At 71.2% G+C, this 55,757-nt stretch carries 54 protein-coding genes (1 of these 54 running past the window's edge); 37 read left to right on the forward strand and 17 right to left on the reverse strand.

The features are described from left to right. Positions 1–263: 263 nt before the first annotated feature. The 8 genes from mshD (at position 264) to pstB (ending at position 10,464) form a co-directional block, all read left to right on the forward strand. The gene (gene mshD / locus ACFC1R_RS13945; protein WP_375937822.1) at positions 264–1,328 is read left to right on the forward strand and encodes a mycothiol synthase; all 1,065 of its coding nucleotides are present in this window, start codon (positions 264–266) and stop codon (positions 1,326–1,328) included. 172 nt (positions 1,329–1,500) lie between these two features. Beyond that, positions 1,501–4,182, forward strand: a complete 2,682-nt coding sequence (locus ACFC1R_RS13950) for an RNA degradosome polyphosphate kinase (RefSeq protein ID WP_375937825.1) — start codon at positions 1,501–1,503, stop codon at positions 4,180–4,182. Between the two features lie 195 nt (positions 4,183–4,377). Then, positions 4,378–5,529, forward strand: a complete 1,152-nt coding sequence (locus ACFC1R_RS13955) for a CHAD domain-containing protein (RefSeq protein WP_375937828.1) — start codon at positions 4,378–4,380, stop codon at positions 5,527–5,529. Beyond that, a complete protein-coding gene (locus ACFC1R_RS13960) occupies positions 5,530–6,048 on the forward strand; it encodes an NUDIX hydrolase (protein ID WP_375937830.1) in 519 nt (172 codons plus the stop codon). 244 nt (positions 6,049–6,292) lie between these two features. Then, a complete protein-coding gene (gene pstS / locus ACFC1R_RS13965) occupies positions 6,293–7,432 on the forward strand; it encodes a phosphate ABC transporter substrate-binding protein PstS (RefSeq protein ID WP_375937833.1) in 1,140 nt (379 codons plus the stop codon). Between the two features lie 142 nt (positions 7,433–7,574). Continuing rightward, positions 7,575–8,549 (forward strand): phosphate ABC transporter permease subunit PstC, encoded by a 975-nt coding sequence (gene pstC, locus ACFC1R_RS13970; RefSeq protein WP_375937836.1) that lies wholly within the window; start codon positions 7,575–7,577, stop codon positions 8,547–8,549. Then, positions 8,546–9,622 carry a phosphate ABC transporter permease PstA gene (gene pstA, locus ACFC1R_RS13975; protein WP_375937839.1) on the forward strand — a complete coding sequence of 359 codons (1,077 nt, stop codon included), beginning with the start codon at positions 8,546–8,548 and terminating at the stop codon, positions 9,620–9,622. Before pstC ends, pstA begins: the two co-directional genes overlap by 4 nt. A 65-nt stretch (positions 9,623–9,687) precedes the next feature. Next, positions 9,688–10,464, forward strand: coding sequence for a phosphate ABC transporter ATP-binding protein PstB (gene pstB, locus ACFC1R_RS13980; protein WP_375937842.1), 777 nt, complete (start codon positions 9,688–9,690; stop codon positions 10,462–10,464). A 155-nt stretch (positions 10,465–10,619) separates the two neighbouring features. On the opposite strand, the gene ACFC1R_RS13985 is transcribed toward pstB, so the two are convergent. Then, positions 10,620–11,615, reverse strand: coding sequence for an anion permease (locus ACFC1R_RS13985; RefSeq protein WP_375937845.1), 996 nt, complete (start codon positions 11,613–11,615; stop codon positions 10,620–10,622). Positions 11,616–11,620: 5 nt separating this feature from the next. After that, positions 11,621–12,241 carry a DUF47 domain-containing protein gene (locus ACFC1R_RS13990; protein WP_045304462.1) on the reverse strand — a complete coding sequence of 207 codons (621 nt, stop codon included), beginning with the start codon at positions 12,239–12,241 and terminating at the stop codon, positions 11,621–11,623. Positions 12,242–12,535: 294 nt separating this feature from the next. Between ACFC1R_RS13990 and ACFC1R_RS13995 the strand changes: the two genes are divergently transcribed. Beyond that, entirely contained in the window at positions 12,536–12,841 is a 306-nt protein-coding gene (locus ACFC1R_RS13995; RefSeq protein WP_375937848.1) for a metal-sensitive transcriptional regulator, read from the forward strand. 3 nt (positions 12,842–12,844) lie between these two features. On the opposite strand, the gene ACFC1R_RS14000 is transcribed toward ACFC1R_RS13995, so the two are convergent. Together ACFC1R_RS14000 and ACFC1R_RS14005 are read right to left on the reverse strand one after the other, a co-directional pair. Then, positions 12,845–13,072, reverse strand: coding sequence for a hypothetical protein (locus ACFC1R_RS14000; RefSeq protein WP_375937851.1), 228 nt, complete (start codon positions 13,070–13,072; stop codon positions 12,845–12,847). A gap of 139 nt (positions 13,073–13,211) precedes the next feature. Next, on the reverse strand, positions 13,212–14,018 hold the full coding sequence (locus tag ACFC1R_RS14005) for a hypothetical protein (RefSeq protein WP_375937854.1): 807 nt from the start codon (positions 14,016–14,018) through the stop codon (positions 13,212–13,214). 230 nt (positions 14,019–14,248) lie between these two features. Here ACFC1R_RS14005 and ACFC1R_RS14010 point away from each other — a divergent pair, with 230 nt between their 5' ends. Continuing rightward, positions 14,249–14,437, forward strand: a complete 189-nt coding sequence (locus tag ACFC1R_RS14010) for a hypothetical protein (RefSeq protein ID WP_375938100.1) — start codon at positions 14,249–14,251, stop codon at positions 14,435–14,437. A 133-nt stretch (positions 14,438–14,570) separates the two neighbouring features. On the opposite strand, the gene ACFC1R_RS14015 is transcribed toward ACFC1R_RS14010, so the two are convergent. Further along, positions 14,571–15,320 (reverse strand): phosphatase PAP2 family protein, encoded by a 750-nt coding sequence (locus ACFC1R_RS14015; RefSeq protein WP_375937857.1) that lies wholly within the window; start codon positions 15,318–15,320, stop codon positions 14,571–14,573. Between the two features lie 151 nt (positions 15,321–15,471). Further along, complete coding sequence (locus ACFC1R_RS14020) at positions 15,472–16,533, reverse strand: NlpC/P60 family protein (RefSeq protein WP_375938103.1); 1,062 nt, start codon at positions 16,531–16,533, stop codon at positions 15,472–15,474. A gap of 288 nt (positions 16,534–16,821) precedes the next feature. Here ACFC1R_RS14020 and ACFC1R_RS14025 point away from each other — a divergent pair, with 288 nt between their 5' ends. The 6 genes from ACFC1R_RS14025 to ACFC1R_RS14050 all read left to right on the forward strand — a co-directional run bounded on the left by ACFC1R_RS14025 (position 16,822) and on the right by ACFC1R_RS14050 (position 24,371). Next, positions 16,822–17,133, forward strand: a complete 312-nt coding sequence (locus ACFC1R_RS14025; RefSeq protein WP_375938106.1) for a hypothetical protein — start codon at positions 16,822–16,824, stop codon at positions 17,131–17,133. A 142-nt stretch (positions 17,134–17,275) separates the two neighbouring features. Further along, entirely contained in the window at positions 17,276–18,079 is an 804-nt protein-coding gene (locus ACFC1R_RS14030; RefSeq protein ID WP_375937860.1) for a hypothetical protein, read from the forward strand. Continuing rightward, a complete protein-coding gene (locus ACFC1R_RS14035) occupies positions 18,069–19,346 on the forward strand; it encodes a hypothetical protein (protein WP_375937863.1) in 1,278 nt (425 codons plus the stop codon). Before ACFC1R_RS14030 ends, ACFC1R_RS14035 begins: the two co-directional genes overlap by 11 nt. Before the next feature lie 60 nt (positions 19,347–19,406). Then, positions 19,407–20,981: an SCO6880 family protein gene (locus ACFC1R_RS14040; protein ID WP_375937866.1), complete on the forward strand. Its 1,575-nt coding sequence runs from the start codon at positions 19,407–19,409 to the stop codon at positions 20,979–20,981. A gap of 21 nt (positions 20,982–21,002) precedes the next feature. Further along, positions 21,003–22,352, forward strand: a complete 1,350-nt coding sequence (locus ACFC1R_RS14045; RefSeq protein ID WP_375937869.1) for an ATP-binding protein — start codon at positions 21,003–21,005, stop codon at positions 22,350–22,352. Between the two features lie 291 nt (positions 22,353–22,643). Beyond that, positions 22,644–24,371 (forward strand): bifunctional metallophosphatase/5'-nucleotidase, encoded by a 1,728-nt coding sequence (locus ACFC1R_RS14050; RefSeq protein WP_375938109.1) that lies wholly within the window; start codon positions 22,644–22,646, stop codon positions 24,369–24,371. An 87-nt stretch (positions 24,372–24,458) separates the two neighbouring features. Here the strand turns inward: ACFC1R_RS14050 and ACFC1R_RS14055 are convergent, their stop codons facing one another. The 5 genes from ACFC1R_RS14055 to ACFC1R_RS14075 all read right to left on the reverse strand — a co-directional run bounded on the left by ACFC1R_RS14055 (position 24,459) and on the right by ACFC1R_RS14075 (position 29,972). Beyond that, on the reverse strand, positions 24,459–25,970 hold the full coding sequence (locus ACFC1R_RS14055; protein WP_375937872.1) for a sensor histidine kinase: 1,512 nt from the start codon (positions 25,968–25,970) through the stop codon (positions 24,459–24,461). After that, the gene (locus tag ACFC1R_RS14060) at positions 25,967–26,740 is read right to left on the reverse strand and encodes a response regulator transcription factor (protein ID WP_375937875.1); all 774 of its coding nucleotides are present in this window, start codon (positions 26,738–26,740) and stop codon (positions 25,967–25,969) included. The genes ACFC1R_RS14055 and ACFC1R_RS14060 overlap by 4 nt, the downstream gene beginning before the upstream one ends. Positions 26,741–26,819: 79 nt before the next feature. Beyond that, a complete protein-coding gene (locus ACFC1R_RS14065) occupies positions 26,820–27,893 on the reverse strand; it encodes a S1C family serine protease (protein ID WP_375937878.1) in 1,074 nt (357 codons plus the stop codon). Between the two features lie 167 nt (positions 27,894–28,060). Continuing rightward, positions 28,061–29,104 carry a LacI family DNA-binding transcriptional regulator gene (locus tag ACFC1R_RS14070; RefSeq protein WP_375937881.1) on the reverse strand — a complete coding sequence of 348 codons (1,044 nt, stop codon included), beginning with the start codon at positions 29,102–29,104 and terminating at the stop codon, positions 28,061–28,063. Positions 29,105–29,237: 133 nt separating this feature from the next. Then, entirely contained in the window at positions 29,238–29,972 is a 735-nt protein-coding gene (locus tag ACFC1R_RS14075; RefSeq protein ID WP_375937884.1) for a response regulator transcription factor, read from the reverse strand. Between the two features lie 797 nt (positions 29,973–30,769). On the opposite strand from ACFC1R_RS14075, the gene ACFC1R_RS14080 reads away from it, so the two are divergent. From ACFC1R_RS14080 to ACFC1R_RS14105, 6 genes are all read left to right on the forward strand, one after another. Further along, positions 30,770–31,045: a MoaD/ThiS family protein gene (locus ACFC1R_RS14080; RefSeq protein ID WP_375938112.1), complete on the forward strand. Its 276-nt coding sequence runs from the start codon at positions 30,770–30,772 to the stop codon at positions 31,043–31,045. A gap of 220 nt (positions 31,046–31,265) precedes the next feature. Next, positions 31,266–31,937: a DUF2993 domain-containing protein gene (locus ACFC1R_RS14085; RefSeq protein WP_375937887.1), complete on the forward strand. Its 672-nt coding sequence runs from the start codon at positions 31,266–31,268 to the stop codon at positions 31,935–31,937. A gap of 257 nt (positions 31,938–32,194) precedes the next feature. After that, positions 32,195–32,275, forward strand: coding sequence for an Ms5788A family Cys-rich leader peptide (locus tag ACFC1R_RS14090; RefSeq protein WP_370118893.1), 81 nt, complete (start codon positions 32,195–32,197; stop codon positions 32,273–32,275). A 215-nt stretch (positions 32,276–32,490) separates the two neighbouring features. Further along, positions 32,491–33,324: a sulfurtransferase gene (locus ACFC1R_RS14095; RefSeq protein WP_375937890.1), complete on the forward strand. Its 834-nt coding sequence runs from the start codon at positions 32,491–32,493 to the stop codon at positions 33,322–33,324. A gap of 40 nt (positions 33,325–33,364) precedes the next feature. Beyond that, entirely contained in the window at positions 33,365–33,655 is a 291-nt protein-coding gene (locus ACFC1R_RS14100) for a DUF1416 domain-containing protein (protein ID WP_045304478.1), read from the forward strand. 68 nt (positions 33,656–33,723) lie between these two features. Further along, entirely contained in the window at positions 33,724–33,996 is a 273-nt protein-coding gene (locus ACFC1R_RS14105) for a DUF3099 domain-containing protein (protein ID WP_375937893.1), read from the forward strand. 4 nt (positions 33,997–34,000) lie between these two features. Here ACFC1R_RS14105 and ACFC1R_RS14110 read toward each other — a convergent pair whose 3' ends face one another. Next, entirely contained in the window at positions 34,001–34,363 is a 363-nt protein-coding gene (locus tag ACFC1R_RS14110) for a DsrE family protein (protein ID WP_375937896.1), read from the reverse strand. A 283-nt stretch (positions 34,364–34,646) separates the two neighbouring features. Between ACFC1R_RS14110 and ACFC1R_RS14115 the strand changes: the two genes are divergently transcribed. The 3 genes from ACFC1R_RS14115 (at position 34,647) to ACFC1R_RS14125 (ending at position 36,753) form a co-directional block, all read left to right on the forward strand. After that, entirely contained in the window at positions 34,647–35,231 is a 585-nt protein-coding gene (locus ACFC1R_RS14115; protein WP_375937899.1) for an FABP family protein, read from the forward strand. A gap of 90 nt (positions 35,232–35,321) precedes the next feature. Then, entirely contained in the window at positions 35,322–35,771 is a 450-nt protein-coding gene (locus ACFC1R_RS14120) for a Fur family transcriptional regulator (RefSeq protein ID WP_375937902.1), read from the forward strand. A gap of 10 nt (positions 35,772–35,781) precedes the next feature. Continuing rightward, the gene (locus tag ACFC1R_RS14125) at positions 35,782–36,753 is read left to right on the forward strand and encodes a YgfZ/GcvT domain-containing protein (RefSeq protein WP_375937905.1); all 972 of its coding nucleotides are present in this window, start codon (positions 35,782–35,784) and stop codon (positions 36,751–36,753) included. Positions 36,754–36,854: 101 nt separating this feature from the next. On the opposite strand, the gene ACFC1R_RS14130 is transcribed toward ACFC1R_RS14125, so the two are convergent. Then, positions 36,855–37,352 carry a D-aminoacyl-tRNA deacylase gene (locus ACFC1R_RS14130; RefSeq protein ID WP_375937908.1) on the reverse strand — a complete coding sequence of 166 codons (498 nt, stop codon included), beginning with the start codon at positions 37,350–37,352 and terminating at the stop codon, positions 36,855–36,857. 455 nt (positions 37,353–37,807) lie between these two features. Here ACFC1R_RS14130 and ACFC1R_RS14135 point away from each other — a divergent pair, with 455 nt between their 5' ends. From ACFC1R_RS14135 to ACFC1R_RS14145, 3 genes are all read left to right on the forward strand, one after another. Further along, positions 37,808–38,458, forward strand: coding sequence for an ABC transporter substrate-binding protein (locus ACFC1R_RS14135; protein ID WP_375937911.1), 651 nt, complete (start codon positions 37,808–37,810; stop codon positions 38,456–38,458). Positions 38,459–38,531: 73 nt separating this feature from the next. Further along, entirely contained in the window at positions 38,532–39,488 is a 957-nt protein-coding gene (locus ACFC1R_RS14140) for an asparaginase (protein WP_375937914.1), read from the forward strand. Positions 39,489–39,650: 162 nt separating this feature from the next. Next, positions 39,651–39,869 (forward strand): dodecin, encoded by a 219-nt coding sequence (locus tag ACFC1R_RS14145; protein ID WP_375937917.1) that lies wholly within the window; start codon positions 39,651–39,653, stop codon positions 39,867–39,869. Between the two features lie 224 nt (positions 39,870–40,093). Here ACFC1R_RS14145 and ACFC1R_RS14150 read toward each other — a convergent pair whose 3' ends face one another. Both ACFC1R_RS14150 and ACFC1R_RS14155 read right to left on the reverse strand, forming a co-directional pair. After that, a complete protein-coding gene (locus ACFC1R_RS14150) occupies positions 40,094–40,765 on the reverse strand; it encodes a heme oxygenase (biliverdin-producing) (RefSeq protein ID WP_375937920.1) in 672 nt (223 codons plus the stop codon). A gap of 305 nt (positions 40,766–41,070) precedes the next feature. Further along, on the reverse strand, positions 41,071–41,562 hold the full coding sequence (locus ACFC1R_RS14155) for an inorganic diphosphatase (protein ID WP_375937923.1): 492 nt from the start codon (positions 41,560–41,562) through the stop codon (positions 41,071–41,073). 76 nt (positions 41,563–41,638) lie between these two features. On the opposite strand from ACFC1R_RS14155, the gene dacB reads away from it, so the two are divergent. The 6 genes from dacB to folE all read left to right on the forward strand — a co-directional run bounded on the left by dacB (position 41,639) and on the right by folE (position 49,755). Beyond that, a complete protein-coding gene (gene dacB, locus ACFC1R_RS14160; RefSeq protein ID WP_375937926.1) occupies positions 41,639–43,141 on the forward strand; it encodes a D-alanyl-D-alanine carboxypeptidase/D-alanyl-D-alanine-endopeptidase in 1,503 nt (500 codons plus the stop codon). Positions 43,142–43,389: 248 nt separating this feature from the next. Further along, positions 43,390–44,586: a zinc-dependent metalloprotease gene (locus tag ACFC1R_RS14165; protein WP_375937929.1), complete on the forward strand. Its 1,197-nt coding sequence runs from the start codon at positions 43,390–43,392 to the stop codon at positions 44,584–44,586. 352 nt (positions 44,587–44,938) lie between these two features. Then, positions 44,939–46,123, forward strand: coding sequence for a tRNA lysidine(34) synthetase TilS (gene tilS, locus ACFC1R_RS14170; protein ID WP_375937932.1), 1,185 nt, complete (start codon positions 44,939–44,941; stop codon positions 46,121–46,123). Positions 46,124–46,183: 60 nt separating this feature from the next. After that, a complete protein-coding gene (hpt, locus tag ACFC1R_RS14175) occupies positions 46,184–46,738 on the forward strand; it encodes a hypoxanthine phosphoribosyltransferase (protein ID WP_375937935.1) in 555 nt (184 codons plus the stop codon). A 241-nt stretch (positions 46,739–46,979) separates the two neighbouring features. Then, complete coding sequence (gene ftsH, locus ACFC1R_RS14180; protein ID WP_375937938.1) at positions 46,980–49,037, forward strand: ATP-dependent zinc metalloprotease FtsH; 2,058 nt, start codon at positions 46,980–46,982, stop codon at positions 49,035–49,037. Between the two features lie 112 nt (positions 49,038–49,149). Next, on the forward strand, positions 49,150–49,755 hold the full coding sequence (gene folE, locus ACFC1R_RS14185) for a GTP cyclohydrolase I FolE (protein ID WP_375937941.1): 606 nt from the start codon (positions 49,150–49,152) through the stop codon (positions 49,753–49,755). A gap of 90 nt (positions 49,756–49,845) precedes the next feature. Here folE and ACFC1R_RS14190 read toward each other — a convergent pair whose 3' ends face one another. Both ACFC1R_RS14190 and ACFC1R_RS14195 read right to left on the reverse strand, forming a co-directional pair. After that, on the reverse strand, positions 49,846–50,601 hold the full coding sequence (locus ACFC1R_RS14190) for a ferritin-like domain-containing protein (protein ID WP_375937944.1): 756 nt from the start codon (positions 50,599–50,601) through the stop codon (positions 49,846–49,848). A 135-nt stretch (positions 50,602–50,736) separates the two neighbouring features. Beyond that, entirely contained in the window at positions 50,737–51,918 is a 1,182-nt protein-coding gene (locus tag ACFC1R_RS14195) for an alpha/beta hydrolase (RefSeq protein WP_375937947.1), read from the reverse strand. A gap of 463 nt (positions 51,919–52,381) precedes the next feature. Here ACFC1R_RS14195 and ACFC1R_RS14200 point away from each other — a divergent pair, with 463 nt between their 5' ends. The 3 genes from ACFC1R_RS14200 to ACFC1R_RS14210 all read left to right on the forward strand — a co-directional run. Further along, a complete protein-coding gene (locus tag ACFC1R_RS14200) occupies positions 52,382–54,232 on the forward strand; it encodes a phosphatidylglycerol lysyltransferase domain-containing protein (protein ID WP_375937950.1) in 1,851 nt (616 codons plus the stop codon). A gap of 183 nt (positions 54,233–54,415) precedes the next feature. Then, the gene (gene folP, locus ACFC1R_RS14205) at positions 54,416–55,270 is read left to right on the forward strand and encodes a dihydropteroate synthase (RefSeq protein ID WP_375937953.1); all 855 of its coding nucleotides are present in this window, start codon (positions 54,416–54,418) and stop codon (positions 55,268–55,270) included. 26 nt (positions 55,271–55,296) lie between these two features. Beyond that, positions 55,297–55,757 carry the 5' portion of a nuclear transport factor 2 family protein gene (locus ACFC1R_RS14210; RefSeq protein WP_045306247.1) on the forward strand. It continues 37 nt past the right edge of the window, so the window shows 461 of its 498 coding nt (coding positions 1–461); it begins with the start codon at positions 55,297–55,299; the stop codon falls past the right edge of the window.

The following is a 55,757-nucleotide window of genomic DNA, read 5'->3' on the forward strand; positions in this document are numbered from 1 at the left end:
GTGGGAGAGTAGGACGCCGCCGAACAAATTTTGGAGAAAGCCCCTTCCCGGGAGACCGGGGAGGGGCTTTCCGCATTTCCGGACCCTTTCCGGACCAGATCCGCGTTCCGAGCCCCGCGCCCCCGTGCGCAGTGCCCCGTGGCTGGCACTCCCCCGTTTCCCTGGTCCGGGTGCTCGACTGTCGGACGGCCCAGCTGACAGAGCCCTCACCGACTGCGGGCAATGCCCCACGTGGGGCAGTTGACGCGACGTAGGGTCGGATCATGACTTCATCCGCCACGCCCTCGCCCGAGCCGTCACGTCGTAGCCACTCCCGCACGCTGTCGGAGGCCGTCGGCAGCATCCTCGCCGCCCCCGTGCTCTCGGCGGCGGAAGCCGGGGCAGCCACCGACGTCATCGCCGCGGCGGCGGTCGCGGACGAGCGGCAGGCGGTGTCCGAGCAGGGCAGGCTGAGGCTGAAGTCGGCCGAAGCCCGACCGGGAGTGCTGCACCTGCTCCAGCGGAGCGCCGCCCAGCCCTCCGAAGCCCAGCCCTCCGAAGGTCAGTCGACCGAAACCCAGCCGTCCGACGCCGGCCTCGCCCGGCAGGGCACGGCGGTCGGCTACGCGCAGCTGGAGCTGCCGAGCGACGGCGGAGCGGGGACGGCGGAGCTGACCGTTGAACCCGGTTCCCGTGGGCTGGGCCTGGGCCGGCAGCTGGTGGAAGCGGTGCTGGCCGAGGCATCGGCGGCGGCACCGGAGGCACCCGTGGAGTTCTGGGCCCACGGCGGTCATCCGGCGGCCCGCCACCTCGCCGCCGCCTACGGCGCCGAGCTCGTGCGCGAGCTGCGGCAGATGCGGCGTACCGCCGACCTGCCGGAGGCCGCGACGCTGCCCGACGGGGTCGAGGTGCGCACCTTCCGCCCGGGGCAGGACGACGCGGCCTGGCTGCGGCTGAACGCGCTGGCGTTCGCGCACCACCCGGAGCAGGGCTCCTGGACTCAGCAGGACCTGGCGGACCGGCTGGGCGAGCCGTGGTTCGACCCGAGCGGGTTCTTCCTGGCCTTCCGGGGCGAGCAGCTGGTCGGCTTCCACTGGACGAAGGTGCACCCGGAGGGGCTCGGCGAGGTCTACGTGGTCGGGGTCGACCCGGCCGAGCAGGGCAACGGGCTGGGCCGGGCGCTGACCGCGATCGGGCTTCGCCACCTTGCGCAGGACCGTGAGCAGCAGACCGTGATGCTTTATGTGGACGCTGACAACTCGGCCGCCGTCCGGGTATATGAACGATTGGGGTTCACCATCCACGAGGTGGACCTGATGTACCGCGTCCAGGCCCGCCGGGAGTCGTGACCGAGTCCGGGAGGGGGCCCTGGGGCCGGCAGGACCGTGAGGGACGCCCGGGTCTCCCGGGCGGGCCTCGGGCCTGTCGGCGCAGCCGCATCCACAGGGGTGACTGCGTCAGCTTTCCTCCCGGCCATGCGGTGTTTACCGTGGATTAAATTGCCGCCGCGAAGATCACAGGATGACGTCCGTAGTGCCTCGCCCCCGCGTGGCCGGCCAGCATCCGTGGGTCGGCCGTCTCCCGGCCGCGCCCGGCGGATGGGAGCTGGGGTCGCAGGACGAGGACGGCATGCACGTGACGACGGGCTCCGGCCGTCCAAGCGCCGGGTTCCGCCCGGACACCGTCCTGCTGGAGGAGCTGGAATCCATGAGCGTCCCCCGCCCCGCACCTGCCTCACCGTCCGCCTCCTCGCCCAAGGGCGCCGCCGTGGCACCGGCGACCTCCGCCAGAGCGGCTGCGAAGGGCCCCAAGGCCCCGAAAGCCCCGAAGGCCCCCGCACCCGTGACAGCCGCGCCCCCGGCGTCGGCCCCCTCGGCGTCGGCCCCCACGACCGAGGCCGCGTCGTCCGCGCCCGTCGCCCTGCTGGCCGCCGCCGGGCCTGCCGCGTCCACCGCGCCTGCCGCTGCCACGCCTGCCGCGTCCGCTCCGTCGTCCGCGCCGGTGTCACCGGCCAAGCCGCTGACCGGCACCGACGTCCCGACCCTGCCGGTGCCGGGAGTCTCCTCGGTGCTCGGGCTGGCGCTGGACGACCCCGACGAGTACGCCTCGTCCACCGTGTCGGACCTCGGGGAGCTCCCGGAGGGAAGGTTCCTGGACCGGGAGCGCAGTTGGCTGGCGTTCAACGAGCGGGTGCTGGAGCTGGCCGAGGACCCGCAGATACCGCTGCTGGAGCGGGCCAAGTTCCTGGCCATCTTCGCCAGCAACCTGGACGAGTTCTTCATGGTCAGGGTCGCCGGGCTCAAGCGGCGGATCGCCACGGGAGTGGCGCAGCGTTCCGCCTCCGGCCTCCAGCCGCGCGAGGTGCTGGACCAGATCTGGACCAGGTCGCGTGAGCTGATGGCGCGTCACGCGGCGACCTTCCAGCAGGAGGTGCTGCCGGACCTGGCGGTGGAGGGCATCGAGCTGGTCCGCTGGCCGGAGCTGACGGAGAAGGAGCAGGCAAGGCTGCACACGCTCTTCCGGCAGAAGATCTTTCCGGTTCTGACGCCGCTGGCCGTGGACCCGGCGCATCCGTTCCCCTACATATCGGGCCTGAGCCTCAACCTGGCCGTGGTGGTCCGCAATCCGGTGTCGGGGCACAAGCACTTCGCGCGGGTCAAGGTGCCGCAGTCGCTCTCCCGCTTCCTGGAGGCGTCGCCGCAGCGGTACGTGCCGCTGGAGGACGTGATGGGGGCGCACCTGGAGGAGCTGTTCCCGGGGATGGAGGTGCTGGCGCACCACGCCTTCCGGGTCACTCGCAACGAGGACCTGGAGGTGGAGGAGGACGACACCGAGAACATCCTCAAGGCGCTGGAGAAGGAGCTGATGCGGCGACGGTTCGGTCCGCCGGTGCGGCTCGAGGTCGAGGAGTCGATCGACCCGTACATCCTGGACCTGCTGGTCCGCGAGCTGAACATCACCGAGGCGGAGGTGTTCCCGCTGCCCGGACCGCTCGACCTGACCGGTCTGTTCGGGATCGCCGATCTGGACCGGCCCGAGCTGAAGTACCCGAAGTTCGTGGCGGGCACGGCGCGCGGGCTGACGGACGTGGAGTCCGCCTCGCAGCCCGACATCTTCGCCGCCATGCGCGAGCGCGACGTCCTGCTGCACCACCCGTACGACAGCTTCTCCACCTCGGTGCAGGCGTTCCTGGAGCAGGCGGCGGCCGACCCGGACGTGCTGGCGATCAAGCAGACGCTGTACCGGACCTCGGGCGACTCGCCGATCGTGGATGCGCTGATCGACGCGGCGGAGTCGGGCAAGCAGGTACTGGTCCTGGTCGAGATCAAGGCGCGGTTCGACGAGCAGGCGAACATCAAGTGGGCCCGGAAGCTGGAGGAGGCCGGCTGCCACGTGGTGTACGGCCTGGTCGGGCTGAAGACGCACTGCAAGCTGTCGCTGGTGGTCCGCCAGGAGGGCGACATCCTGCGCCGCTACGCGCACGTGGGGACGGGCAACTACCACCCGAAGACCGCCCGGCTGTACGAGGACATCGGGCTGTTGACGGCGGATCCGCAGGTGGGCGCGGACCTCTCGGACCTGTTCAACCGCCTCTCGGGCTACTCGCGGCGCGAGTCGTACCGACGGCTGCTGACCGCGCCGCGCGGCCTGCGGGACGGGTTGCTGTCCCGGATCCACGGGGAGATCGCGCACCACCGGGCCGGGCGGCCGGCGTACGTGAAGATCAAGGTCAACTCGATCGTGGACGAGGCGGTGATCGACGCGCTCTACCGGGCGTCCCAGGCGGGGGTGCCGGTGGACGTGTGGGTGCGCGGGATCTGCGCCATCCGGCCGGGAGTGGCCGGGTTGAGCGAGAACATCCGGGTGCGCAGCATCCTCGGGCGCTTCCTCGAACACTCGCGGATCTTCGTCTTCGGCAACGGGGGCGAACCCGAGGTGTGGATCGGCAGCGCGGACATGATGCACCGCAACCTGGACCGCCGGATCGAGGCGCTGGTCCGGGTGACCGATCCGGCGCACCGGGTGGAACTGTCCGGCCTGATCGACCTGGGGATGTCGGACGAGACCACGTCCTGGCACCTCGGGCCGGACGGCGGCTGGACCAGGAAGTCCCAGGACGGTGAGGGGCGGCGGTTGCGGCACGTCCAGGATCTGCTCGTCGACTCGCGCCAGCGCCGCCGGAAGTCGCCGGCCACCCGCTGACGGCCACCGCGGCACCCGCAGTACCAGCCACCGCAGCACGACCCCACTACGGACAGCACCACCTACCTGCTCAGCACGCGTCGCCGGTCGGCACCGCAGCCGGTCGGCGGCATTCGGCGGGCGGCCGTGGCAGTGACCACAGCAGTCGGCCACCAGCCCCGGGGAACGGCCCCCGGGGGGACGGGGAACCCAGCCATGACCGATGTGCCGATGACGGCCCGGACCGGGCCGAAGGCCGCGAACGCCTCCACCGGGGAGATCCTCTCCGGCTATCTGAGCGCCCAGGCGGGCGCGTTCCTGCGCGCGCTGCCGCAGGCGGTGGGCGAGGCCGGGTCGAGACCTGGCGCGCTTCCGGCGGGTGGGGCGAGTGCGGCTGCGGCGGCGGGTACCGAGGCGCTGCTGCGGGCGGTCCGGCGGGTGGGTGGTGCGCTGCACACCTTCGCGGCGGCCTTCGACCGGGACTGGGCGGCGGAGAGCAGGACCGAACTGCGCTGGCTGCTCAACCTGCTGGCCCAGGAGCCCGCCCTCCTGCGGCGTTCGGCCCGGCTGCTGGCCGCGCTGGACTCGCTGAGCGAGACCGATCCGGGTGGGCCGGGCATGCTGGCGGGGCACATGGGCGCGCCCAAGGCGCGTGCGCTGCTGGAGCGCCAGCTCACCCTGGCCAGGACCAGGGCGCACACCACGCTGCTGCAGGAGCTGCGGTCGGCCCGGCTGCACGCACTGGCGGACCGGATGACCCTGCTGGCCAGTGACGTCCCGCTGCTCGACGGCGTGGCCGGCTGGCCGGGCGGTGCGCTGCCGGCGCTCGCGGCGGAGGCCTTCGAGGCGCTCGCGGCGGAGGCCCGGCGGCTGCCGCTGAGCCGGGCGGCGACTCCGTACGGCGGGGAGGGCCTGCACCGGCTCGGCGCCGTGCCGCCGACGCGGGAGCCGGAGCGGGAGCCGGAGCCGTCCCGGGACCGGGGGAGCGAGGTGGACGCCGACTCCGCCGTGGCGGCGGACGACGCGCCCTGGCACCGGGTGCGGATCCTGGTCAAGCGCGCCAGGTACGCACGGGAGGTCTGCGGCGCCCCGGACCCGGATCTCGACCTGCTGGACCGTACGCTGCACCGCCATCAGGAGGCCGCGGACGCGGCCGTCACGGTGGCCACGGCAGCGCGCACGCCCCGGATCACCCCGGCGACCGCCTACGTCCTCGGCGTGGTGCATGCTGATCAGCGACTGGAGGTGGAGGCGGCCCGGTACGCCTTCGGCCACCAGTGGCCGAATCTCGCCACCGGCCTGGCGGCTGGGTGGGGGTCCCTCCAGTCGGAGACCGGGGGCGCTACTCCAGCACAACGGATGGCATGAATGGGCAACCGCCTGAGCGCACCGCGCAGCGTCGCATCGAGTGAGGACCGCAGTGGGCGTCGGCGCTCCGGGCGCGGGCCGACGATTCTGGCGGCGGGCGCGGTGCTCTGGGTGCCGGGGCCGGAGAAGAAGAGCGGGAAGGGGCGGAAGAAGCCCAGGATCGCGCTGATCCACCGACCGAAGTACGGGGACTGGAGCCTGCCGAAGGGGAAGCTGGACCCGGGGGAGGGCTGGCAGGAGGCGGCGCTGCGCGAGGTGCGGGAGGAGACCGGGCTGAGCTGTGTGCTGGGTGCGGAGCTGCCCGCGCAGCACTACCTGGCGCAGGGGCGTCCGAAGGAGGTCCGGTACTGGGCGGCGGTGCCGACGGGCGGCCGGTTCGCCCCCAACCGGGAGGTGGACCGGCTGGAGTGGCTGCCGCCGGGGAAGGCACGGGACCGGTTGACGCACCAGCGGGACCGGCTGCTGGTGGACGCCCTGCTGGCCCTGCTGGCCGATCGTGGGCGTGATCCTTCCGAGTGATCTCGTCCGCCGAGTGATCTCGCCGCGCTCTGCCCGTGACGCAACCGTTACTACCGGACGCGGTTTCCTGTCATCCGTCCGAGGTTCACTCTCCGTTCATTTGCGACCGCCTGACGCGTCACCTGGTCGGCCTAACTTCTGGATTACCGGAGGGCCGATCGGGCCCCGGACCTCAGCAAAACCTGTGCCGACGAGCGATGCTCGGCCTGACGGGCGCGGGTAGTGCCACAGAAAGGGACACCCTGTGAAGCTCCAGCGGAACGGCCGCACCAAGGCCCTTGCGATCGGTGCCATGGCGCTCGTTGGCTCGCTGTCGCTCGCGGCCTGCGGCTCCGACAACAACACCACCACCAGCAGCGACCCCAAGGCGTCCGGCAGCGCCGCTGCCCCGGCCGCGCAGATCGCCTGCGCCGGCAAGGGCCAGCTGCTCGCCGCCGGCTCCACCGCGCAGGGCAACGCGATCGACGTCTGGAAGGCCGCCTACGGCTCCGCCTGCTCCGGCACGACGATCACCTACGGTGGCGGCGGCTCGGGCGCCGGTGTCCAGCAGTTCAACCAGGGCAAGGTCAGCTTCGCCGGTTCTGACTCGCCGCTGAAGCCCGCCGAGGTGGACGCCTCCAAGGCCGCCTGCAAGACCGGCCAGGGCATCGACCTCCCGATGGTCGGCGGCCTGATCTCGATCGTCTACAACGTGGACGGCGTGGACAACCTGGTCCTGGACGGCCCGACCCTCGCGAAGATCTTCGACTCGCAGATCACCAAGTGGAACGCGCCGGAGATCGCCAAGCTCAACCCGGGTGTCAACCTGCCCGACGCCGACATCCAGGCCTTCCACCGCTCGGACGACTCCGGCACCACGGACAACCTGACCAAGTACCTGTCGAAGGCCGGCGGCGGCGCCTGGAGCTACCCGTCCGGCAAGACCTGGGCGGGCAAGGGCGGCCAGTCGGCGAACGGCAGCGCCGGCCTCGCCGCGCAGGTCAAGCAGGTCAAGAACTCGATCAGCTACGTCGAGCTGTCCTTCGCCCAGACCAACAGCCTGAAGAGCGCCTCGATCAACACCGGCGCCTCCAAGCCGGTCGCGGCGACCGCCGAGAACGCCGCCAACACCTTCGCCAAGGCGAAGGTCGCGGGCACCGGCAGCGACCTGGCGCTCGAGCTCGACTACGCGACCAAGGACGAGGGCTCCTACCCGCTGGTCCTGGTCACCTACGAGATCGTCTGCGACAAGGGCAACAAGGCCGACACCCTGGACGCCGTGAAGTCCTTCCTGACCTACACCATCAGCGACGCCGGCCAGCAGGCCATCGGCAGCAAGGGCTACGTCCCGCTGCCGAAGGAGCTGGCCTCCAAGGTGCAGCAGGTCATCCCGACCCTCGCCTGAGCCATCCGGCACAACCGGCCGGGCAGCCCCCGAAGGGGGGCGGGGCTGCCCGGCCGGGCACACGACCATCAATAGTCCGGGGCACCGCCGCCATGGTGCCGCCCTCCTGCGGGGCAGCGCCGCCAGACCGGAGTAGACGATCATGACTTCATCCCCCCCTGCCGCCTCAGCGGGCAGGGACCGTCGGCCCCGACGCGACAGCCGCGTCGGCGACAGAATCTTCTTCAACCTCTCCCGGGGCTCGGGCATCCTGCTGCTGGTCATCATGGCCGCCATCGCGGGCTTCCTCGCCTACCGCTCCGGCCTGGCCCTCTCGAAGGACGAGGGCAACTTCCTCACCACCTTCGAGTGGACCCCGGACGCCCCCAAGCCGGTCTTCGGCATCGCGGTGCTGGCGTTCGGCACCATCGTCAGCGCGCTGGTCGCGATGGTGATCGCCGTGCCGGTCGCGATCGGCGTCGCGCTCTTCATCTCGCACTACGCACCGCGCCGGATCGCACAGCCGTTCGCCTACCTGGTGGACCTGCTGGCAGCCGTCCCCAGCATCGTCTACGGCCTGTGGGGCGCGCTCTTCCTGGTGCCGCACATCAACGGCCTGACGGCGTGGATGGACCAGTACCTCGGCTGGACGTACGTCTTCAAGACGACCATGCCCGGCGCCACCCCGCGCAACCTGTTCACCGTCGGCATCCTGCTGGCGATCATGGTGCTGCCGATCATCACCGCGGTGACCCGCGAGGTCTTCCGCCAGGTCCCGCGGACGCACGAGGAGGCGGCGCTCGCCCTCGGTGCGACCCGCTGGGAGATGATCCGCACCGCCGTACTGCCCTTCGGCCGCCCCGGCATCATCTCCGCCTCGATGCTCGGCCTCGGCCGCGCGCTCGGCGAGACCATCGCCGTCGCCACCGTGCTCTCCGCCAACAGCGTCCTGTCGCTGCACATCCTGGACCCGGGCGGCGGCACCTTCGCCCAGAACATCGCCCTGAAGTTCAACGAGGCCCTGCCCCCCGGCCGGGACGCGCTGATGGCCTCCGGCCTGGTCCTGTTCGTGATCACCCTCCTGGTGAACGGCGCCGCCCGCCTGATCATCGCGCGCCGCAAGGAGTACAGCGCATGAGCACCGTGACGACCACCTCCGCGGCGGCCGAGCCGCTGCTGCGCCGCGATCTGACCGCCGCCCGGCTCCCCAAGTGGGCCCCGCCCGGCGTCGCCGTCCTCTCGATCGCCCTCGGCTGCGGGATCGGGGCCGGGGCGGGGCTGAAGAGCCACCTGCAGTGGGGACTGCTCTCCGCCGTGCTGTTCCTGGTCCTCAGCTACGGCCTCGCGGCCAAGGTCGAGGGCCGCCGCCAGGCCAAGGACCGCTTCGCCACCTCGGTGGTCTGGGTCGCCTTCATCCTGGCCGTCGTCCCGCTCCTCTCCCTGACGGTCTACACGATCCAGCAGGGCATCGGCGTGGTGAACGGCAACTTCCTCAGCCACTCCATGAAGAACGTGATCTCCGCGGGCCCCGGCGGTGGCATCTACCACGCGCTGATCGGCACCCTGGAGCAGGTCGGCCTGGCCACCGCGATGGCCGCCCCGATCGGCCTGATGACCGCCGTCTACCTGGTCGAGTACGGCAAGGGCCGGCTGGCGAAGGTCGTCACCTTCTTCGTCGACGTGATGACGGGTGTCCCGTCGATCGTCGCCGGCCTGTTCGTCCTCTCGCTCTGGAACATCCTGCTCGGCTTCGCCTACTCCGGCTTCTCCGGCAGCCTCGCGCTGGCGATCCTGATGATGCCGGTCGTGGTCCGCTCCACCGAGGAGATGCTCAAGCTCGTCCCGAACGAGCTGCGCGAGGCCTCGTACGCCCTGGGCGTGCCCAAGTGGAAGACCATCCTGCGGATCGTCATCCCGACCGCGATCGGCGGTATCACCACCGGTGTGATGCTCGCCGTCGCCCGGATCACGGGTGAGACCGCGCCGGTGATGATGCTGGTGTTCGGCGCCGACTTCATCAACAACGACCCGTTCAACGGCCCGCAGCAGTCGCTGCCGCTCTACATCTGGCAGCAGTACGCCTTGGTCAACACCGACTCCGGTTACGCCCGTGCCTGGGGTGCCGCCCTGGTGCTGATCGCCTTCGTGATGGGGCTCAACCTCATCGCCCGGGGCATCGCCCGCTGGCGGTCGCCCAAGGCCGGTCACTGACACCGACTGACGTACGAGACGAATCCATCAGCGGCTCTGCCGCGGGCGAGAGAAGACGAAAGATCATGGCCAAGCGCATCGACGTCAGCGGACTGTCCGCCTACTACGGCACCACCCGGGCCATCGAGGACATCTCGATGACCATCGAGCCCCGCTCGGTGACGGCCTTCATCGGCCCCTCCGGCTGCGGCAAGTCCACCTTCCTGCGCACCCTCAACCGGATGCACGAGGTGATCCCGGGGGCCCGCGTCGAGGGCAAGGTGATGCTGGACGACGAGAACCTGTACGGCTCAGGCGTCGACCCGGTCGCCGTCCGCCGCTCGGTCGGCATGGTGTTCCAGCGGCCGAACCCCTTCCCGACCATGTCGATCTACGACAACGTGGTCGCCGGGCTGAAGCTCGCCGGGGTCAAGAAGAAGTCCGTGCTGGACGGCGTCGTCGAGAAGTCACTCCAGGGCGCCAACCTGTGGAACGAGGTCAAGGACCGGCTGAACAAGCCCGGGGCCGGCCTCTCCGGCGGCCAGCAGCAGCGTCTGTGCATCGCCCGCGCCATCGCGGTGGAGCCGCAGGTCCTGCTGATGGACGAGCCCTGCTCGGCGCTCGACCCGATCTCCACCCTCGCCGTCGAGGACCTGATCGGCGAGCTGAAGTCGCAGTACACGATCGTGATCGTCACCCACAACATGCAGCAGGCGGCCCGCGTCTCGGACCGCACCGCCTTCTTCAACCTGGCCGGCGTCGGTCAGCCGGGCAAGCTCATCGAGCTGGACGACACTCCCCGGATCTTCTCCAACCCGTCGGTGCAGGCTACCGAGGACTACATCTCGGGCCGCTTCGGCTAGAGCCGCGGTCAGCCGCGTGAGCTGCTCCGTGGCGCTGCATGGCGGTGCCGCCGCGGAGCATGAAAGGGCCCGCCCCCGAGATGTGGGGGCGGGCCCTGCCATGTCCGGCTGCTTCCGGCGGCGTCCGACACCGTCCGGTCACGGCCGGGGCCCGGTCACAGGAAGAGCAGGTGGACGAGCCAGTACATCAGCGCGGCGACCAGGCCGGCCGCCGGCATCGTGATGAACCAGCCCAGCACGATGTTCTTGGCGACGCCCCAGCGCACCGCGCGGATCCGCTTGGTGGCACCCGCGCCCATGATCGCGGCGGTGATCACGTGCGTGGTGGAGATCGGCGCCTTGAAGACGAACGACGTGATGTACATGACCGTCGAGGCGGTGGCCTCGGCGGCGAAACCCTGCGGCGGGTCCAGCTCGATGATCTTCCGGCCGAGCGTCCGCATGATCCGCCAGCCACCCGCGTAGGTGCCCAGCGAGAGCATGGTGGCACAGGAGATCTTCACCCAGATCGGGATGTCACCGGTGGTCTGGCGCCCCGAGATGGTGAGCGCCATGACCACGATGCCCATGGTCTTCTGGGCGTCCTGCAGACCGTGGGCCAGGGCCATGGCGGCGGCCGAGGCGGTCTGCGCGACCCGGAAGTTGCGCTTGGCCCGGTGCGGATTGGCCCGCTTGAAGATCCACAGGATCGCCAGCATCACCAGGAAGCCGCCGACCAGACCGACGACCGGCGAGACCACCATCGGCACGATGATCTTGTCGATCACGCCGGACCAGATGACCCCGGTGCCACCGGCCAGCGCCGCGCCGACCAACCCGCCGAAGAGCGCGTGCGAGGAGGAGGACGGCAGACCGAAGTACCAGGTGACCAGGTTCCAGGCGATCGCACCGACCAGGCCAGCGAACAGGATGGCCATCCCCTGGCTGCCCACCGGGGTCTCGATGATGCCGCTGGAGACGGTGTGCGCCACGCCGCTGCCCAGGAAGGCACCGGCCAGGTTCATCACGGCGGCCATCGCCAGTGCCGCCCGGGGGGTGAGCGCCCGGGTGGACACCGAGGTGGCGATGGCGTTCGCGGAGTCGTGGAAGCCGTTGGTGTACGTGAAGAAGAACGCCACGCCGATGACGGCGATGAGTGCTGCCATGTCCACGCTGGTCAGGACTCCTTGACCGCGATGGTCTCCACGGTGTTCGCCACGTGCTCGAACGCGTCGGCGGCCTCTTCGAGGACGTCCACGATCTGCTTCAGCTTGAGCACCTCGATGGCCTCGTACTGGCCGCTGAAGAGGTGGGCGAGCAGCTTGCGGTGGATCTGGTCCGCCTGGTTCTCCAGCCGGTTGACCTCGATCCAGTACTCGGTCAGGTTCGACATGCTGCGCAGGTTCGGCATCGCCTCGGCGGTCAGCTCGGCGGCCCGGGCCAGCACCTCGATCTGCTGCTCGATGCCCTTGGGCAGCGTCTGGATGTCGTAGAGGACGACCAGGTCGACGGCCTCCTCCATGAAGTCCATGATGTCGTCCAGCGACGAGGCGAGGGCGTAGATGTCCTCGCGGTCGAAGGGCGTGATGAAGGAGGAGTTCAGCTGGTGGAACACCGCATGGGTGGTGTCGTCGCCGGCGTGCTCGGCGGCGCGCATGCGCTCGACGATCTCCGCGCGGGCCGACACGTCTGAACCCAGCAGTTCCAGCAGGAGCTTCGATCCGACGACCAGGTTCTCCGCGGCGGCGGCGAACATGTCGTAGAAACTCGTCTCCTTCGGGGTCAGGCTAAAACGCACGGAAATCTCCGATGTGCGGGGTAGGGACTGAACGATGCTAGGCGCAAGCCGTCCGAACCGTGCAAACGGGGTGACGACACGCGAACCGGAAGTTCCGCTTCCGTATGACATCGGGACCAGTGGGCCGACCTGCACGGCGCCGTGCAGAAGCGGGTTCCCAGTCTGACGGAACCACGGCGGGACCGCTGCCGCCGGGCACTTCGCGACCGAAAGCCGACGCTCGTACGGGGGAACAGCCCAAGGGGCCGGGGCGTTGGAGACTGGTGGCTCACGGAAGAGACGTAAGGCGGGCCGATGACCACGACCACCAGCACCGGGGCGCACGGCTACAGCTCCCGGAAGTCCGAGCACCTGAAGCGGCTGCGCAGGATCGAGGGGCAGGTCCGCGGCCTCCAGCGGATGGTCGACGAGGACACCTACTGCATCGACGTCCTGACCCAGGTCTCGGCCAGCACCAAGGCACTGCAGTCCTTCGCGCTCGCGCTGCTGGAGGAGCACCTGCGGCACTGCGTCGCGGCCGCCGCCGAGAACGGCGGGGCCGAGCTGGACGCCAAGGTGGCGGAGGCCGGCGCCGCGATCTCCAGACTGCTGCGCTCCTGACGGCTACTGCCCCCCGGTGGCTCTCCCGGGCTCTGACCGCTGGTCAGGACGGCACCCGGCAGGGTCGGTCCTGCTGGACTCGCAGTCCAGCAGGACCTGGTCGATGTGTTCGGGGGCCAGCCGCTCCTCGGGGCTGGCGGTCGCCGCGATCATCAACTCGCCGGCCAGCTCGATCTCGTCAAGTGCGGTCTGGTCGTGGCCTTGCTTGCGGCCTTCCGAGGACGCCCCCATGCGTACCACCCCTCCGACCGTCCGGCAGGAGGCCGGTAGCCTCCGACACCAGCGTAGGGAGGGGACGGGCCATACCCCATGGCACGGACGGGCCATCTCTGGTGCCGCAGGAACTATTTCGGACCGAGCCACCGGGACGCTAGCTGGGCGAGGCGGAGGGCTTCATCGAGAAGATGTCGGACGCCCCCGGCTCGGTTGCGTCCACCGCGGCACCGAACTCGCCGAGCGAGACCGTCGAGACCACCTTCACCTGGTCCTTCGCCTCCTTGGAGCCGGCCACCCCGGCGAACGAGAAGGTCTCGACCACCTTGTGCAGCCGGCCCTGCCCGTCCAGCCAGACCTCGTAGGGGACCTCCTTCACCGTGAAGGTCTGCGCGGCCATCCGCAGTCCGTCGCCGCCCCGGCCGCCGGTGGCGTCGGCCGCCTTGGCCAGGTCGAGGGTGCCCTTGTAGTGCTTGAGCTCCAGGCCGCCGACCGTCTCGGTGCCGACCAGGTCGGCCTTCTGCACACCGCGCAGGGCACCGGCGGCGCTGGCCGGATCGGTGGCCCCGCTGCTGACCAGGTTCCCGTCCGGTAGTTGACGGACGTCCAGCCTGACCCACTTGCCCTCGGGGATCTTGGCGCCGCTGTTCTGCAGGTAGACGGTGCCCGGCAGGACCACCTCGACGATCTTGCCGGTGGTGGCGGCACCCGGCGGCACGCTGATCTCCAGCTTGCCGATCCGGTTCACGTAGTCGTACCCGCCGCTGCCGTTGAACACGGCCTTCTTCTCGGCGGACTCGGTGACCAGCTCGGTGGTGGCCTTGGCCGAGCCCGTCCGTCCGGTGATGTCGGGGGCACTGCGGACCGCGGTGAGAGGGTCACCGGAGAGCTGGTCGGCCGAGCTGGCCGGGGAGTGGCTGCCGCCGCCTCCGCAGGCGGTGAGGGCGGCCGCGAGCACGGCCACGACTGCGCCGGTACGAGCAGGTCCGGCGGTGCGTCGGTGGCTTCTGGTCAGCTTGTTCACTCTTGAGACAACCCCCTCGGGCCCTCGGCCCGGCAAGCCGCCCACCCGGTTGGGCAGAACTCTTGACGGTGCAACGAGTGGCCGCCCCGGGGGTTACGCGGGATGCGGCGCACGGAACTCGTCGCGCGCCGGGGGTGGAGCGCGTTACGGTGAAGCACGTGTACAGCGAGCTGCCGGGGCGTCCCGGCACGGCCCCCGCTTCCCTTGCCGCAGACCAGGCCTCCCCGCACCGGACGACGGTCGAGGAGCGCGGTTCCTTCTGCTTCGCCGCCTGCAGCTGCGGCTGGTTCGCTCCGGGCCGTCGCTCCCGCGACCGCGCCCGCCGCGACATCGAGGAGCACCTCGCGGCAACCGGCTGAGGAGCGTCGGCCCCCAAGGCGCGGTCCGCCCGGGGCGCCGGGGCGCGGGCGACCGCGGTGACCGGGCCGCCGCGAAGGCCGACGGCTGCCGTGCGGTGCTCCGCGCCCCTGGCGGTGCGTCCGTCGCGGAGGGTCAGGCGGCGAGGTCGGAGTCGCGGGCCTGGTCCTCCGGGCGGGAGCCCCGGCCGCGGCCGCGACGGCGGCCCTCGGTGGCCCGGCGCCGGCTGCTGCCGCCCTGCCCGCGCCCAGCGCCCCGGTCGGCACTCTGCGGGGCGACCAGCAGGGGGGCGATCCTGGTCCGGGTCAGTGAGTGGCAGAGCGGTACCAGCACGGCCATGGCGATCGGCGCCAGCAGCAGCACCACCGCGGTGGCCAGCGCGTAGCCGCCGATCACGTCGGTCGGATAGTGCACGCCCATGAACATCCGACAGAAACCCTGGAGCAGGGCGAGAACGCCTGCGATCATCCCGAGCCGCTTGTTGACCAGGAACAGGGCGACGGCGACGCCCATGGACATCGCCGAGTGGTCGCTGACGAAGGAGAGCGTGCCCTCCTTGCCCTGCACCAGGACGTCCAGGTCGGGGTGGTCCACGAAGGGCCGGGGCCGGTTGACGATCGCGGAGATCGGAATGTTGGCGACCTCGCAGATGGCCACCGAGAGCGGCACCCACAGCATCCCGGCGATGGCGACCGGGGCGTTCGGGTGGCGGCGGGCCTGCAGCCACCCGGTCGCGCACAGGGCGGCGAGCCCGATCAGGATGCCGTACTCGCCGATCCAGGAGACCAGGCTGTCGAGCCATACCGGCGCCGACTTGGCCAGGCCGTTGATCGCGCGCAGCAGACTGAGATCAGGGCCGGTCGTGTCGGCCAGCAGCGCTGACACGCCGCACCTCCCTGGTCGGTGGTTCCGTTTTGATCAAACGTGATCGACGGACAGAACGTCACTCGTGCGGCCCAGGGTTCCACGGAAACGCCCTGTTATGGAAACTTGACTGACCGTCCACGTCGCTCGCACACCGACGGACGGCCCGGCGTCAGCCCTTTGCCGCCCCTTGACCGGGGGTGTTGGGGGCGGTGATGGACCCGTCGGCGTTCCGCTGCGGCAGCGCCTGGGCGCCGTCCGCGGTGACCCGGGTGGCGCCGATGTAGCCCTGCTGGTCGATGGTGTCGTAACGGATCACCGCACCGGTGTGCGGGGCGTCGAGCATGTAGCCGCCGCCGACGTAGATGCCGACGTGGTGGATGGACCGCGGGTCGTTCAGGTCGTTGGCGAAGAACACCAGGTCACCCGGGCGCAGTTGGTCGCGCGAGGGGTGCTCGCCGGCGTACCACTGGTCGTTCGCGACCCGGGGCAGGGTGATGCCGACGCTGGCGTACGCGGCCTGGGTGAGGCCCGAGCAGTCGAAGCGGCCGTCCTGCGAGGGCAGGCCCTCGCCGCCCCAGAGGTAGGGCGTGCCCAGCTTGGTCTGGGCGTAGTAGATCGCCCCGGCGGACTGCGAGGAGAGGGTGATCGGGACGCTCGCGGTGGGTGCGGTGAAGCTGCGGGCCAGCGACTTGATGCTGCGCACGTACCCCTGGGTCTCGGAGTAGGGCGGGACGCCGTCGGACTTGATGACCGCGTACGGGCCGGCGTTGTAGGCGGCCAGCAGGTTGGACTGCTTGTCACCCGGCACCTGGGAGACGTCCTTGGCGAGGGCGCAGTCGTACGAGGCGGCGGAGGCGATCGCGTCGGCCGGGTTCCAGATGTCGGCCTTGCCGTCCCCGTCGCCGTCCGTTCCGTAGCTGGCCCAGGTGCCCTCCAGGAACTGCGCCATGCCGTACGCCTTGGCGGGACTGCGGGCTGACGGATCGAAACCGCTCTCCTGATAGAGCTGGGCCGCCAGCATCGGAGGGGAGATCTCGGGGCAGAGAGTGCCCCATTTCTGGATCAGCGGTTGGTAAGCGGCCGGGACGGTGCCGCTGGAGAGCGGGAGATTGTTCGTCGAGCCTTGCGTGGTGCCGCTGGCGGCGAAGGTGCCGAGAGTGACCAGTGCGGCGAAACCGAGTGCCACGGCGCCCGCACCTGCGGCTACGGCGCCCGCCTTCCCGAGTACCATCAGCACCATCCCGACGAGTCGTCAGTTGTCAGTGTTCTGGAAGGCGTTGCTCAGAGCAATCATCGCAGATACTAAGAGTGAGCGGTATCCTTCGCACGGTGGACATCCTGTCGTAGCTGTCCCACTTCGCACGACCAATCCGCGAGAAGTAGCCAAAGCGACATCAGATCTGGCCAAGAATAGGTACCGGCTCTTCGCGTGAGGGTGCGGTGGCCTTGAATTTGCCTGATCGGGCGGTGAGATGGAATGAACCTGAGCAGCGTGGACGGCAGCAAGTTGATCGGTGACCTGGCGGCAGACCCACCCAAGAAAGCCGATATCAACACCATCATCGGCGGAATCGCCCCTGACTGGGGGCCGTTCGCCAGTCTCGGTTCCGAGGCCCGGGTGATGGTGGAGGTCGTCATGGCCGTGGCCATTCTGGCCTGTCTGGCGATCGCCGTGTGGGGGGCGGCCAAACAACGGATCGGTGCCACGGCGATGAGGGACTCCTTCAGCGCCGAGCAGGGCAAGGGGCTGATCATCGCCGGGCTGACCGGCGTGTTCATCATCGGTTCCCTCGGCACCCTGTTCACCATTGTGTACGGCATGGCCATCTGACGATCAGATAGTCGACTAGTCGTCCTGGCGGAGCGGCCGTACCGCACCCGCCGGGACTGTCGCGCATCTTCCGCCGGGTGCGCACCAGAACCGACCTCGGGGCCCGCCTGGGCTCCTCTGCACCAGGAGGGCCGCAGTGCCGGTGTCCGACGACCAGCCGCACACCCGCACGCGGCTGCCGGTCGGCGAACAGTCCGTCTACCAACAGGTGAACGGGCGCCAGCCGCGGCCGCTGCGGACGCTGCTGGCGGTGCTGGCCGTGGTCACCCTGCTGGTGGTCGGGATCTCCATCGCCAACCGCGGCGCACCCGCCCCCGGTGCGTCGGACTCCTCCGTCGACCGGGCGCGGCCCGCGCCCGCCGCCACCGTCCCGAGCGGCCAGGACCCGGTCAGCACGACGAGCAACGGGATCGCCAACGGGTACCCGCACACCGACCAGGGCGCCCAGTCCGCGGCTGCCAACTACGCGGTCGCGCTCGGCTCCGAGCAGATGTTCCGCGCCGACACCAGACGGGCCGTCATCACCACCATCGCGGACCCGACCGTGGCCGCCGCCCTCCAGGCCCGCCTCGACCAGGCGTTCAGCGCCGACACCACCGCGAAGTTCGGGCTGGACGCGCAGGGCAGGGCCCCCAAGGGCCTGACCTTCGTCAGCCGTACCGTCCCGGTCGGGACGAAGACCACCAACGCGGCGGACACGGCGACCAGGGTCGACGTCTGGGCGGTCGGACTGCACGGCCTGGCCGGTGACGGCTCGACCCAGCCGGTCGCCGCGGACTGGTTCACCCTCACGGTGACCCTGCGCTGGGCCGGCAGCGACTGGAAGCTGACCGACTACAGCCGGAAGTCCGGCCCGGCACCGGTGCCCGACGACCAGCAGGCCGCCACCGCCGAGGAGATCACCGCTGCCGTCCAGGACTTCGGAGGCTTCCGCTATGCCCGCTGACCGAGGTTCCTCTCTTCGTCGGGCCGGTGCGCTCGGCAGCGCACTCGCCGCGCTCCAACTGGCCGCGCTGGTCACCGCCCAGCGGGTCTTCGCCGATCCGAGCCCGGGGCCCGGCCAGACCCCGACCCCGACCCCGAGTTCCACCTGCAACCTGGTCCCGCTGCCGGGTGCCGCTCAGGTGTGCGCGCCCGACAAGGCGACCGTCGTCGGCCCGACCGGCCCGGTCGGCAGTGTCACCGATCCGCTGGGCTCGCTCGCCAAGGGCTGTGCGCAGGCGGCGGCCTGGGTGGTGCGCAAGCTGTCCGGGGCGATCGACGGCACCACCCAGGTGGACTTCACCAACGCGGCCTTCCTGCAGCAGTACGCGGTGGTCTTCGCCGGCTCGACCGTGATCACGCTGGTGCTCTGGCTGCTGGCGGTCACCAAGCGGGCGGTGCGGGGGGCCCCGCTCGGGCAGGCCATCTCCGAGGCGATCGGCTTCCTGTGGCTGACGGTGGTCGCCTCCGCCTTCACCCCGCTGATCCTCTACACCGTGGTGAGTGCCACCGACGGGCTGACCAAGGCCATCGCGGCCGGGACCAAGTCCGACACCGGCACCTACCTGGGCGGCTTCGCCGACACCCTGGAGAAGGGCACTCTCGGCGGCGGTCCGCTGATCCTGATCATCGTCTCGCTGGTCGCCGTCCTGGCGGCCGCCGTGCTCTGGCTGGAACTGCTGATCCGTGCCGCGATGCTGTACGTCGGTGCGCTGCTGGGCACCGCCGTGTACGCGGGGCTGGTGGACAAGCAACTGTGGAAGCACGTCCGGCGCTGGGCCGGCCTGATGGTGGCGGTCGACCTGGCCAAACCGATCATCGTGATCATCCTCGGTCTGGCCGGGGCAGTGGCCACCGGTGCGGGGGCCGACGACGACTTCGCGCGGGTGCTCTCCGGACTGTCCATCCTCTTCCTGTCGATCTTCGCCAGTGCCTCCGTCTACCGCTTCGTGCCGGGCTTCGGCGACGAGATGCTGCAGATGCGCCGGGCCAGGGCCAGCGCGGTCAGCGCCGGGTCGGCGATGATCAACGGCCCGGCCAACCTGGTCAAGCAGGGCATCACCGCCCACGGCTCGCGCGGTGGCCCGCAGGCGGCGAACGCCTCGACCCCGGGCTCCGGCGGTGGCAGTGTGGCCCCCGGTATCGCCGCCCACGCCGGGCGCACCGCGGCCCCGACCCCGGCCACCCCCGCGCAGGCTCCGCCGCCGCGGGACGCCAACCCCGCCTCGTGAGGCCGGCGCATCAGGCAGAGTGATCAGCAGCAGCAGTCCAGGAAGGGAGGGTGACGGGTCGTGAGCAGCGAACCGCTCGGCCACTACGGTTCCCAGTACGCCCAGCCGTACGTGCACCAGCGCCGCACCTATCTGATCGGCAAGTCCCGGCCCAACGCGCCGATCGGCCGCAACCGGGAGTCCGGAGAGATCATGCTGATCATCTTCGGGGCCTTCCTCGGCATGGTCTGGGGCCTGGCGATGCCGATCCTGCCGCTGCGGATCGCCGGTCTGGTCGCCCTGCCGCTGCTCGCCATCGCCGCCGTGTACGTGCCGTACCGGCGCCGCACCTTCTACAAGTGGGTGGAGATCAACCGCAGCTACCGGCGCACCGTGCGCAGCGGCCGGGCGGTGTGGCGCTCGGACGTGGTGGACGCGGGGACCAGGCTGGACGGCCGCGAGGTCGAGGTCGGCCCGCCGCCCGGGGTGGGGCGGCTGCGCTGGCTGAGCGCGCCGTTCGGGCCGGACGAGGTCGCGGTGCTGATGCACCTGGAGCGCCGTACGGTCACCGCCGCGATCGAGATCGAGGGGCCCGGTGTGGGCCTGCGCGACTCGGAGGACCAGGAGGCGCTGGTCGACCGGTTCGGCACGCTGCTCAAGCACGTGGCCAACGGCGACGGCTTCGTGACCCGGCTCCAGATCCTGGCCCGCACGCTGCCCGCCGACCCGGACGCGCACGCCAAGGACGTCGAGCGGCGCGGTGACACCCAGGCACCCGGCTGGCTCAAGGACTCGTACGACCAGCTGCAGTCGATGGTCTCCACCTCCTCCGAGCAGCACCGGGCGTACCTGGTGGCCTGCATGCACTACACCCGGGACCTGGCGGCCGAGGCGCACGCGATGGGGCGGACGGCGGGCGGGCAACGGGCCAGGGACGACGACGGCCTCGCGGCGGTGATGGCCCGTGAGCTGACCGACATCTGCGCCCGGTTGGCGGAGGCGGACATCCGGGTGCGGCAGCCGCTGGGCCAGGCCAGGCTCTCCTCGCTGCTGCACTCGATGTACGACCCGGACCACCCGATCGACCACATCCAGGCGATGTCCCTGCGGAACGCCTGGCCGGCCGAGCTGGACGCCACCCACCCGCAGTTCCTGCAGGCCAAGACCCGTGAGTCGGCCACCCGTGAGCCGTGGTGCCACTCCACCGCCTGGATCAAGGAGTGGCCGCTCACCCCGGTCGGGGTCAACTTCCTGGCGCCGCTGCTGGTGCACACCCCGGACGTGATCCGGACGGTGGCCGTCACCATGGACCTGGAGCCGACCGACGTCGCGATCGAGCGGATGCTCACCGAGAAGACCAACGACGAGGCGGAGTCCAGCCGGGCCGCCAAGATGAACCGGACGGTCGACCCGCGCGACCTGGCCCACACCGGCCGGGTCGACCAGCGCGGCGACGACCTCGCCTCGGGCGCGGCCGGAGTCAACCTGGTCGGCTACATCACCGTCTCCTCGCGCAACCCCGAGGCGCTGGCCCGCGACAAGCGGACCATCCGGGCCTCGGCGGGCAAGTCGTACCTGAAGCTGGAGTGGTGCGACCGCGAGCACCACCGGGCCTTCGTCAACACCCTCCCGTTCGCCACGGGCATCCGCCGCTGATCCCCCTCTGGAGGCCTCGCCATGGCGCTCGGCAACCTGACCGACTCGTTCACCAGCCTGATGTTCGGCAAGGTGGAGACCACCCGGCTGCCGGTCCGCACCTCCACCGGTCAGGCACAGGCGGTCTACCTGCCCACCGCCGCACCCGGCCTGGGCGACTCGGGCGTGATCATCGGCCGTGAGGTGTACAGCGGCAAGGGGTACGTCTACGACCCGTTCCAGCTGTACGGGCAGCAGCTCCCGGCCCCGCACTGGCTGGTGCTCGGCGAGTCCGGCAACGGCAAGTCCGCGCTGGAGAAGACCTATGTGCTGCGCCAACTGCGCTTCCGCGACCGGCAGGTGGTGGTGCTGGACGCGCAGGGCGAGGACGGTGTCGGCGAGTGGAACCTGATCGCCAACGCGCTGGGGATAAAGTCCGTCCGGCTCGACCCGATGGCCGCCCGGGACGGCGGGGTGAAGCTCAACCCGCTGGATCCGGCGATCACCACCAACGGCCAGCTCTCGCTGCTGCGCACCATCATCGAGGTGGCGATGGGGCGCGCCCTGGAGGAGCGGGCGGGCTTCGCGCTGAAGGCCGCGCACACCCATGTGAACGCGACGGTGACCGATCGTCAGCCGGTGCTCGACGACATCATCAACACCCTGCGCAGCCCCGATCTCTCCTCGGTGGAGTCGCTGGGGGTGGAGGTCCAGGACGTGCAGTCCTGGGGCCTGGACGTGGCGCTGGTGCTGGACCGGCTGGTCGACGGTGACCTGCGCGGCATGTTCGACGGGCCGACCTCGGCCGGGATCGACCTGGACGCGCCGCTGATCGTCTTCGACCTCTCGCACATCGACCGCAACTCGATCGCGATGCCGATCCTGATGGCGATCGTCGGCGTCTGGCTGGAGCACACCTGGCTGCGGCCCGACCGGGTGAAGCGGATCTTCCTGGTCGAGGAGGCCTGGCACATCATCAACAGCCCGTTCGTGGCGCAGCTGTTCCAGCGGCTGCTCAAGTTCGGGCGGCGCCTCGGCCTGTCCTTCGTCGCGGTGGTCCACCACCTCTCGGACGTGGTGGACGGGGCGGCGGCCAAGGAGGCGTCGGCCATTCTGAAGATGGCCTCCACCAGGACGATCTACATGCAGAAGGCCGAGGAGGCCAGATCCACCGGGCGGGTGCTGGGACTGCCGCGCTGGGCCGTCGAGATCATCCCGACGCTGTCACCCGGTATCGCGGTGTGGGACGTCAACGGCAACGTGCAGGTGGTCAAGCACATCATCACGGACGCCGAGCGTCCGCTGGTCTACACCGACCGTGCGATGACGGAGGACGCGGTGGCCGAACGGCACCGGGCCGAGCAGCACCTGGCGGCCGAGCCGCGGAGGTAGCCGGTCCTCGGGGGCGTCCGCCGTGCCCGGGCTGACCCGCCTGATCCGTCTCGCCCGGTCCGTCTCGCCCGGTCCGGTGCGCTGCCGGGTGCTGCCCGGCGCCCGCCGGAGGTTCCGGTTCGTCTCGCGGAAACCTTTTCGCTATGTCAGATCTCCTGACAGCTACGCGCGTTGACCCTAGGCTGCCGTGGTCAACGATTCGCAAAGACCGCGATCAGGGGGAGACACATGTCCGTGTTGAGACACCGCCGGATGGTACTGGCGGCGGCCGCCGCGGGGCTGCTCGGCACCATGTTGGTGCCGGGCGTCGCCGAGGCGCACGGTCACCACAGGCCGGGGACCGAGGACCTCCAGATCCTCGCCATCAACGACTTCCACGGAAACCTGGAGCCTCCGGCCGGGTCCTCCGGCACGATCCAGGAGGTGGACCCGAAGACCGGAAAGGTCGTCTCCACCCCGGCCGGCGGTGTGGAGTACCTGGCCACCGAGCTGCGCCAGGCCCGTCAGGGCCACCCCAACTCGGTCACGGTCGCCGCCGGTGACATCGTCGGCGCCAGCCCGCTGCTCTCCGGCCTGTTCCACGACGAGCCGACCATCGAGGCGATGAACAGGCTCGGCCTGGACGTGACCAGCGTCGGCAACCACGAGTTCGACGAGGGCTCGGCCGAGCTGCTGCGGATGCAGAACGGCGGCTGCCACCCGACCGACGGCTGCTACGTCAAGGGCCGCAAGTTCAAGGGCGCCGAGTTCCAGTACCTGGCCGCCAACGTGACCAGTGAGAAGACCGGCCGCACCGTGCTTCCCCCGTACTGGGTCAAGAACGTGCACGGCGTGAAGGTCGGCTTCATCGGTGTGACCCTGAAGGACACGCCCAACATCGTCACGGCGGAGGGCGTCAAGGGCCTCAAGTTCGCGGACGAGGTCAGCACGGTCAACAGGTACGCCGCGGAGCTCAAGCGCAAGGGCGTCGACTCGATCGTCGCGCTGATCCACGAGGGCGGGTACCCGGCCTCCAGCACGTACAACTACGACTGCGGGCCGGCCGGTCAGGGCATCTCCGGGCCGATCGTCGACATCGCCAGGAAGATCGACCCGGTGGTCGGCGCGATCGTCACCGGCCACACCCACAACTCGTACGCCTGCACCATCCCGGACCCGAACGGCACTCCGCGCTCGGTCACCAGCGCCGCCTCCTTCGGCCGGCTCTACACCGAGATCGACCTGAAGCTGGACAGGCGGACCGGCACCATCGTCCGCCCCTCGGTCACCGCGGCCAACCACGTGGTGCGGCGCGACGTGTCCAAGGCACCGGACATGACCAAGCTGATCGACTACTACGGCAGGATGGCCGCCCCGATCGCCAACCGCGCGATCGGCTACATCGGCGCGGACATCAACGGCCGCGGTTCCACCGCCTACGAGAAGCCGCTCGGTGACGTGATCGCCGATGCCGAGCTGGAGGGGCTCGCGCCCAAGGACAAGGGCGGCGCGCAGATCGCCTTCATGAACCCCGGCGGCATCCGCTCGGATCTGGTCTACAAGGCCAGCGGCAGTGAGGGCGACGGGGTGGTGACGTACGGCGAGGCGTTCACCGTGCAGCCGTTCACCAACATGATGCAGGTCAAGACGTTGACGGGAGCCCAGCTCGTCCAGCTGCTCCAGCAGCAGGTGAGCGGTCCGAACACCCAGGCGCCGAAGATCCTCCAGCCTTCGGCCGGCCTGACCTACACCCTCGACCTCACCAGGACCGGCGCCGACCGGATCGTGGCCGACACGGTCAGGCTGAACGGCTCCCCGATCGACCCGGCGGCCTCCTACCGGGTCGCGGCCAACGAGTTCCTGGCCGGCGGCGGCGACGGCTTCCCGGCCTTCGCGGCCGGTACCGACAAGCTGGTGGGCGCCTCCGACCTGGACGTCTTCACCGCCTACCTCGGTGCGCACAGCAAGGCAGGTGCCCCGCTGGCCGTCCCGGCGCAGGACCGGATCAAGATCATCGGAACGGGCCAGGACAAGGACTGACACCGGGCCGGGACAAGGGCTGACGCACGGCCGGGACAAGGGCCGGGTACAGGGGCGGGGTGCCTTCGGGCGCCCCGCCCCTGCGGCTCACTGCGGCACGTCGGACTGGCCCGGCAGCCGGACGGTGGCCAGCGTGCCGGGGCCGCCGTCCGGCGCCGGTCCCAGGGCGACCTCGCCCCCGGCGTCCTTGACGGTCTGCGCGACGATCGACAGCCCAAGTCCCGAACCGGGGAGCTGACGGGAGGACGGCGAGCGCCAGAACCGGTCGAAGACGTACGGCAGTTCGTCCGGCGGGATGCCGGGGCCGTGGTCGCGGACGGTCAACGTGCCCTGGCACAGGCCGACTTCGATGGTGCCGCCGGGCGGTGAGTACTTGACCGCGTTGTCCAGCAGGTTGATCACGGCGCGTTCCAGCGCCGGGCCGTCCCCGTGGACGTACCAGGGGTCCGTCGCGACCGCGAACTCGAGGCTGGGGCCGCGCAGTTTCGCCCGGTCGACGGCGCGGGCGGCGATGTCGTGCAGGGCCAGCACGGTCAGGTTCTGCCCCGGCTTGGGGGAGTCCGGGCGGGAGAGCTGGAGCAGATCGCCGATCAGCAGGGTGAGTTCCTGCATCTGCGCCTTCATGTTGCCCAGCAGTTTGGTGCGGGTGGCGGGCGGGAGCGGCCGGCCGGTTTCGTCGCTGCGGATCAGCAGGTCGACGTTGGTGCGCAGGGAGGTGAGCGGGGTGCGCAGCTCGTGCCCGGCGTCGGCGATCAGACGGGTCTGCCGCTCACGGGAGTTGAGCAGCGCGGTGGACATCGAGTTGAAGGAGGCCGCCAGCCGGGCGATCTCGTCGTCGCCCTGGACCGGGATGGTGGTGCCGACCTCCTCGGTCCGGGCGATGTGCTCGACCACGTCGGTGAGCTGGTCCACCGGCTTGAGCGCCTGCCGGGCCACCACTCGCCCGGTCAGCCAGGCCCCGACCACACCGAGCCCGGCCACACCGATCAGGACCAGGCCGAGGCCGCGCAGGGTGTTCTCGACGCTGTCCATGGAGCTGGCGGTGAGCAGGATGAACTCCGCGCCCCTGTCGTCGGTGTAGTGACCGTAGCGGACCATGAGCGGATTGCCGTCCGCGTCGTTGCCGCTGCGGAACTCGAACTGCCCGGGGCCGAAGCCGAGCGCGGAGAAGTCGGCCGGTGACGGGACGATCCCCTTCGACGCACCGGCCGGCAGACACACGCTGCTGCCGTCGGCGGTCACCAGCTCGGTGTTCCACTGGTAGAAGTTGCCGTGCCCGGGACCCGGTTTGGTCGGACGGCCGGCGAAGAGCTCGGCGTTGTTGGCCTGGGTGGCGGTCTGGGCCGCCAACGCGGTGGGGCCGCAGTTCGCCTTCGGCCAGTCCTGGCTGCGGACGACGCCGCCAGGCCCGGTCGGCGCCAGCGGAGCCAGTGAGAGGTTGTGCCTGACCTGCTCGTAGAGCCGGTCCTTGACCACGAACCAGCAGGCCAGTGCCGACAGTGCGATGGTGACCGCCACGGCGGCGGCGGTGAGCATGGCCAGCCGGCTCCGCAGGGAGCGGGAGCGGAACCAGCCGGTCAGCCGGTGGAGCAGTCTCACGCTGCGGCGCCCGCTGCGGTGCGCAGGGCGTAGCCGACACCGCGGACGGTCTGGATGAGGCGGGGCATGCCGCCCTGCTCGGTCTTGCGGCGCAGGTACATGACGTACACGTCCAGCGAGTTGGAGGACGGCTCGAAGTCGAAGCCCCAGACCGCCTTGAGGATCTGCTCGCGGGTCAGGACCTGGCGGGGGTGCGAGAGGAACATCTCCAGCAGCATGAACTCGGTGCGGGTGAGCTCGATCGGCTTGCCCTCCCGGGTCACCTCGCGGGTGGCGGTGTTCATCCGCAGGCCGCCGAAGGCGAGAACGTCGCTGTCGTTCTCGTCGACGGCGGCTCGGGCGGCGGCCTCGTTGGCGATGGCGTTGCGGCGCAGCAGGGCCCGCACCCGGGCGAGCAGCTCGTCCAGTTCGAAGGGCTTGGCGAGGTAGTCGTCGGCGCCGACGTCCAGGCCGGTGACCCGGTCGCCGACGGCGTCGCGGGCGGTGAGCATCAGGACCGGGGCGGTGTCGCCCCTGGCCCGCATCCGGCGGACGGCGGTGAGGCCGTCCATCCGGGGCATCATGATGTCGAGCAGGACGAGGTCGGGCCGGTCGCGGTCGACGGCGTCCAGCGCCTCGTAGCCGTCGGTGGCGGTGATGACGTCGTAGCCCTCGAAGGCGAGGCTGCTCTCCAGGGCGTCCCGCAGGGCGGGCTCGTCGTCGACCACGAGGACACGGGCGGTGGAGCCCGGGGCCTCGGCAGAGGTGCGGTCGTCGGCGGGGGGAGTCATGGGCTGCGGCCCTTTCTTCGTCCGGGTGTCCTGTGCAATTGTCCGTCGGGCGGGCCGGGAATCCGGCCCGTTCTCACACCTAGATGGTCTGGCCGGCCTGGAGCTTGGGCAGGACCTGCTTGATGGCGTTGATCGGGATCGAGAAACCGAGGCCGACGCTGCCCTCGCTGCCGGAGCCGGAGCCGGAGTTGCTGTCCGAGTACATCGCCGAGTTGAGGCCGATCACCTGGCCGCCGGCGTTGATCAGCGGGCCGCCGGAGTTCCCGGGGTTGAGCGCGGCGTCGGTCTGCAGGGCCTTGTAGGTGGCGGTGTCCCCGCCGGCGGGGGCGGAGTCGGTGCGCTGGCCGGGCAGGAACGGGAAGCCGAAGCCGCCGTTGCCGCGGGTGGAGCCCTCGTCGACCTGGACGGTGACCGGCCGGTTCTTCGCGCTGATGATGCCGGAGGTGACCGTGCCGGTGAGGCCCTCGGGGTTGCCGATGGCGACCACCGGGTCGCCGACCTGCATGCTGTCGGAGTCGCCCAGGGTGGCGGGGGCGAGGCCGCTGGCACCGGAGGCGTCGATCACCGCGACGTCCATGGACTTGTCGCTGCCGGTGACGGTGGCGCTCGCGGTGGTGCCGTTGTGGAAGGTGACGGTGATCTGGCCGTCCTCGCTGACCGCACCGGAGATGACGTGGTAGTTGGTGAGGATCTGGCCACCGGAGGTGAGGATCACGCCGGTGCCGGTCGCGGTGCCGGTGCTGGTCTTCACGGTGATCTGGACGACGCTCGGGGAGACGGCGGCGGCTATCGCGGCCACGTTCCCGCTGGAGGTCGCGGAGACCGGGCTGACCGCGGTGGACGAGGACGCGGTGGTGGCGGCCGCCCGGTGGTCGACGAGCGCGCCCCCGGCGGCTCCGCCGAGCACGGCCGCGACCGCGGCCACGGCGGTGACCAGGGCGAGCCGTCCCTTGAGGAAGCCGCGCCCGGCGTGCCGGACCGGTGCCTGCGGCCCGGTGGCCGGGAGCTCGGCGGTCGGGAACCCGGTGGCCTGGGCCTGCGGCTGCTCGGGCTGGGGCCAGTGGCCGAAGCGGTATGAAGCGGTGCTGTCCGACCCGGTGCTGTACGGACCGGTGGCCGCCTGCTCTTCGTTGGTGCGGTGCTGATCGCTCATGGACCCAAGGTCCGCCCGCTGCATGAAGATCCGGTGAGAACCGGGTCAGAAGCGGCCGAGAAGCCTGTTGACTTCTCATAAAGCCAGGTCAGCGTGCGGATCACCGGGCCCGGTCGGCCACTTTGGCCAGGTCGGCCACTTCGGCCGGGACGGCGGGGACGGCCAGGTCAGCCGGCCGCGGGGTCGTTGCAGCCGCAGGAACGCCGTACCACCAGGCGCGACGGGAACTTGCGCACCCGCTCGGTGTCGGAGCCCGGGACCATCAGCGAGTCGTCCAGCACCAGGTCGACCGCGGCCCGCGCCATCGCGTCGCGGTCGGAGGCCACGGTGGTCAGCGGCGGGTCGACGAAGGCCGCCTCGGGCACGTCGTCGTAGCCGGCCACCGCGAGGTCCTCCGGCACGCGCAGCCCGACCTCGCGGGCCGCCCGCAGGACGCCGATCGCCTGGTCGTCGGTGGAGCAGAAGATGGCCGGCGGCCGGTCGGGGGAGCGCAGCAGTTCCAGCGCGACCTGGTAGGTGCCGTAGCGGTTGAACGGCGCGTCGAGCAGGTACGGCTCGGTGGGCAGGTCGTGCGCGTCCATGGCCCGCTGCCAGCCCTCGACGTGGTCGATGACCGGGTCGCCGGGTGCGGGGGCCTCCACCGGGCCGCCGAAGCAGACCACGTACGGGTGGCCGTGGTGCTCCAGCAGGTGCCGGACGGCCAGCTCGGCCCCGGCCACGTCGTCGCTGACCACCGCGACGTCGTCGATCGCCTCGGGGCGGCGGTGCAGCAGCACCACCTTGGCGCCCTCCATGGCGGCGAACTCCTCGGCCGCGCGCTGCGAGGGGCCCTGGCTGACCAGGATCAGGCCGGAGACCCGCATCCCGAGGAAGGCGCGGACGTAGTGCACCTCGCGGTCGTCCACGTAGTCGGAGTTGCCGATCAGCACCAGCTTGCCGCGCTCGGAGGCGGCGCGTTCCACGGCGTGGGCCATCTCGGCGAAGAACGGCTGGCGGGCGTCGGGGACGACCATGCCGATCAGGTTGGTGCGGCGGGAGGCCATCGCCTGGGCGACACTGTTCGGCCGGTAGCCGAGCTGGTCGATCGCGGCGAGCACCTTCTCCTTGGTCGCGGGCGCGACCGGCCGCGGCCCGTTGTTGATGACGTAGCTGACGACCGCCGTCGAGGTCCCAGCCAGTCGGGCTACATCGTCGCGCGTCACCTTGGCCACGCAGGGAGTCTACGCGGGTCGCGCGACAGCGGTATGAGCAGTGTCACGGAAGCCGGAATTCCGCAACCGCAAGCCGGTGCAGAACCGGACAAGCCGGGCGGCCGCCGTCCGTCGCGACCGCTCGGCCCGGCGCTCAGACCTCCTGCGCGGCCGGCACCCGGGGGGCCTCGGCGCCCGGACGCTCGCCCTTGTCCGGAACCGTCGGCACCACGAACCGGTAGCCGACGTTGCGGACGGTGCCGATCAGCTGTTCGTGCTCCACACCCAGCTTGGCCCGCAGCCGACGGACGTGGACGTCGACCGTGCGGGTGCCCCCGAAGTAGTCGTAGCCCCAGACCTCCTGCAGCAGCTGCGCCCGGGTGAAGACCCGGCCGGGGTGCTGCGCGAGGTACTTGAGCAGCTCGAACTCCTTGAAGGTGAGGTCCAGCACCCGGCCCTTGAGCTTGGCCGAGTACGTGGCCTCGTCCACCGAGAGGTCACCGTTGCGGATCTCCATCGGACTGTCGTCCGCCACCACCTGGAGGCGCCCCATGGCCAGGCGCAGCCGGGCCTCGACCTCGGCGGGCCCGGCGGTGTCCAGCAGGACGTCGTCGATTCCCCACTCGGCGGTGACGGCGGCCAGTCCGCCCTCGGTGACCACCAGGATCAGCGGGCAGCCGATCCCGGTGGAGCGCAGCAGCTGGCACAGGCTGCGGATCTGCGGCAGGTCACGGCGTCCGTCGACCAGGATCACGTCGGCGCTCGGCGTGTCGACCAGGGCGGAGCCCTCGGCGGGTGCCACCCGGACGTTGTGCAGCAGCAGTCCGAGGGCGGGCAGTACCTCGGCGGACGGCTGCAGTGCGTTGGTGAGGAGCAGAAGAGAACTCATACCCGGTGGTCCCCTTTCCGGGTCGTCGCGGTCGCAGCGGTGCGGCTGCCGCCACAGCCGGCAGTGGCAGCTGCGAAGTGAGAGTGAGGTGGGGGAGGACCGTCCACCGGAGGCGTTCCGGCCGATTCGGCAGCGCTCAGGGCAGCACGGGGCGCGTGCCGGAGGTCCCGCAACCCCTGGTACTCCGTCCGTGCCCTGCTCATCCGCGAACCTTCCGGGTCTGCTCCCGCACCGGATGGCGGCCGGAGCTGGTACTGGCACCCCGGTGCGCCGCGAGCACGTCGTTGTGCCGCTGCGCGGGGTGGTCCTCGTGGCCGGCGCGGGTGGGGCGCCGACGGTGAGGACATCCGTGGTGGTCGTCCTGAATGCACAAAAGGACCCGGGGGCGACTCTGCCCGGATCCCTTACGTTCACGAGAATAGCCGACCGCTCTGCGCAGGGGGAGGGCGTCTCACCGTCGGGTGGGCCACACGGCCGTGACTCCGTCAGCTCCCGGCGCGTTCGACGGCGGCCGGGCTTGGTGTCCCCTTGACCGGGACCTGACCTGCCCCTGACCCTCGTCCGCCCCGGCGCGGCCCGGCCCGAGCAGGGCGGTTCCCGGTCGGGGGCCCGGCTCGGCCATCATGGGAGCCGCACCGGCCGCACGGTACGTGTACACCGAACAGTGGGCGGCCCGGCACGGAGCCGGGCGGCCGCACCGGGCGAGGACGACGAGGAGGGTTGCCATGGTCGCAGCCACCAATGCCGACGACGCGCCCATCTCACCCGTGCGAGTGACGTCACCTGCGCGAGTGACGGTGGACGGGGGCGCCCGGGTGACCGGGACCATCCGCTACTGGGCCGCCGCCAAGGCCGCGGCCGGAACCGCCGAGGAGCCGTACCTGGCCGCGACGCTCGCTGAAGCACTCGCCGCGGCGCGCGCCCGGCACGCAGGCCGTCCGCGCCTGCTCCAGGTGCTCGACCACTGCTCCTACCTGGTGGACGGGGAGCAGGTCGGCAGCCGGGAGCACGCGGGGGTCGCGCTCACCGAGGGCGGCACGGTCGAGATACTCCCGCCGTTCGCGGGCGGGTGAGCCCCGGGGGTGCCAACAGATGGGGGCGCGGGGAGCCGCATGGCCGAATCGCGGTTGCGGTTTCCCGGCCCCCGTTCCCACTCCCTGCGGCTGCCGGGTGGCAGCCGCGCACCGGGCTGCCGAGCGGCCGGTGGTACGCCCGGCGGGCGGAACCGTCCCCGGGCTCGGATCGTCGTACGTCCGTACAGTGCACGGACCGGACGAGGACGAGGGGCGTGGAATGCGCGGCTTGCTCAAGCTGATCATCGGCCTGGTGGCCCTGGTCGGGCTGCTGGTGGGCGCCGACCGGATCGCGGTCGGCGTGGCGCAGGACGAGGCCGCCGACAAGCTGGCCGGCAGCGGGGTGATCAGCGGCCGTCCGACGGTCAGGATCGACGGGTTCCCCTTCCTCACCCAGGCGGTGGCGGGCCGCTTCGACAGCGTCCGGCTCTCGGGCGAGGGCGTGACGGTCAGCGACGGCCGGGAGCAGGTACCGCTGCGTTCGTTCAGCGTGCGGCTGTCCGGGGTCGAGGTCGGCAGCAACTACCGCAGCGCCACCGTGCACAGTGGCAGCGGCAGCGGTGTCGTCTCGTACGCCGACGTGGCCCGGCTGGTCTCGGGCGGCGAGCAGATCGAGCTCTCCTACGCGGGTCCCGGCACGGTGAAGGCCACGGTCGGCGGGGTCCCGATCGGCCAGGGCAACGTGCACAGCAAGGGCAACACCATCACCGCCGACGGATTCCAACTCGGCGCGCTGGGTTCGCTGTTGAACGGCGCGGCGAACGGCGTGCTGGGTCCGCGCAGCTTCACCCTGACCAACCTGCCGGCCGGGCTCGGCCTGCAGAGCGCGACCCCTCAGCAGGATGGGCTGAAGCTCTCCTTCCAGGGCAGCGACGTCAAGCTGATCGGCTGAGACCGGCGGCGCACGGGGGCGGCGTCGGCCGAAGAGGCCGCCCCGTCCGAACGATCGTTCCCGTTCCGCTCTGCGAGACGCGCTGTCCAGCGATGCTCCCTCCGATGGCCTCGCTCCGCCCTTTCGGCGATCCCGGAGTAGCGCCGGTGAAACCTCGGCGGCAGGGAAAACCCCAATATCTCAGCATTCGAAACATCTCATCTCAATATTCGAAACACTGATGACAGCGGCCCGGGCTTGTCCCTAGCATCGTCGGCATGAAGCGACAGGCGGAACTCACGAAGCGGCGGGCGGTAGACCTGTGCCGCGTGGCCGCCTGCCTGTGTCGAATGCGCTGACCGGGCGGTTCTGACCGGCAGTCCCGGCCCGCCCAACCCCTTGCCACCGGCCTGAACTGGCACTCTGCCGCCCAGGGCCACCCGGCACCTCTGCATCTGAGCACGGCACGACCCGCAACCGCCCTGTCTCGACATCTGGACAGATGTACGGACGGGAAGCAGCCGAGCACCTCCCCAGCAGCCTTCCGCCAACCGCCCCCGGATGGAGAACCCCCATGAGCCGCAGCGACGTCCTGGTCGACGCCGACTGGGTCCAGGCCCGCCTGGACGACCCGAAGGTCGTCATCGTCGAGGTCGACGAGGACACCTCGGCGTACGAGAAGAACCACATCCGCAACGCCGTCCGGATCGACTGGAAGCGGGACCTCCAGGACCCGGTCCGCCGCGACTTCGTCGACCAGGCCGGCTTCGAGGCGCTGCTGAGTGCCAAGGGCATCGCCAACGACGACACCGTGGTGCTCTACGGCGGCAACAACAACTGGTTCGCCTCGTACGCCTACTGGTACTTCAAGCTGTACGGCCACGGTGACGTCCGCCTGCTGGACGGCGGCCGCAAGAAGTGGGAGCTGGACTCCCGGGAGCTGGTCGCCGAGGTGCCCTCGCGTGCCGCGACCGAGTACCGCGCCCAGGCCCAGGACAGCTCGATCCGCGCCTTCCGTGACGACGTGCTGGCCGCGATCGGCAACCTGAACCTGGTCGACGTCCGTTCGCCCGACGAGTTCAGCGGCAAGCTGCTCGCCCCGGCGCACCTCCCGCAGGAGCAGTCGCAGCGTCCGGGCCACGTCCCGTCCGCCCGCAACATCCCGTGGGCCAAGAACGCCAACGACGACGGCACCTTCAAGAGCGACGAGGAGCTCACGGCCCTCTACGCGGGCGAGGGCGTCGACCTGGCCAAGGACACCATCGCGTACTGCCGGATCGGCGAGCGCTCGGCGCTCACCTGGTTCGTGCTGCACGAGCTGCTCGGCCAGCAGAACGTGAAGAACTACGACGGTTCCTGGACCGAGTACGGCAGCCTGGTCGGCGTGCCGATCGAGCTCGGCAACTGAAGTCACCGGCCCGACACCGGTAAGCAGAGGAGAGACAGACATGTGCGGTGCGAAGGCCGGCGGCCCGGACCTGGCAGGAGTTGACGTGGCCAAGGAAACGATCATCCAGGGTTCCGTGACCCGCAACGGCGAGCCGGTCAACGGCTACGTCCGGCTGCTGGACGACAACGGTGACTTCACCGCCGAGGTGCCCACCTCGGCCACCGGGCAGTTCCGCTTCTTTGCCCGCCCGGGCAAGTGGACGCTGCGCGCGCTGGTGCCGGGTGCGACCGTGGACCGCGTGGTGCACGCCTCCCTCGGCGCCCAGACCGAGGTCCCGATCGCGGTCTGACCCGACCCGACGAGAGCGCGCCTGTGGGCCCCTGCCGTGGCGGGGGCCCACAGTCATACCCTGAAGGCGTGCAGGCACACCAGCGCCACGTCCGCTACTTCGTCATGATGGGCATCTGCATCGGCATGTTCGTCCTGGCGTGGGGCGTGGTGCGGTTCTGGTCGGTGCCGGCCGCGATCGGCATGTGCCTGGTCGCCATGGTCATCCCGCCGCTGGCGGCCGTCTTCGCCAACAGGCGCGACCCCGAGGACGACTGGTGGAACGACCCGCGCTGGGACGACCCGAAGTGGGAGGACCCGGGCCACGACCGGGACCGCCCCGACCGCGAGCCGCGCCCCTGAGGGCTCAGTAGACCAGCGCCTGGACGCCGTCGGCCATGATCTCGCTGACGAAGACCTGGGCGCCCGCGATCCGGACACCGTCCAGGGTGTCCTTCTCGGTGATCCCGCGCCGCACCGCGCACTGGGTGCAGAGCGTGACCGTGCCCGCCGCCAGGACCGACTCCAGCAGGTCGGGCAGCGGTGCGGCGTGCGGCAGTTCGAACTCCGCCGCGCGCCCGGGCAGCGCGAACCAGGAGGACTCACCGGTGAGCCAGAGCGAGACCTCGACCCCGCTGGCGACCGCGACCGCCGCCACCGTGAACGCCTGCGAGCAGCGCTCCGGCGCGTCGGCCCCGGCCGTGACCTTGATGACCAGCTTCTTCGTCATGACGCCACCATAGCGACGTGAAGTCGGGGCTCGCCGAGACCCGGGGATCACCGGCCGATAGACTCTGCGCCGTCGTACTGTCCGCCATCCCCGCTACTGGGAGCGTCCCGTGACCGGTCTCGAAATCTTCTTCGACAGCCTGCTGGCTCTCATGGCCGTGCTGATCACCTGGTTCGCCATCTTCTCCGTGATGAAGCTCTACCAGGGCCAGCGCTGACCTCGGCTGCCGTACGGTTGACGTAGTCCACTACGTAGTCCATCACCGACGACAGCGACCAGGAACATGATCGAGATCCCCTCTGACCTCCACAAGGACGTCGTCCCGCTGGCCTTCCTCCTGGGTACCTGGGAGGGCGCGGGCGTCTACGACTTCCCCGGCACGGAGAAGTGCAACTTCGGCCAGGAGATCATCTTCCGGCACGACGGCCGCCCCTTCCTGGAGTTCCGCTCCCGCACCTGGGTGCTGAACAACGAGGGTGAGAAGCTGCACCCGCTGGAGACCGAGCACGGCTTCTGGCGGATCACCAGCAACCAGCACGGCACCAGCGGTGAGCGCGAGATCGAGGTCTCCTCGGTCCGCGACGACGGCACCGTCGAGATCTGGTACGGCAAGCTGCACGACGGCAAGCCGCAGATCGACGTCGCCACCGACGCGGTCGCCCGGATCGAGGGTGCGGCCCCGTACAGCGGCGGCAAGCGGCTCTACGGCATGGTGAACGAGGAACTGCTCTGGGTCGGCGAGAAGTCCGCCCCCGAGGTGCCGCTGCGGCCGTACATGTCGGCCCAGCTCAAGAAGGTCCTCAACCAGGCCAAGCTGATCCAGGACATCGCGGACCTCCCGGACGACGGCATCGCCTTCTTCCGCTGAGCACCAGCGCACGGTGTACGAGGTAGGGACCGGTCGGACGGCCGGTCCCTACACTTGTCTCACGACCTCGAACCGGGCAGGGACACCACCGTGGCGAACACCGAAACTCCCACCGACTGGAAGACCGACCTGCGCGAGCGCGGCTACCGCCTCACCCCGCAGCGTCAGCTGGTGCTGGAAGCGGTCGACGTGCTCGACCACGCCACGCCCGACGAGATCCTCTGCCAGGTCAGGAAGACCGCCAGCGGGGTCAACATCTCCACCGTGTACCGGACGCTGGAGCTGCTGGAGGAGCTCGGGCTGGTCTCGCACGCCCACCTCGGCCACGGCGCCCCCACCTACCACCTGGCGGGCCGGCACACCCATCTGCACCTGGTCTGCCGGGACTGCGAGAAGGTCACCGAGACCGACACCGCGATCGCCGCGCCGCTGATCGACAGCCTGCGCGCGGAGCACGGGTTCGACACCGACCTCAAGCACTTCGCCATCTTCGGCCGCTGCGCCGACTGCACCGCCAAGGCGGCCGGGGAGCAGTCGTAAGCTGACCGGTATGACCGGTACCAAGAGCCCGCTGCTTGCCCTGCCCGGCGCCGTCCCCGCCGAAGGCCCCGACGAGGGCGTGGCCGCCCACTACGGCGACATCTTCCGTGAGCAGCGCCGACTGGCCGCGGGCGAGGGCTTCGTGGACCTCTCGCACCGCGGCGTGCTCACCGTCACCGGCGAGGACCGGCTCTCCTGGCTGCACCTGCTGCTCACCCAGCACGTCAGCCAGCTCCCGCCGCAGCAGGCCACCGAGGCGCTGATCCTGTCCCCGAACGGGCACGTCGAGCACGCCCTCTACCTGGTGGACGACGGCAGCACCCTCTGGGCGCACGTCGAGCCGGGCACCCAGGCGGCGCTGATCGCGTACCTGGAGAGCATGAAGTTCTTCTACCGGGTGGAGGTCACGGACGCGACCGCCGACTACGCGGTGGTCCACCTCCCCGGCGGTTCCACCGCCTCGCTCGAAGGTGCCGCCGCCGTCCGCGAACTCCCCTACGGGAGCGACCTGTTCGTGCCGCGCGCGGAGCTGGCGAAGCTCGCCGCCGGCTACGGTCCGGCCGCCGGGGTCTGGGCGTACGAGGCGCTGCGGATCGAGGCCCACCGCCCGCGGCTCGGCTTCGAGACCGACCACCGCACCATCCCGCACGAGGTGGACTGGCTGACCAGCGCCGTCCACCTGCAGAAGGGCTGCTACCGGGGCCAGGAGACGGTCGCCCGGGTGCACAACCTGGGCCGCCCGCCGCGCCGCCTGGTCTTCCTGCACCTGGACGGCCTGGAGGAGACGCTGCCGCCGCACGGCACCGAGGTCCGGCTGGCGAGCGACCCGGACGGGCGCGCGCTCGGCTTCGTGACCTCCTCGGCGCGGCATCACGAGCTGGGCCCGATCGCGTTGGCGATCGTCAAGCGGAACGTCCCGGTGGACGCGCCGCTGCTGGCTGGTACGGTGCCGGCCGCGCAGGAGGTCGTGGTGCCGCAGTAGGCCCCGGCGGTGCCGCTGCGGCCGGTGGTGGCGCCGGGTGGTGGTGGCGCGGGGCGGCGGAGCGGTGGCGGACGGCGAACCGGTGGCGGTCCGGTGGTGGGTCAGATCTCCAGCTGGACCGTGAACGGGCCGTCGTTCACCAGGGCGACCTTCATGTCCGCGCCGAACCGGCCGGTCTCCACCGTGGCGCCGAGCGCCCGCAGTTCGGCCACCACGGCGTCCACCAACGGCTCGGCGAGCGGGCCGGGCGCGGCGGCGTTCCAGGTGGGGCGGCGGCCCTTGCGGGCGTCCCCGTACAGCGTGAACTGACTGATCACCAGCAGTGGTGCGCCGAGGTCCGAGCACGACTGCTCGGCCGGCTTGTCGGCCGGCCCGGCTCCGGGTGCCGCCGTGTCGGCGGGCCCCTCGGCCGACGGGACCGCTCCGCCGTCGAACAGGCGCAGCGTCCAGAGTTTGCGGGCCAGTTGGGCCGCCTTGGCGGGGGTGTCGTCGTGGGTCACGCCGACCAGGACGCAGAGCCCCGGCCCCTCGATCGATCCGACGGTCTCGCCGTCCACCGTCACGGTGGCCTCGGCCACCCGCTGCACCACTGCTCGCATGCGGCCATTCTGCCGGAGGCGTGCACGGGCATGGTGCGCGTCTGCCGGAGGCGTGCACGGGCATGGTGCACGCCGGGGTGAAACAACGCGCGCCGGTAGCGGCCCGGTACTGCCCGCGGATCACCCTCTTCGTATCAGCCACCCCGCTTCGCCAGAGGGCCGTTCGGGTGGCCGACCGGTGCACCGGCCGGGCCCGGGGTGGCACGCTGTGGGCGGCAGGAAGGCGCAGCAAGGCGCAGGAAGGCACGGACCCGCCGCGTTCGAACTGGTCGAACATCCGTTCCGGCCGGGGTAGCCCGAGCGGGTGGTACCGGCGCCCCGGGGGAACCCCTCGGGGGCAGCTCGACGTGCTCCAGGGCGGGGTCGTGCGCGCACCGGCGGTACGCGGTGCCCGGTGGGCGGACGCGGGACGGGATTCGGACAGCGTGACCAGGACAGCGGTAGGTGGTTGGTTGATGGACGCGAGCAGCACGGCCCACGATCAGTCGTACGGGTTCGCCGAGCCGGGGGCGGCGCAGGCCGATCCGGTGGCGGTGGCGCAGGAGCCGCCTGCGTGGTCCGACCTCGCCGGGCTGGACCTGGAGGAGCTGCGGATGCTCCGTCGGGACGCCCAGGAGCAGGAGGCCGACCTCTCGTACCTCCGCCGTCTGCTGCAGGGGCGGCTCGACATCCTGCAGGCCGAGCTCGAACGGCGCCGGGTGCACCCCGGTGCCGCGGCGGGCGCCCCGGCCGGCAGGGAGACCGGCGACGGGTGCGCGGAGGCCGGCGCCGAGCCGGTGGCCCTGCTGGACCGGCTGGCGGCGATCCTCGCGGACGCCCCCTCGGTCGTGCGCCGGCCCGCCCGGCACGTCACCCTCGGGCCGCCGCGCGGCGAGCAGTACCAGCGCGAGGCCGACGCCCTGATCGGCGACGTCCAGCTGGCCGACCTGGCCGCCCACCCCACCGCGGATCTGCTGGCCGCCGTCGAACGGCTGGCCGAGCACGAGCGGGAGGTCTCGGGCCGGCGGCAGATTCTGCAGCGGACGGCGGACGGCTGCAGCGCCGAGATGACCCGCAGGTACCGTGAAGGGGAGGCGCGGGTCGAGGACCTGCTCGCAGGCGGCTGACCTGCGGGAAGGGACGGGGGCGGCCGGCGCACACCGTCCACCTTCCCGGCCCCCTCATCGTGGAGCAACACCGATGTCGCAGCCTGCTGCCACCCTGCCCGTCCTCGCCGAGGTCATACGCTCCGGCTTCGTCGAGGGTCGCCACCACGGATCGCTGGTGCTGCTCGCGGCCGACGGCTCCGTGGAACTCGCGCTCGGACGCCCGGACACCCCGGTCTTCCCCCGCTCCACCGCCAAGCCCTTCCAGGCCGTGGCCACCCTGCGGGCCGGTCTGGCGATCGGGGGCGAACTGCTCGCGCTCGCGGCCTCCAGCCACTCCGCGGAACCGTTCCACCGCGACGCGGTGCGGGAGATCCTGCACGGCGCAGGACTCACCGAGGACGCCCTCCGGACCCCCGCCGACCTCCCGCTCGACCAGGTCGAGGCCGAGGCGCTGCTCGGCGGTGGCGGGCGGCGCAGCCCGATCATGATGGACTGCTCCGGCAAGCACGCCGGCTGGCTGGCCGCCTGCGTGGCCAACGGCTGGGACACCGAGAGCTACCTCGACCCGGCTCACCCGATCCAGCAGCTGGCCCAGGAGGCGCTGGCCGAGGCCACCGGCGAGACCGCGACGCACCTGGGCGTCGACGGCTGCGGCGCTCCTCTGCTGGCCGTCTCGCTCACCGGTCTGGCCCGTGGCTACCGCGCGCTGGTGCTCGCCGAGCCCGGCACCGAGCAGCGTCTGGTCGCCGACGCGATGCGCGCCCACCCCGAGTTCGTCGCCGGCACCCGCCGTGCCGACACCTGGCTGATGCGGGCCGTGCCCGGGGTGCTGTCCAAGATGGGGGCCGAGGCCGTCCAGGTGGTGGCGCTGCCGGACGGCCGGGCCCTGGCGTTCAAGGTGGACGACGGTGCGGAGCGGGCCCGGGGGCCGGTGCTGGCCGAGGCACTGCGGCGGCTCGGTGTCCGCGGCGAGGTGCTGGAACGGATCGGTGCCGAACCGCTGCACGGCGGGGGCGCGGTGGTGGGCGAGGTCCGGGCAGCGTTCTGACGGTAGGGCGGCCTTCTGACGGTCCCTGAGCGCGGTCCCCGGGCACGGTTGCGGCAGGCGCCGACCGCGGCGCCGCGGGCCGTCCCGGGTGCGGGCCAGGGCCGGGTGCGGCACGGTGGATCGGGGGAGCTGTGCCGCTACTCAGGTACCCAGGAGACCGCCATGAGCGACCACATCTACCGCGTCACCGAGATCGTCGGGTCCTCGCAGGAGAGCATCGACGCCGCGATCCGCAACGGTGTCGACCGGGCCGCCCGGACGCTGCGCAACCTGGACTGGTTCGAAGTGGTCCAGGTGCGCGGGCACATCGAGGACGGGCAGATCAAGCACTTCCAGGTGGGGCTCAAGGTCGGCTTCCGGCTGGAGGACGAGGACGACTAGGCCCCCGCCGGAGGGTGCCCGCGCGGACCCGCGGCGGGCCGCTCGGGCAGCACCAGGGGCACCCCGGTACGAGGACGCGGCAGCACCTCGACGGGGTGCCCGTGCACCTCGCCCGGCGGCGGCGTGCGCGGGACCTGGGCGGCCGTCCCGCCCGGTGCCGCCCGGCCCCCGGCGGCACCGGCACCGTCCTGCTCCGCCGGTGCCGGTGCCGCAGCGCCGACGGCTCAGGCGCTGAGCGGGTAGCGGCTGTCGAGGTCCGCGAAGACGGCACCGTTGAGCGTGAAGGCGCGCCTGCACTCGTCGACCACCCGGCGGCGCTCGATCTCGTCCATGGCGAGGCCGGCGGTGTCCAGCTTGGCGCGGTAGGCGCGTTTGAAGGCGGCGGGGTTGCCGATCTCCTCGAAGACGTAGAAGTGGACGCCGGCGCCCTTGCGATCGAAGCCCCAGGTCTTCTCGGCGATCCCCCGGATGATCTGACCGCCCGACAGGTCGCCCAGGTAGCGGGTGTAGTGGTGGGCGAGGTAGCCGTTCGGCCAGTCGGCGGTGAGTTCCTCGATCCTGGCGGTGTACGCGGCGGTGGCGGGCAGCGGGCTGAGCCCGGCCCGCCAGCCGGGGCCGCGCAGGTGCTCCAGGTCGCGTTCGAGCGCGGCCGTACGGAACAGCGCGGGATCCACGAACGGGCCGACCACCGGATGCCCCGCCAGTTCGGCGGCCCGGCCCTCCAGTGCCCGGTAGACGAACCAGAGCTGCCCGGACAGCTCGGCGTACGCGTCGCGGCCGAGCCGGCCGCCGAGCAGGTGCGCCATGAAGGAGGACTGCTCGGCTGCTTCGTGCTCGGCGCTGCTGGCGGTGCGCAGCACGGAGGAGAAGGGAGTGGGCGGCTCATGGCTGGGCATGCGGGTCCTCCGGTCCGGTGGGGGCACTGGGCAGGATTGTTATGGTTAGGCTTGCCTAAGTCAACGTCATGCCGACATGGTGTCGGGAAAACCGCCCCCGGCCCAGTGTGCGCCTGCGGGCCCGCCCTGGGAAGGCGGCCCGGAGCCTGGGGGGAGTCCCGGAGCCCGGCCGGCGAGCCCGGGAGCCGACGGCCGGGCAACAGAAAGGCCGGGGCGAGCATCGCTGCTCGCCCCGGCCGGGCGACCCCGCAGAACTCCGACGGACTCCGAAGAACTCCGCAGAACGAGGTCCGAGGTGAGGGGGCTCAGTGGCCGCCCTGCTCCTCCAGGCGCTTGATCGAGGCCTTGATCTCGGCCTCGGCCTCGGTGCGGCCGACCCAGTTGGCACCCTCGACCGACTTGCCGGGCTCCAGGTCCTTGTAGACCTCGAAGAAGTGCTGGATCTCCAGGCGGTCGAACTCCGACACGTGGTGGATGTCGCGCAGGTGCTCCCAGCGCGGGTCGGTCGCCGGGACGCAGAGCAGCTTGTCGTCGCCGCCCGCCTCGTCGGTCATGTGGAACATGCCGATGGCACGGCACTTGATCAGGCAGCCGGGGAAGGTCGGCTCGTCCAGGATGACCAGGGCGTCCAGCGGGTCGCCGTCCTCGCCCAGGGTGCCCTCGACGTAGCCGTAGTCGGCCGGGTAACGGGTCGAGGTGAAGAGCATCCGGTCGAGGCGGAGACGGCCCGTCTCATGGTCGACCTCGTACTTGTTCCGCGAGCCCTTCGGGATCTCGATCAGGACGTCGAACTCCAACGGTTCCTCCAAGGTAGGGACTGACAGAATCCAAGTGTCTCCTACGGCAGGGTGTGCTCAGGAAAGGGGCGGGTCGGTGCAGCGAGGCGCAGGGGTGGGACGCGGGCGCAGAGCGGCGGTCGCGGGGGTGCTGGGCGTGGCCCTGGCCACCGGCGGGCTGACGTCCGGCACGGACCGGGCGTTCGCCCACCCCATCCCGGAGGCGGGCCAGAGCCAGAGCGGCGCGGGGGCGAACCCCAAGGGCCCCACCGGCCACCAGCCCCCCTCGGCCGCAGCGCCGCCCGCCGCGCCGCGCGCGTTCGCCACCGGCGGCCCGGTGCTCGCCGGGCCGGTGGACGGCGCCGGCAGCATGCCCACCACCGCGGGCCTCCAGCGCGACCTGGCCCAGGTCCTGCAGGACAAGGCGCTCGGCGAGATGAACTTCGCCATCGCCGACGGCCACACCGGCCAACTCCTGTACGGCTCCGGCGAGAACGCCCCGGCCACTCCGGCGTCCACCACCAAGCTGCTCACCGCGGTCGCCGCGCTCGCGCTGATCCCGGCCGACGCGCGGATCTCCACCAAGGTCGTCAAGGGCGGTGCCCCGGGGGAGATCACCCTGGTCGGTGGTGGCGACCCGACCGTCACCGGACTGCCGCTCGACCAGATCCGGGTCGGCGGGATGCCCCCGGACGCCGAGTCGGCACCGGCCTCGCTGGCCGAACTGGCCCGGCGGACCGCCACCGCGCTCAAGGCGGCCGGCACCACCACCGTGAAGCTGGGCTACGACACCTCGCTCTACAGCGGCCCGCTCCTGCACAAGCAGCACGACGCGATGAACATCGCCGCCGTGACCCCGCTGATGGTGGACGAGGGCCGGATCGATCCCAAGTCACCGGACGAGGCCCCCGCGCGTGTCTTCGACCCGGCCGAGCAGGCCGCCGACGCCTTCGCCGACCTGCTCAGGGCCCAGGGCATCACGGTGGACGGCAAGGCCGGGCCGGGGTCCGCCGCCGCCGGCGCGCAGCAGGTCGCGGCGGTGGAGTCACCGACCGTGCCGCGCCTGGTCGAACGGATGCTCACCACCTCCGACAACACCCTCGCCGAGGCCATCGCCCGGCAGGCGGCCATCGCCGCCCACCAGCCGGCCAGTTTCGACGGCGCGGTGGCGGCGGTGACCGGGACCGTCCAGAAGCTGGGCGTGCCGATGACCGGCGTCGTCCTCAACGACGGCAGCGGGCTGCACACCGGCAACCTGATCTCGCCGCTGGTCCTCGCCAAGGTGCTCGGTCTCGCCGCCTCGCCCGAACACCCCGAGCTGCGCCCGGTGCTGACCGGCCTTCCGATCGCCGGGTTCACCGGCACTCTGCTCACCCGGTTCGGCGCGGCCTCGGGCGCGCAGAGCGCGGCCGGGATCGTCCGGGCCAAGACCGGCACGCTCGCCGGCAGCGGGGTCTACACCCTGGCCGGGACCACGGTGGACGCCGACGGCCGGGTGCTGGTCTTCGCCTTCATGAGCAAGACGCCCGCCGACGGGTTCGCCACCCGCTCGGCCACCGACCGGATCGTCGCCCGCCTCGCCGCCTGCGGCTGCCACTAGGGCGCGGCTCCGGGGCCCGCGGGAGCGGGCGACCTCTCCCGCGCCCCGGCGCCGGGCCGGGCGCCCCGGCCTGCCCCGGCGCGCCCCTGGCCGAGCGGCGCGTGGACCTGCACGAGCGGCCCGCGGCGCGGGCGCGCGGTTGCTCGCGCCCCCCGGAGTGGTGCGTGGTCGACCGGGATCCAGGGGGACGATCGGCGGGCGCGGGCGGGTGTCTCCCCCCGGCCGCCGCGAGCACGTACGGTGATGGCATGACGAGCGCGAGCAGCGGTGCCGACATGGTCGATTGGGATCTCGCGGTCGCGACGGCGACCCGGCTGGCTCGGCCGGGCCCCGAGGTGACCAGGGACGAGGCCCGCGTGGTGGTCTCCGAACTGCGCAGGCAGGCGCTGGAGGCGGAGGAGCACGTTCGCGAGTTCACCGGTATGCGGTCCAGCAGCCTGGCCTCGGCCGTCGGAACGCCGGTCCTGGTGGTGGACCGGCCGGGCTGGGTGAAGGCCAACGTGGCGGGCTTCAGGACGATCGTCCAGCCGCTGGTGGACAAGCTGCAGGCGCGCCGCCGCGATTCGGCCGGCGCGGCCGTGTTCGGATCGATCGGCGAGAAGGTGACCGGCGTCGAGGTCGGTGCGGTGCTGGCCTTCCTCTCCGTCAAGGTCCTCGGGCAGTACGAGACCTTCGCCCCGGCCGAGCCCGGCCCCCGTCCCGGGTCCGGCTCGCCGGTGACCCCGGACAGCCCGGCGGCGCTCTTCGCCGGGACCGGCGCCGACGCGGAGCCGCCCTCGCCCGGCCCCGGCCGACTGCTGCTGGTGGCGCCGAACATCGTGCAGGTCGAACGCGAACTGGACGTCGACCCGCACGACTTCCGGCTCTGGGTCTGCCTGCACGAGGAGACCCACCGCACCCAGTTCACCGCGGTGCCCTGGCTCCGCGACCACATCCAGTCCGAGGTGCAGTCCTTCCTGGCGCAGACCGACGTGGACCCGGCCGCGCTGCTGGAACGCCTCAAGGACGCCCTCGGCGGCGGCGTGCCGAGCCTCGGCGGCCGGGGTGACGGGTCGGCCCCCGGGACGCTCCTCGACCTGGTCCAGTCGCCCGAGCAGCGGGAGATCCTCGGCCGGCTCACGGCGGTGATGTCACTGCTCGAAGGGCACGCGGACGTCGTCATGGACGGCGTCGGCCCCGCGGTGGTGCCGAGCGTCGCGGAGATCAGGGAGAAGTTCCAGCAGCGCCGCGACCGGGGCGCGGGGCGCCTCGACCTGGTGCTGCGGCGGCTGCTCGGGATGGACGCGAAGCTGCGCCAGTACCAGGACGGCGCGGTCTTCGTCCGGGACGTGGTCGACCGCGTCGGCATGGCCGGCTTCAACCGGGTCTGGACCTCCCCGAACACGCTCCCGACCAAGGAGGAGATCCACAACCCCGCCGCCTGGGTCGCCCGGGTCACCGGCTGAACTCCCCGGCCGGCCCGGCCGCGCGGCGGCCCAGGACGCCCGGCAGCCGCGCGGCCGGGCCGTCGCCGGGCGCGGGGCCGCCCGCCGGGTCCGCGTGTCGCTGGAGGCCCTCCGGGGGCCTGCACGGGGGGTCGTACGGATGGCGCAGACGTACAGATGGGGGTGCATGAACGTTTCTGCATTCACCCGTACGTGGGACCGTGGTCGTACCGGTGGCGCGGGTGGTGTGGCCGGTGCCCGGATTCTGCGACCATCTGTGAGCGCCTGGTGACCGGAAGCTGACAGGGTGTCACGCCCGGCCGGCCCCCTCACCGCCCCGCTCCGTCCCCCAGCTGCCAAGGAGTGCCTCACCGTGGGCCCACACCCCGCTGTCGCGGCGATACGTCTCGCCGTCCGCCGCGCCCTCGCCGAGCTCGCCGCCGAGGCCGGCGTGACTCTCACCGCCCCGGCCCCTCGCACCCACCCCGAGCCCGCGCCGGTCCCGGCCACGAGCAACGTCCCGGTGACCACCGCGGGCAGTGGCGCCCCGGTCGTCCTGCCCGGCGGCCCGCCCGCCGCGACCAGGCTGATCGGGAACGCCCGCCGCCACCCGTCCGGACTGCCCCGCACCCCCGCCGCACCGGGTTCCCCGCTGGTGCTGGTGGCGGTCAGCGGCGGTGCCGACTCGATGGCGCTGGCCATCGCGACCGCTTTCGAGGCGCCCAAACTGGGCCTGCGGGTCGGCGCGGTGACGGTCGACCACGGACTGCAACAGGGATCCGCCGAACGCGCCCAGCAGGTCGCCGACCGCCTGCGCGAGCTGGGTCTCGACCCGGTCGAGGTGATCCCGGTCCACGTCGGTCACCAGGGCGGCCCGGAGAACGCCGCCAGGGACGCGCGGTACGCCGCACTGGACGCCGCCGCCGAGCGCCACCGGTCCATCGCCGTGCTGCTCGGGCACACCCAGGACGACCAGGCCGAGACCGTTCTGCTGGGCCTGGCCCGTGGCTCCGGGGCCCGCTCACTCGCCGGTATGCCCGCGCACAAGGGCCGCTACCGCCGGCCGCTGCTGGAGCTGGACCGGGCCGCCACCCGCCAGGCGTGCGCCGCGCAGTCCATCCCGGTCTGGGACGACCCGCACAACTCCGACCCGGCCTACACCCGCTCCCGGGTCCGCCACGAGGTGCTCCCGGTCCTGGAGAAGCACCTGGGCGCCGGGGTGGTCGAGGCACTGGCCCGTACCGCCCGGCTGTTCCGCGACGACGCCGATGCGCTCGATCAGTGGGCGGCCCTGGCCGAGCGCGACCTCCGTACGGGCGACGGCACGCTGGACGTCGGCAAGCTGTCCGAACTGCCCCCCGCCGTCCGCCGCCGGGTACTGCGCCGGGCGGCGCTGCGGGCGGGCTGTCCGGGCGGTGACCTGTTCGCACGACACCTGGAGACGGTCGATCAGCTGGTCACCGGCTGGCGCGGTCAGGGGCCGCTACACCTACCCGGGGGCGTCGAGGTCACCCGAAGGTGTGGCACGCTGGTCTTTCGGCGACAGAGCGACAGCTGAGCAGTAGGTCGCGGGGCCGTCGCCGACACAGGACCCCGAACGTTTGAGGACGTATCCCCGGTGGATCAGAACGACATGGGCGCCGACCTGGCGAAGGTGCTCATCAGCAAGGACGAGATCGACGCCAAGCTGCTTGAGCTGGCCGAGCGGATCGACCGGGACTACGCCGGGCGCGATCTGCTGATCGTCGGTGTGCTCAAGGGCGCCGTGATGGTCATGGCCGACCTCGCCCGGGTCCTGCACTCGCAGGTCACGATGGACTGGATGGCGGTCTCCTCGTACGGGATGGGCACCAAGTCCTCCGGCGTGGTGCGGATCCTCAAGGACCTGGACACCGACATCGCCGGCCGCGACGTGCTGATCGTCGAGGACATCATCGACTCCGGCCTGACCCTGTCCTGGCTGCTGGGCAACCTGGGTTCGCGCGGCCCGGCCTCGCTGGAGGTCTGCACCCTGCTGCGCAAGCCGGACGCGGCCAAGGTCGAGATCGACGTCAAGTACGTCGGCTTCGACATCCCCAACGAGTTCGTGGTCGGCTACGGCCTGGACTTCCAGGAGAAGCTCCGCAACCTGCCGTTCATCGGCACCCTGGCCCCGCACGTCTACGGTGGCTGACCAGCCGCTGTCCAACGGTTGAAACCGTTGGGGCGACGGGCGGGAACAGGCTGCTGTTCCCGCCCGTTGAGCGGGGGTAGGAAATACGTCGTGTCGTTGTGCTCTCGTCGTGAGCGGGGGTGGCTGCGGTACGGTCCAATTAACCGCTCTTCTCATGAGCACATACCGGATGCGCCGACGGCCCCCAGCCGTGCAGCGCCGTTGAGTGGCAGGAGGGACGGGGCGGCAACGCCCCGCATGGATGGACGTCAAGCGATACTTCCGTGCGCCGATCATGTGGATCGTGCTGGCCGTCCTTGCCGTTGTCGTGCTGATGCAGGTCGTTTCGGACTCGAACGGCTACAAGACGGTGGACACCGGACAGGTCGTCGCAGCGATCGACGCCAAGCAGGTCAAGTCGGCGCAGATCACCACGGGTGATTCGAACACCATCAAGATCCAGCTGAAGGACGGCGCGAAGCTGCCTTCGGCAGGTACCGGCGGCAAGGTGCCCTCCGGCACCAAGTTCCAGGCCTCGTACGTCGGCGACCAGGGTGTGGCCGTGGCCAACACCCTCCAGACGCAGATCAACTCGGGCGACAAGAGCGCGCTGCCCGAGGGCTACACCATCACCCCCGAGAAGCAGTCCACCTTCGTCAGCCTGCTGCTGTCGATGCTGCCGATCGTCATCATCGTCCTGGTCTTCCTGTTCCTGATGAACCAGATGCAGGGCGGCGGCTCCCGGGTCATGCAGTTCGGCAAGTCCAAGGCCAAGCTGCTCACCAAGGACACCCCGAAGACCACCTTCTCGGACGTCGCGGGTGCGGACGAGGCGGTCGAGGAGCTCCACGAGATCAAGGAGTTCCTGCAGGAGCCGGCCAAGTTCCAGGCCGTCGGCGCCAAGATCCCCAAGGGCGTGCTGCTCTACGGCCCGCCCGGTACCGGTAAGACCCTGCTCGCGCGTGCCGTCGCGGGCGAGGCCGGGGTGCCGTTCTACTCGATCTCCGGCTCCGACTTCGTCGAGATGTTCGTCGGCGTGGGTGCCTCCCGCGTCCGCGACCTGTTCGAGCAGGCCAAGGCGAACGCCCCGGCGATCATCTTCGTCGACGAGATCGACGCCGTCGGCCGGCACCGCGGTGCGGGCCTCGGCGGCGGCCACGACGAGCGCGAGCAGACCCTCAACCAGCTGCTGGTCGAGATGGACGGCTTCGACGTCAAGGGCGGCGTGATCCTGATCGCCGCCACCAACCGCCCGGACATCCTGGACCCGGCGCTGCTGCGCCCCGGCCGCTTCGACCGGCAGATCGCCGTCGACCGTCCGGACCTGCAGGGCCGCCTGGAGATCCTCAAGGTCCACCAGAAGGGCAAGCCGATCGCGCCCGACGTCGACCTCTCGGCCGTCGCCAAGCGCACCCCCGGCTTCACCGGTGCCGATCTGTCCAACGTCCTCAACGAGGCCGCGCTGCTGACGGCCCGCTCGGACAAGAAGCTGATCGACAACGGCATCCTGGACGAGGCGATCGACCGCGTCGTGGCGGGTCCGCAGAAGCGCACGCGGATCATGTCCGAGAAGGAGAAGAAGATCACCGCGTACCACGAGGGCGGTCACGCCCTGGTCGCGGCTGCTTCCCCGAACGCCGACCCGGTGCACAAGATCACCATCCTGTCGCGCGGCCGGGCCCTCGGTTACACCATGGTCCTGCCGGACGAGGACAAGTACTCGACGACGCGCAACGAGATGCTCGACCAGCTGGCGTACATGCTGGGCGGGCGAGCGGCGGAGGAACTGGTCTTCCACGACCCGACCACCGGCGCCTCGAACGACATCGAGAAGGCCACCGCGACGGCTCGCGCGATGGTCACCCAGTACGGCATGAGCGAGCGCCTCGGCGCGATCAAGTTCGGTTCGGACTCCTCCGAGCCGTTCCTGGGTCGCGACATGTCCCACCAGCGCGACTACTCGGAAGAGGTCGCCGGGCTGGTGGACGAGGAGGTCAAGAAGCTCATCGAGAACGCGCACAACGAGGCCTGGGAGATCCTGGTCGAGAACCGTGACGTGCTCGACAACCTGGTCCTGGAGCTGCTGGAGAAGGAGACGCTGAACAAGGAGCAGATCGCCGAGATCTTCTCCACGATCGTGAAGCGCCCCGCCCGTCCGGCCTGGACCGGCTCCTCCCGCCGTACGCCGTCCACCCGCCCGCCGGTGCAGTCGCCGAAGGAGCTGGCGCTGACCAACGGCATCGCCGCCTCCGCGGAGACCACCCAGGTGGACATCGTGAAGCTGCCCCCGGTCGCCGGTGACAGCTCGACGGAGAACTGAGCAACCCGTACGGAATGGATGCCGCGCCACCAGGGTTTGTACCCTGGAGGCGCGGCATCCGTGCTGCTCGGACCGCCTACTCGACGACCAGACGACCACAAGCGAGGCACGCATGATCGACCCGGTGACTCTCGACCAGCCCGCGGCAGTCGGGACGTTCGACCAGGAGCGGGCCGAGAAGGCGGTGCGGGAGCTGCTGCTCGCGGTCGGTGAGGACCCGGACCGGGAGGGCCTGCAGGAGACGCCGGCCCGGGTGGCCCGCGCCTACAAGGAGATATTCGCGGGGCTCTGGCAGCAGCCCGAGGACGTCCTGACCACCACCTTCGACCTGGGCCACGACGAGATGGTGCTGGTCAAGGACATCGAGGTGTTCTCCACCTGCGAGCACCACCTGGTCCCGTTCCAGGGTGTCGCACACGTCGGGTACATCCCGTCCACCAGCGGCAAGATCACCGGCCTCTCCAAGCTCGCCCGCCTGGTCGACGTCTACGCTCGCCGCCCGCAGGTGCAGGAGCGCCTCACCAGCCAGGTCGCCGACTCGCTGATGCGCATCCTGGAGCCGCGCGGCGCGATCGTCGTCGTCGAGTGCGAGCACATGTGCATGTCGATGCGCGGCATCCGCAAGCCCGGCGCCAAGACGCTGACCTCGGCCGTGCGCGGGCAGCTGCGCGACCCCGCGACGCGCGCCGAGGCGATGAGCCTGATCATCGGCAGGTAGGGCCGGGCACGGGCCGGAGCCGGAGCGCGGAACCGCGCGTGGCGGAGCCCGGACGTTGAGGGAGGGGGCGGGCGCACGGCGCCCGCCCCCTCAACGTCCGAGGGCGTTGCGCTTGGCGGGCATCCGGAGCCGGATCATCCTGCGGCGGCCGACGGTCAGGTCGTAGGCGTACAGCGCCTGCACCCCGGCGGTGAGCAGTGCCCGCTGCCAGAGCGGCCAGCGCAGGATCCGTCCCATCGCGCGCAGCACCGCGAGACCGACGTCGCGGTGGGTGCGGATCTCGCCCCGCGCGGTGTGCTCCAGGGTGTGCCGGATGTACGGGCCGTGCCCCATGGCGGTGAGCCGGAGCAGCTCCTCGTGGCAGTACGCGAGGTGGTTGTCCTCGTCGGCCGAGATCATCCGCATGGCCTTGGCCAGCTCGGGATTGCCGCCGTACGCCCGTACCAGCTGGCGCATCTGCTCCGAGGCCCGCTGCTCGGTGACCCGGCTGTGCGCCAGGTAGGTGATGATCTCGCGTTCGGTCAGCGGGACGTCGGAGGACAGGCGCTCGTGCGAGAGGCCGATGCCCTGGCGCTCCAGCAGCATGCAGTAGTCGGTGTTCGGCGGGACGTTCACCCTCTCCAGACCGCGCCGGTGCAGCAGCTGGGTGAAGATCCGGCCGTGCTTGCGCTCGTCGGCGCCGTGCCGGCCGATCTTCGGGGCCAGGACCGGGTCGTCGGTCAGCGACTGGATCCGTTCGTTCTCCCAGCCGCCCTGGTCCTCGCCACCGGCCGCGATGCTGCAGAAGAGGCGGTACGCCTCGTCGTTGCGGTAGATCTCGTCGAAGAGCGTTCGGGAGCTGAGCATCTGACCTCCTGGCGTCTGCTGGGGAAGCGGTCGGCCGGGAGACGTTCCCCGGCGGCGGCCGGTCGGCCGGTGGCGGGCGGTGGAATCACCCGGCCGGGGGAGAAGCGGCGGCCTGGGCTGGTCGGGGCGGGGTGGCTACTGGCGCGGCTCGCGGTCCTGCGGGGGCTTCAGATGGTCGCTCATCCACTCCAGTGAGGCGGGCAGCTCGCTCCGCCAGGTCTCGAAGCTGTGGCCGCCGTCGGCCAGGACGAGCGAGTCGACCTTGAACTCGGGGTGGGCGTCGGCGACGCGCTTGGCGTTGGCCAGGAACGCCTGGGTGTCCGCGTAGTCCTCCTCGGTCCTGGTGCTCACCACCAGCAGCGAGACCTTGGGCGCCGGCAGGTTCTGCAGGCGCCAGTTGAGGTCGCTGTGCTGGGCGTCGGTCTGGTTGCCGCCGAACAGGTCGCCGTCGGTCCAGCGGTCGTTGGGCACCTGGTAGTCGGCGTGCATGCCCGTCGCGCTGGCGTACGCGTCGGGGTTGCGCATCGCCAGGCGCAGGGCGCAGCTGCCGCCGGTGGAGTAGCCGAGCACCCCCCAGGAGGCGGCCGAGTGGCTGAGCCGGTAGTTGGAGCGCAGGGCGCCCGGCAGGTCCTTGGCGAACCAGGTCTCGGTCTGCGGCCCGTTGGCCACGTTCACGCACTCGGTGTTGCGCGGCGGCGTGACGGTCGGGCGGGCCATCACGATCACGGTGGGCGCCATCCGGCCGGTCCGCTCCAGCTCCCAGGCGGTCTGCGGCACCCGCAGGCCCTCGACCAGGTGCAGCGAGGGTCCCGGGTACCCGGCCAGGGTGAGCAGCACCGGGAAGCGCACCCGGGCGTAGCGCGGGATGAAGTACTCCGGCGGGAGGTAGATGAACACCTGGTCGGAGAGGCCGGACTCGGCGCCGGTGACCTTGATGGAGTCCACCCGGCCGACCTCTTCCGGCTTGCCCTGCGGCAGGTCCTTGATGGTCCCCAGGCCGCCGTCGGTGGTCGGCTGGACCAGGGAGTCGGCCTTCGGGGCGGCGCCCCTGGGGTGTTCCGAGCTCGCCAGGGTCAGCGGTGCGCTGCCGGGGTGGAGCAGGTCGTTCCAGGACGTGTAGAAGCCGTACGAGTTGTTGACCGACAGCGCGAGAACGGCCACGACGGAGACTTGAATGACCGCCAGGAGGCCGATCCGGCCGAGCAGCGGCAGCGGGCGCTGACGGGCCAGCCGGGGCCACAGCCAGAGGGTGCCGACCAGGGAGGCGACGGCCAGCGCGGTGAGCGAGTACACCAGCGCGCCGCTGGTCAGTTCCATGCGGTTCGCCCTCCCTTGGGCAGCAGTGGGGCCAGGGTTCATCGTGGGGCGGTGGACTCGGGGCAGCCAGTGGGGCTGCGCCGCCCGGGGGTCCGTCACAGCTGCGCACCGGCCGGGTCGTGCCCGCTGCGGAGGGTGCAACCGAAGCTCTAGAATGCGGCGTCCAGCGTGTGTAACGCGTGTGCGGGCGTCCCGTGGCGCCGACGTGTCGGCGTTGGTCCATTCACCGTCACCGCAGCCGTTCAGCCGTTCAGCCGTTCAGCCGTCCCGCTGGGCGCGCCGTCCGAGCGGCGTCCCCTGTCCCCGAGGCGCCCGTGTCGCAGGGGCACCCCCGAAAAATTACCGTTCGGGGGTGCTTTCTTGACGAGCGGATTGCCAGACCAAGGAATAGTCATGAAGGTCCATCACAGCTCCTCCCTGGGAGTGACAGGACAGTCCGATTCAGCCTCTACGCTGAGCTCCCATGAGCGTTCCCGTGTCCGTTGAGCCGTCACCTGAGCAGCCCCGTCGCCGGGGTCTGCAGACGCTGCGCAACCAAGCTTCCTCCGTCCCCCGAGCCTGGTTGCCGGGAGCCGTCGGATACGCCTGTCTGCTGATCGGCCTGCTGGACATCGCCAGCGCCGTCTTCCCGAGGATCCGGCACACCCGGGTGCACAGCTGGGCCGGGCAGATCCCGGGCAGCACCACCACGGTGGCCGCGGTCGGCACCCTGATGGTCGGCACCCTGCTCGTGCTGCTCGCGCACGCGCTGCGCCGTCGTAAGCGGCGCGCCTGGCGGGCGGTCGTGGTGCTGCTGCCGGTCGGTGCCGCGCTGCACCTGCTGCGTTGGCACCAGGTCGGCCCGGCGGTGGTCTCGCTGGCACTGTTCGTGGTGATCCTGGTGCACCGGCGCGAGTTCTACGCCAAGGCCGACCCGCGCACCCGCTGGCGGGCCGTGGTCAACCTGGTGGTCATGGGCGCCTTCAGCGTGGTGCTCGGCATGCTGATCGTGAGCGTCCACCCGAGCTCCGAGATCGGGCACCCGACCTTCGTGCAGCGGTTGAAGGAGACCCTGTACGGCCTGTTCGGCTTCGACGGTCCGGTCAGGTACCACACCGACCGGGTCACCGACCTGGTGGCGTACTCGCTCGGCGCGCTGGGCCTGATGACCGCCTTCATCTCGGCGTACCTGGCGCTGCGTCCGGAGAAGCCGGAGCCGGAGCTGAACGCCGAGGACGAGGAGAAGGTCCGGGCGCTGCTGGAGCGGCACGGGGCGCGCGACTCGCTCGGGTACTTCGCGCTGCGCCGGGACAAGAGCGTGCTGTTCTCGCCGACCGGCAAGGCGGCGATCTCGTACCGGGTGATCTCCGGCGTGATGCTCGCCTCCGGTGACCCGGTGGGTGACGTCGAGGCGTGGCCGGGCGCGATCAAGGTCTTCATGGCGGAGGCCCGTGAGCACGCCTGGGTGCCGGCCGTGGTCGGCTGCAGCGAGGTCGGCGGCGAGGTCTGGACCCGTGAGGCGGGACTGGACGCGCTGGAGCTGGGCGACGAGGCGATCGTGGACACCTCCGTCTTCTCGCTGTCGGGGCGCGCGATGCGCAACGTCCGCCAGATGGTGAAGCGGATCGAGCGCAACGGCTACTCCTGCAAGGTGCGCCGGGTCTCCGATCTGACGCTGGAGGAGAAGCGTCAGATCGCGGACGCCGCCGCCCGTTGGCGGGGTACCGACACCGAGCGCGGGTTCTCGATGGCGCTGGGCCGCTTCGGTGACCCGGGCGACGACAACTGCGTGGTCGTGACGGCGCACAAGGCTGCGGAGGAGGGCGAGAGCGCGGGTGCGGCCGGCGACGACCTGAAGGCCGTGCTGCACTTCGTGCCGTGGGGCAAGGACGGCATCTCGCTGGAGCTGATGCGGCGTGACCGGGCGGCCGATCCGGGCCTGAACGAGCTGCTGATCGTGGCGGCGCTGCAGGAGGTCCCGAACCTGGGCGTGAAGCGGGTGTCGCTGAACTTCGCGATGTTCCGTTCGGCGCTGGCCCGTGGTGAGCGGATCGGTGCGGGGCCGGTGCTGCGGGCCTGGCGCGGGCTGCTGGTCTTCCTCTCGCGCTGGTTCCAGATCGAGTCGCTGTACAAGTTCAACGCCAAGTTCCAGCCGGAGTGGGAGCCGCGCTTCCTGGTCTACCCGCAGACCCGGGACCTGCCGCGGATCGGCTTCGCCGTGATGCAGGCGGAGGCGTTCATCACGCTGGGCATGCCGAGGTTCGGCCGCAAGCGCCAGCGGCAGGGGCTGATGCCGGAGCAGGCGCAGGTCGGCGCGGTGACCGAGGCCGCGTGACCGAGGCCGCGTTAGCGCGGAGCGTGCGGCTGAGGCCGGTGTGTGGCAGCTGCGGCGCGGTCGGCGGCTGACGGCTGTCCGGTGACGGGTGGCCGATAGTGGATGACCGATGACGACTGACAGATTTTGAAATCTGTCAGTCGTCATCGCTTTTCCGGCCTCGCGCGGCTCGATAATGGCCGTATGATCCACCTTCCCGGCCTCCCCCGGCTCGACCGCTGTGCGGTCATGGGCATCGTCAACGTCACCCCCGACTCGTTCTCCGACGGCGGCCTGTGGCTCGATCCCGCCGCCGCCGTCGCCCACGGTCTGCGGCTCACCGCGAGCGGCGCCGACCTGGTGGACGTCGGTGGCGAGTCCACCCGTCCCGGGTCCCAGCGGGTCACCGAGGCCGAGGAGCTCCGCCGGGTGATCCCGGTGGTCCGCGAGCTGTCGGCGGCCGGGGTGGTGGTCAGCATCGACACCATGCGGGCGAGCGTCGCCGAGCAGGCGGTGGCGGCCGGCGCCCGGCTGATCAACGACGTCTCCGGCGGCCTGGCCGACCCGGCGATGGCCGAGGTGGTCGCGGACACCGGCGCGCCGTTCGTGGTGATGCACTGGCGCGGCCAGTCCGCCGACATGGACAGCCTCGCCGTCTACCGGGACGTGGTGGCCGATGTGGCCGCCGAGCTCGCGCAGCGGATGGAGGCGCTGCTGGCCGCGGGGGTGAAGGAGGAGCAGCTGATCCTCGACCCGGGCCTGGGCTTCGCCAAGACCAGCGAGCACAACTGGGCCCTGCTGGGCCGGCTGGACGCGCTCACCGCGCTCGGTCGCCCGGTCCTGGTGGCCGCTTCGCGCAAGCGGTTCCTGGGTACGCTGCTCGCCAACCCGGAAACCGGGGAGCCGCGTTCGGCCCGGCAGCGGGACGACGCCACGGCGGCGGTCTCGGCGCTCTCGGCCCAGGCCGGGGCATGGGCGGTCCGGGTGCACGACGTGGCCGGCACGGCCGACGCCGTACGCGTGGTCGCGGCCTGGCAACAGGCGGCACGGAGGGGGTAGCGGCTTGGCTCGGCTCTGGAGGAAGCATGGCGGGTGACGGCAGGGTGAGCGACACGGACCGCGAGGCGGCGCTGGAGCTGGACCGGGAGGCCGTGCTGGCGGCGAACCGGGCGCTCTACGAAGCGCTGGAGAACGGCGACCTGGAGGCCGTCGAGTCCATCTGGCTGGGCGCGGGCGAGGCCGACGACAAGGGCGGGGTGATCTGCGTCCACCCCGGCTGGCCGGTGCTGCGCGGACGGGCCCAGGTCACCCGCTCCTACATGTTGATCATGATGAACACGGAGTACATCCAGTTCTTCCTGACCGACGTGGAGGTCGAACTGCAGGGCGATGTGGCCCTTGTCACGTGCACCGAGAACATCCTCTCCGGCGGCGAGGCCGAGGAGGAGGGCGAGCTCGGTCCGCTGGTCGGCGGAAAGGTCGTCTCGACCAATCTGTTCCGTCGCACGGCGGACGGCTGGAAGCTCTGGTCGCACCATGGTTCACC

Origin of the sequence: Kitasatospora sp. NPDC056138, from assembly GCF_042264695.1 — a bacterium.
Taxonomy (GTDB): Bacteria; Actinomycetota; Actinomycetes; order Streptomycetales; family Streptomycetaceae; genus Kitasatospora.

Coding starts and splice junctions, on each gene's coding strand:
- ACFC1R_RS14045 (WP_375937869.1), top strand. CDS start 21,003: ATGGCGCTCGGCAACCTGACCGACTCGTTCACCAGCCTGATGTTCGGC.
- ACFC1R_RS14140 (WP_375937914.1), top strand. CDS start 38,532: ATGTCGCAGCCTGCTGCCACCCTGCCCGTCCTCGCCGAGGTCATACGC.
- ACFC1R_RS14095 (WP_375937890.1), top strand. CDS start 32,491: ATGAGCCGCAGCGACGTCCTGGTCGACGCCGACTGGGTCCAGGCCCGC.
- ACFC1R_RS14145 (WP_375937917.1), top strand. CDS start 39,651: ATGAGCGACCACATCTACCGCGTCACCGAGATCGTCGGGTCCTCGCAG.
- ACFC1R_RS14150 (WP_375937920.1), bottom strand. CDS start 40,765: ATGCCCAGCCATGAGCCGCCCACTCCCTTCTCCTCCGTGCTGCGCACC.
- ACFC1R_RS13955 (WP_375937828.1), top strand. CDS start 4,378: ATGACCGATGTGCCGATGACGGCCCGGACCGGGCCGAAGGCCGCGAAC.
- ACFC1R_RS14115 (WP_375937899.1), top strand. CDS start 34,647: ATGATCGAGATCCCCTCTGACCTCCACAAGGACGTCGTCCCGCTGGCC.
- ACFC1R_RS14100 (WP_045304478.1), top strand. CDS start 33,365: ATGTGCGGTGCGAAGGCCGGCGGCCCGGACCTGGCAGGAGTTGACGTG.
- mshD (WP_375937822.1), top strand. CDS start 264: ATGACTTCATCCGCCACGCCCTCGCCCGAGCCGTCACGTCGTAGCCAC.
- ACFC1R_RS14065 (WP_375937878.1), bottom strand. CDS start 27,893: ATGAGCGATCAGCACCGCACCAACGAAGAGCAGGCGGCCACCGGTCCG.
- pstC (WP_375937836.1), top strand. CDS start 7,575: ATGACTTCATCCCCCCCTGCCGCCTCAGCGGGCAGGGACCGTCGGCCC.
- folP (WP_375937953.1), top strand. CDS start 54,416: ATGATCCACCTTCCCGGCCTCCCCCGGCTCGACCGCTGTGCGGTCATG.
- ACFC1R_RS14200 (WP_375937950.1), top strand. CDS start 52,382: ATGAGCGTTCCCGTGTCCGTTGAGCCGTCACCTGAGCAGCCCCGTCGC.
- ACFC1R_RS13995 (WP_375937848.1), top strand. CDS start 12,536: ATGACCACGACCACCAGCACCGGGGCGCACGGCTACAGCTCCCGGAAG.
- ACFC1R_RS14050 (WP_375938109.1), top strand. CDS start 22,644: ATGTTGGTGCCGGGCGTCGCCGAGGCGCACGGTCACCACAGGCCGGGG.
- ACFC1R_RS14135 (WP_375937911.1), top strand. CDS start 37,808: ATGGACGCGAGCAGCACGGCCCACGATCAGTCGTACGGGTTCGCCGAG.
- ACFC1R_RS14000 (WP_375937851.1), bottom strand. CDS start 13,072: ATGGGGGCGTCCTCGGAAGGCCGCAAGCAAGGCCACGACCAGACCGCA.
- ACFC1R_RS14110 (WP_375937896.1), bottom strand. CDS start 34,363: ATGACGAAGAAGCTGGTCATCAAGGTCACGGCCGGGGCCGACGCGCCG.
- ACFC1R_RS14165 (WP_375937929.1), top strand. CDS start 43,390: ATGACGAGCGCGAGCAGCGGTGCCGACATGGTCGATTGGGATCTCGCG.
- pstB (WP_375937842.1), top strand. CDS start 9,688: ATGGCCAAGCGCATCGACGTCAGCGGACTGTCCGCCTACTACGGCACC.
- ACFC1R_RS14075 (WP_375937884.1), bottom strand. CDS start 29,972: ATGAGTTCTCTTCTGCTCCTCACCAACGCACTGCAGCCGTCCGCCGAG.
- ACFC1R_RS14090 (WP_370118893.1), top strand. CDS start 32,195: ATGAAGCGACAGGCGGAACTCACGAAGCGGCGGGCGGTAGACCTGTGC.
- ACFC1R_RS14130 (WP_375937908.1), bottom strand. CDS start 37,352: ATGCGAGCAGTGGTGCAGCGGGTGGCCGAGGCCACCGTGACGGTGGAC.
- ACFC1R_RS13950 (WP_375937825.1), top strand. CDS start 1,501: ATGACGTCCGTAGTGCCTCGCCCCCGCGTGGCCGGCCAGCATCCGTGG.
- ACFC1R_RS14190 (WP_375937944.1), bottom strand. CDS start 50,601: ATGCTCAGCTCCCGAACGCTCTTCGACGAGATCTACCGCAACGACGAG.
- pstA (WP_375937839.1), top strand. CDS start 8,546: ATGAGCACCGTGACGACCACCTCCGCGGCGGCCGAGCCGCTGCTGCGC.
- ACFC1R_RS14195 (WP_375937947.1), bottom strand. CDS start 51,918: ATGGAACTGACCAGCGGCGCGCTGGTGTACTCGCTCACCGCGCTGGCC.
- ACFC1R_RS14020 (WP_375938103.1), bottom strand. CDS start 16,533: ATGGTACTCGGGAAGGCGGGCGCCGTAGCCGCAGGTGCGGGCGCCGTG.
- ACFC1R_RS14085 (WP_375937887.1), top strand. CDS start 31,266: ATGCGCGGCTTGCTCAAGCTGATCATCGGCCTGGTGGCCCTGGTCGGG.
- ACFC1R_RS14060 (WP_375937875.1), bottom strand. CDS start 26,740: ATGACTCCCCCCGCCGACGACCGCACCTCTGCCGAGGCCCCGGGCTCC.
- ACFC1R_RS14035 (WP_375937863.1), top strand. CDS start 18,069: ATGCCCGCTGACCGAGGTTCCTCTCTTCGTCGGGCCGGTGCGCTCGGC.
- folE (WP_375937941.1), top strand. CDS start 49,150: ATGATCGACCCGGTGACTCTCGACCAGCCCGCGGCAGTCGGGACGTTC.
- ACFC1R_RS14125 (WP_375937905.1), top strand. CDS start 35,782: ATGACCGGTACCAAGAGCCCGCTGCTTGCCCTGCCCGGCGCCGTCCCC.
- ACFC1R_RS13960 (WP_375937830.1), top strand. CDS start 5,530: ATGGGCAACCGCCTGAGCGCACCGCGCAGCGTCGCATCGAGTGAGGAC.
- ftsH (WP_375937938.1), top strand. CDS start 46,980: ATGGACGTCAAGCGATACTTCCGTGCGCCGATCATGTGGATCGTGCTG.